This window comes from Sphingobium sp., from assembly GCA_023266575.1.
Lineage (GTDB): Bacteria > Pseudomonadota > Alphaproteobacteria > Sphingomonadales > Sphingomonadaceae > Sphingobium.
This window is the reverse complement of the sequence record JAHFPV010000007.1, coordinates 113,650-171,320: the sequence shown is the minus strand read 5'-3', so window position 1 is coordinate 171,320 and position 57,671 is coordinate 113,650. Positions and strand designations below refer to the sequence as shown.

At 63.2% G+C, this 57,671-nt stretch carries 51 protein-coding genes, 1 pseudogene and 1 riboswitch (2 of these 53 only partly in view); of the genes and pseudogenes, 27 read left to right on the top strand and 25 right to left on the bottom strand.

Going from position 1 to position 57,671, the window contains the following annotated elements:
- From Q0D44_RS09370 to Q0D44_RS09355, 4 genes are all read right to left on the bottom strand, one after another.
- Nucleotides 1-440, bottom strand: partial view of a carboxylesterase/lipase family protein gene (locus Q0D44_RS09370; RefSeq protein WP_294135742.1) — the 5' portion only. Its footprint begins 1,102 nt before the window's first position; the window shows 440 of its 1,542 coding nt (coding positions 1-440); its start codon is at nt 438-440; its stop codon lies off the left edge, out of view.
- Between the two features lies 1 nt (nt 441).
- Entirely contained in the window at nt 442-1,197 is a 756-nt protein-coding gene (gene kduD, locus Q0D44_RS09365; protein ID WP_294135739.1) for a 2-dehydro-3-deoxy-D-gluconate 5-dehydrogenase KduD, read from the bottom strand.
- A 37-nt stretch (nt 1,198-1,234) separates the two neighbouring features.
- Entirely contained in the window at nt 1,235-2,074 is an 840-nt protein-coding gene (kduI, locus tag Q0D44_RS09360; protein ID WP_294135763.1) for a 5-dehydro-4-deoxy-D-glucuronate isomerase, read from the bottom strand.
- A gap of 68 nt (nt 2,075-2,142) precedes the next feature.
- Nucleotides 2,143-3,195 carry a LacI family DNA-binding transcriptional regulator gene (locus tag Q0D44_RS09355; protein WP_119744466.1) on the bottom strand — a complete coding sequence of 351 codons (1,053 nt, stop codon included), beginning with the start codon at nt 3,193-3,195 and terminating at the stop codon, nt 2,143-2,145.
- 115 nt (nt 3,196-3,310) lie between these two features.
- On the opposite strand from Q0D44_RS09355, the gene Q0D44_RS09350 reads away from it, so the two are divergent.
- On the top strand, nt 3,311-4,111 hold the full coding sequence (locus Q0D44_RS09350) for a 2-keto-4-pentenoate hydratase (RefSeq protein ID WP_294135733.1): 801 nt from the start codon (nt 3,311-3,313) through the stop codon (nt 4,109-4,111).
- 37 nt (nt 4,112-4,148) lie between these two features.
- A complete protein-coding gene (locus tag Q0D44_RS09345; protein WP_119744653.1) occupies nt 4,149-5,420 on the top strand; it encodes an MFS transporter in 1,272 nt (423 codons plus the stop codon).
- 7 nt (nt 5,421-5,427) lie between these two features.
- On the opposite strand, the gene Q0D44_RS09340 is transcribed toward Q0D44_RS09345, so the two are convergent.
- Nucleotides 5,428-6,336, bottom strand: a complete 909-nt coding sequence (locus Q0D44_RS09340) for an SDR family NAD(P)-dependent oxidoreductase (RefSeq protein WP_294135732.1) — start codon at nt 6,334-6,336, stop codon at nt 5,428-5,430.
- A 144-nt stretch (nt 6,337-6,480) separates the two neighbouring features.
- Here Q0D44_RS09340 and Q0D44_RS09335 point away from each other — a divergent pair, with 144 nt between their 5' ends.
- Nucleotides 6,481-7,260, top strand: coding sequence for an SDR family oxidoreductase (locus Q0D44_RS09335; protein WP_294135730.1), 780 nt, complete (start codon nt 6,481-6,483; stop codon nt 7,258-7,260).
- A gap of 118 nt (nt 7,261-7,378) precedes the next feature.
- Here Q0D44_RS09335 and Q0D44_RS09330 read toward each other — a convergent pair whose 3' ends face one another.
- On the bottom strand, nt 7,379-7,834 hold the full coding sequence (locus Q0D44_RS09330; protein ID WP_294135728.1) for a MarR family winged helix-turn-helix transcriptional regulator: 456 nt from the start codon (nt 7,832-7,834) through the stop codon (nt 7,379-7,381).
- Nucleotides 7,835-7,913: 79 nt separating this feature from the next.
- On the opposite strand from Q0D44_RS09330, the gene Q0D44_RS09325 reads away from it, so the two are divergent.
- Both Q0D44_RS09325 and Q0D44_RS09320 read left to right on the top strand, forming a co-directional pair.
- Nucleotides 7,914-9,014 carry an alpha/beta hydrolase fold domain-containing protein gene (locus Q0D44_RS09325; RefSeq protein ID WP_294135726.1) on the top strand — a complete coding sequence of 367 codons (1,101 nt, stop codon included), beginning with the start codon at nt 7,914-7,916 and terminating at the stop codon, nt 9,012-9,014.
- A gap of 125 nt (nt 9,015-9,139) precedes the next feature.
- On the top strand, nt 9,140-9,715 hold the full coding sequence (locus tag Q0D44_RS09320; protein WP_294135723.1) for a hypothetical protein: 576 nt from the start codon (nt 9,140-9,142) through the stop codon (nt 9,713-9,715).
- A gap of 177 nt (nt 9,716-9,892) precedes the next feature.
- Here the strand turns inward: Q0D44_RS09320 and Q0D44_RS09315 are convergent, their stop codons facing one another.
- A complete protein-coding gene (locus Q0D44_RS09315) occupies nt 9,893-10,795 on the bottom strand; it encodes an SDR family NAD(P)-dependent oxidoreductase (RefSeq protein ID WP_294135722.1) in 903 nt (300 codons plus the stop codon).
- A 134-nt stretch (nt 10,796-10,929) separates the two neighbouring features.
- Between Q0D44_RS09315 and Q0D44_RS09310 the strand changes: the two genes are divergently transcribed.
- The 5 genes from Q0D44_RS09310 to Q0D44_RS09290 are packed head-to-tail and all read left to right on the top strand — an operon-like array spanning nt 10,930 to nt 17,241.
- On the top strand, nt 10,930-12,345 hold the full coding sequence (locus Q0D44_RS09310) for an MFS transporter (protein WP_294135718.1): 1,416 nt from the start codon (nt 10,930-10,932) through the stop codon (nt 12,343-12,345).
- Between the two features lie 44 nt (nt 12,346-12,389).
- Entirely contained in the window at nt 12,390-13,148 is a 759-nt protein-coding gene (locus tag Q0D44_RS09305) for a nuclear transport factor 2 family protein (protein ID WP_294135715.1), read from the top strand.
- Between the two features lie 5 nt (nt 13,149-13,153).
- Entirely contained in the window at nt 13,154-14,581 is a 1,428-nt protein-coding gene (locus Q0D44_RS09300; protein WP_294135708.1) for an NAD-dependent succinate-semialdehyde dehydrogenase, read from the top strand.
- A gap of 3 nt (nt 14,582-14,584) precedes the next feature.
- Nucleotides 14,585-15,640, top strand: coding sequence for an amidohydrolase family protein (locus Q0D44_RS09295; protein ID WP_294135705.1), 1,056 nt, complete (start codon nt 14,585-14,587; stop codon nt 15,638-15,640).
- A gap of 8 nt (nt 15,641-15,648) precedes the next feature.
- Nucleotides 15,649-17,241, top strand: coding sequence for an MFS transporter (locus tag Q0D44_RS09290; protein ID WP_294135702.1), 1,593 nt, complete (start codon nt 15,649-15,651; stop codon nt 17,239-17,241).
- A gap of 4 nt (nt 17,242-17,245) precedes the next feature.
- On the opposite strand, the gene Q0D44_RS09285 is transcribed toward Q0D44_RS09290, so the two are convergent.
- Entirely contained in the window at nt 17,246-18,715 is a 1,470-nt protein-coding gene (locus Q0D44_RS09285) for a carotenoid oxygenase family protein (RefSeq protein ID WP_294135699.1), read from the bottom strand.
- Between the two features lie 112 nt (nt 18,716-18,827).
- On the opposite strand from Q0D44_RS09285, the gene Q0D44_RS09280 reads away from it, so the two are divergent.
- From Q0D44_RS09280 to Q0D44_RS09245, 8 genes are all read left to right on the top strand, one after another.
- Nucleotides 18,828-19,286, top strand: coding sequence for a MarR family transcriptional regulator (locus Q0D44_RS09280; protein WP_294135696.1), 459 nt, complete (start codon nt 18,828-18,830; stop codon nt 19,284-19,286).
- A gap of 271 nt (nt 19,287-19,557) precedes the next feature.
- The gene (locus tag Q0D44_RS09275; protein ID WP_294135693.1) at nt 19,558-22,062 is read left to right on the top strand and encodes a TonB-dependent receptor; all 2,505 of its coding nucleotides are present in this window, start codon (nt 19,558-19,560) and stop codon (nt 22,060-22,062) included.
- Nucleotides 22,063-22,123: 61 nt separating this feature from the next.
- Nucleotides 22,124-22,891: a glutathione S-transferase family protein gene (locus tag Q0D44_RS09270; RefSeq protein WP_294135690.1), complete on the top strand. Its 768-nt coding sequence runs from the start codon at nt 22,124-22,126 to the stop codon at nt 22,889-22,891.
- Nucleotides 22,888-23,637 carry a glutathione S-transferase family protein gene (locus Q0D44_RS09265; RefSeq protein ID WP_294135689.1) on the top strand — a complete coding sequence of 250 codons (750 nt, stop codon included), beginning with the start codon at nt 22,888-22,890 and terminating at the stop codon, nt 23,635-23,637. Before Q0D44_RS09270 ends, Q0D44_RS09265 begins: the two co-directional genes overlap by 4 nt.
- 4 nt (nt 23,638-23,641) lie before the next feature.
- Nucleotides 23,642-25,204: an AMP-binding protein gene (locus Q0D44_RS09260; RefSeq protein ID WP_294135687.1), complete on the top strand. Its 1,563-nt coding sequence runs from the start codon at nt 23,642-23,644 to the stop codon at nt 25,202-25,204.
- A gap of 35 nt (nt 25,205-25,239) precedes the next feature.
- The gene (locus tag Q0D44_RS09255) at nt 25,240-27,357 is read left to right on the top strand and encodes a PQQ-dependent dehydrogenase, methanol/ethanol family (protein WP_294135686.1); all 2,118 of its coding nucleotides are present in this window, start codon (nt 25,240-25,242) and stop codon (nt 27,355-27,357) included.
- Entirely contained in the window at nt 27,347-28,219 is an 873-nt protein-coding gene (locus tag Q0D44_RS09250; RefSeq protein WP_294135684.1) for an amidohydrolase family protein, read from the top strand. Before Q0D44_RS09255 ends, Q0D44_RS09250 begins: the two co-directional genes overlap by 11 nt.
- 109 nt (nt 28,220-28,328) lie before the next feature.
- On the top strand, nt 28,329-29,744 hold the full coding sequence (locus tag Q0D44_RS09245; RefSeq protein ID WP_294135680.1) for a porin: 1,416 nt from the start codon (nt 28,329-28,331) through the stop codon (nt 29,742-29,744).
- A gap of 224 nt (nt 29,745-29,968) precedes the next feature.
- Here the strand turns inward: Q0D44_RS09245 and Q0D44_RS09240 are convergent, their stop codons facing one another.
- Nucleotides 29,969-30,907: an SDR family NAD(P)-dependent oxidoreductase gene (locus tag Q0D44_RS09240; protein ID WP_294135679.1), complete on the bottom strand. Its 939-nt coding sequence runs from the start codon at nt 30,905-30,907 to the stop codon at nt 29,969-29,971.
- 11 nt (nt 30,908-30,918) lie between these two features.
- Entirely contained in the window at nt 30,919-31,800 is an 882-nt protein-coding gene (locus tag Q0D44_RS09235; protein WP_294135677.1) for a 3-keto-5-aminohexanoate cleavage protein, read from the bottom strand.
- A gap of 112 nt (nt 31,801-31,912) precedes the next feature.
- Here Q0D44_RS09235 and Q0D44_RS09230 point away from each other — a divergent pair, with 112 nt between their 5' ends.
- Nucleotides 31,913-32,746 carry a helix-turn-helix transcriptional regulator gene (locus tag Q0D44_RS09230; RefSeq protein ID WP_294135675.1) on the top strand — a complete coding sequence of 278 codons (834 nt, stop codon included), beginning with the start codon at nt 31,913-31,915 and terminating at the stop codon, nt 32,744-32,746.
- 272 nt (nt 32,747-33,018) lie between these two features.
- Here Q0D44_RS09230 and Q0D44_RS09225 read toward each other — a convergent pair whose 3' ends face one another.
- Nucleotides 33,019-33,711, bottom strand: a complete 693-nt coding sequence (locus Q0D44_RS09225; RefSeq protein ID WP_294135673.1) for a CDP-alcohol phosphatidyltransferase family protein — start codon at nt 33,709-33,711, stop codon at nt 33,019-33,021.
- Nucleotides 33,712-34,171: 460 nt separating this feature from the next.
- On the opposite strand from Q0D44_RS09225, the gene Q0D44_RS09220 reads away from it, so the two are divergent.
- On the top strand, nt 34,172-35,779 hold the full coding sequence (locus tag Q0D44_RS09220) for an alpha-amylase family glycosyl hydrolase (protein WP_294135671.1): 1,608 nt from the start codon (nt 34,172-34,174) through the stop codon (nt 35,777-35,779).
- A 3-nt stretch (nt 35,780-35,782) separates the two neighbouring features.
- Here the strand turns inward: Q0D44_RS09220 and Q0D44_RS09215 are convergent, their stop codons facing one another.
- Genes Q0D44_RS09215 through Q0D44_RS09190 form a run of 6 tightly spaced genes read right to left on the bottom strand, consistent with a single transcriptional unit; the run spans nt 35,783 to nt 41,830 of the window.
- Nucleotides 35,783-36,778 (bottom strand): nitronate monooxygenase family protein, encoded by a 996-nt coding sequence (locus tag Q0D44_RS09215; RefSeq protein ID WP_294135669.1) that lies wholly within the window; start codon nt 36,776-36,778, stop codon nt 35,783-35,785.
- Entirely contained in the window at nt 36,778-37,941 is a 1,164-nt protein-coding gene (locus Q0D44_RS09210; RefSeq protein ID WP_294135667.1) for an acetyl-CoA C-acetyltransferase, read from the bottom strand. Before Q0D44_RS09210 ends, Q0D44_RS09215 begins: the two co-directional genes overlap by 1 nt.
- A 4-nt stretch (nt 37,942-37,945) precedes the next feature.
- Nucleotides 37,946-38,728: an enoyl-CoA hydratase/isomerase family protein gene (locus Q0D44_RS09205; protein WP_294135663.1), complete on the bottom strand. Its 783-nt coding sequence runs from the start codon at nt 38,726-38,728 to the stop codon at nt 37,946-37,948.
- Nucleotides 38,728-39,489, bottom strand: coding sequence for an SDR family NAD(P)-dependent oxidoreductase (locus Q0D44_RS09200; RefSeq protein WP_294135661.1), 762 nt, complete (start codon nt 39,487-39,489; stop codon nt 38,728-38,730). Before Q0D44_RS09200 ends, Q0D44_RS09205 begins: the two co-directional genes overlap by 1 nt.
- Before the next feature lie 20 nt (nt 39,490-39,509).
- Nucleotides 39,510-40,694 (bottom strand): acetyl-CoA C-acyltransferase, encoded by a 1,185-nt coding sequence (locus Q0D44_RS09195; RefSeq protein ID WP_294135657.1) that lies wholly within the window; start codon nt 40,692-40,694, stop codon nt 39,510-39,512.
- An 11-nt stretch (nt 40,695-40,705) separates the two neighbouring features.
- Nucleotides 40,706-41,830: an acyl-CoA dehydrogenase family protein gene (locus tag Q0D44_RS09190; RefSeq protein ID WP_294135654.1), complete on the bottom strand. Its 1,125-nt coding sequence runs from the start codon at nt 41,828-41,830 to the stop codon at nt 40,706-40,708.
- An 84-nt stretch (nt 41,831-41,914) separates the two neighbouring features.
- Here Q0D44_RS09190 and Q0D44_RS09185 point away from each other — a divergent pair, with 84 nt between their 5' ends.
- Nucleotides 41,915-42,544: a TetR/AcrR family transcriptional regulator gene (locus tag Q0D44_RS09185; RefSeq protein ID WP_294135651.1), complete on the top strand. Its 630-nt coding sequence runs from the start codon at nt 41,915-41,917 to the stop codon at nt 42,542-42,544.
- Here the strand turns inward: Q0D44_RS09185 and Q0D44_RS09180 are convergent, their stop codons facing one another.
- Both Q0D44_RS09180 and Q0D44_RS09175 read right to left on the bottom strand, forming a co-directional pair.
- Complete coding sequence (locus Q0D44_RS09180) at nt 42,545-42,970, bottom strand: acyl-CoA thioesterase (protein ID WP_294135647.1); 426 nt, start codon at nt 42,968-42,970, stop codon at nt 42,545-42,547.
- Complete coding sequence (locus Q0D44_RS09175; protein WP_294135644.1) at nt 42,967-43,635, bottom strand: glutathione S-transferase family protein; 669 nt, start codon at nt 43,633-43,635, stop codon at nt 42,967-42,969. The genes Q0D44_RS09180 and Q0D44_RS09175 overlap by 4 nt, the downstream gene beginning before the upstream one ends.
- A gap of 250 nt (nt 43,636-43,885) precedes the next feature.
- Between Q0D44_RS09175 and Q0D44_RS09170 the strand changes: the two genes are divergently transcribed.
- Genes Q0D44_RS09170 through Q0D44_RS09155 form a run of 4 tightly spaced genes read left to right on the top strand, consistent with a single transcriptional unit; the run spans nt 43,886 to nt 47,824 of the window.
- Nucleotides 43,886-44,638, top strand: a complete 753-nt coding sequence (locus Q0D44_RS09170) for a glutathione S-transferase family protein (protein WP_294135593.1) — start codon at nt 43,886-43,888, stop codon at nt 44,636-44,638.
- Nucleotides 44,635-45,465: a glutathione S-transferase family protein gene (locus Q0D44_RS09165; RefSeq protein ID WP_294135591.1), complete on the top strand. Its 831-nt coding sequence runs from the start codon at nt 44,635-44,637 to the stop codon at nt 45,463-45,465. Before Q0D44_RS09170 ends, Q0D44_RS09165 begins: the two co-directional genes overlap by 4 nt.
- Before the next feature lie 11 nt (nt 45,466-45,476).
- Nucleotides 45,477-46,913, top strand: a complete 1,437-nt coding sequence (locus Q0D44_RS09160; protein WP_294135590.1) for an aldehyde dehydrogenase family protein — start codon at nt 45,477-45,479, stop codon at nt 46,911-46,913.
- Nucleotides 46,913-47,824 (top strand): CmcJ/NvfI family oxidoreductase, encoded by a 912-nt coding sequence (locus tag Q0D44_RS09155; RefSeq protein ID WP_294135588.1) that lies wholly within the window; start codon nt 46,913-46,915, stop codon nt 47,822-47,824. The genes Q0D44_RS09160 and Q0D44_RS09155 overlap by 1 nt, the downstream gene beginning before the upstream one ends.
- 3 nt (nt 47,825-47,827) lie before the next feature.
- On the opposite strand, the gene Q0D44_RS09150 is transcribed toward Q0D44_RS09155, so the two are convergent.
- The 5 genes from Q0D44_RS09150 to Q0D44_RS09130 all read right to left on the bottom strand — a co-directional run bounded on the left by Q0D44_RS09150 (nt 47,828) and on the right by Q0D44_RS09130 (nt 54,560).
- Nucleotides 47,828-48,913: an NAD(P)-dependent alcohol dehydrogenase gene (locus tag Q0D44_RS09150; RefSeq protein WP_294135581.1), complete on the bottom strand. Its 1,086-nt coding sequence runs from the start codon at nt 48,911-48,913 to the stop codon at nt 47,828-47,830.
- 2 nt (nt 48,914-48,915) lie between these two features.
- Nucleotides 48,916-51,501: a TonB-dependent receptor gene (locus tag Q0D44_RS09145; RefSeq protein WP_294135579.1), complete on the bottom strand. Its 2,586-nt coding sequence runs from the start codon at nt 51,499-51,501 to the stop codon at nt 48,916-48,918.
- Nucleotides 51,502-51,590: 89 nt separating this feature from the next.
- Entirely contained in the window at nt 51,591-52,529 is a 939-nt protein-coding gene (locus Q0D44_RS09140; protein WP_294135576.1) for an AraC family transcriptional regulator, read from the bottom strand.
- A 148-nt stretch (nt 52,530-52,677) separates the two neighbouring features.
- Complete coding sequence (locus Q0D44_RS09135; RefSeq protein WP_294135574.1) at nt 52,678-53,088, bottom strand: hypothetical protein; 411 nt, start codon at nt 53,086-53,088, stop codon at nt 52,678-52,680.
- Between the two features lie 2 nt (nt 53,089-53,090).
- Nucleotides 53,091-54,560 (bottom strand): aldehyde dehydrogenase, encoded by a 1,470-nt coding sequence (locus Q0D44_RS09130; RefSeq protein ID WP_294135571.1) that lies wholly within the window; start codon nt 54,558-54,560, stop codon nt 53,091-53,093.
- A 157-nt stretch (nt 54,561-54,717) separates the two neighbouring features.
- On the opposite strand from Q0D44_RS09130, the pseudogene Q0D44_RS17480 reads away from it, so the two are divergent.
- A pseudogene (locus Q0D44_RS17480) lies at nt 54,718-55,963 on the top strand (MFS transporter).
- Here the strand turns inward: Q0D44_RS17480 and Q0D44_RS09115 are convergent.
- Nucleotides 55,960-57,138 carry a carbohydrate porin gene (locus Q0D44_RS09115; protein ID WP_294135566.1) on the bottom strand — a complete coding sequence of 393 codons (1,179 nt, stop codon included), beginning with the start codon at nt 57,136-57,138 and terminating at the stop codon, nt 55,960-55,962. The pseudogene Q0D44_RS17480 and the gene Q0D44_RS09115 overlap by 4 nt on opposite strands.
- 190 nt (nt 57,139-57,328) lie before the next feature.
- Nucleotides 57,329-57,456: riboswitch (TPP riboswitch) on the top strand.
- Here Q0D44_RS09115 and Q0D44_RS09110 point away from each other — a divergent pair.
- Nucleotides 57,447-57,671: the 5' portion of a TonB-dependent receptor gene (locus Q0D44_RS09110; RefSeq protein WP_294135564.1), read on the top strand. The gene runs 1,920 nt beyond the window's last position; 225 of the gene's 2,145 nt are visible here — the first part of the coding sequence; the start codon lies at nt 57,447-57,449; its stop codon lies beyond the right edge, outside the window. Its footprint overlaps the riboswitch before it by 10 nt.

Sequence of the window (57,671 nt, the reverse complement as noted above, 5' to 3'; positions counted from 1 at the left end):
ACCACGACATCGCCCGCCGCCGCCAGGTGTCGCCCGTCATTCAGCGGATCGACCACGCTGCCATTGGCATAGGCGCCGCCATGGATATAGAGCATCACCGGATGCTTCGCCGCTGCCTCCGTCCCCGGCGTCCAGATATTGAGGAACAGGCAATCCTCGCTGGTCCCTGCCTGCATCGCCCGCTGCGGGCAGGATGGCGCAAAGGCGGTCGCCTCCAAGATCCCGCCCCAGGGTTCGGGCGGCAGCGGCGGCTGGAAGCGGCGCTGCGCCGTGTCCTGCCCATAGCGCACGCCGCGAAACACATGCAGTCCCGCCTCCCGCCGACCCCTGATCCGCCCGTTTGTCGTCGCGATAACCGGATCAGGCCGCGCAGCGGAAACGGGCGCAGCGCTCAGGCCAATCGCGCCTGCAACAAAATGGCGGCGATCGACGCCGACCATGTTACCGCGCCAGCCATCCGCCATCGACGGCGAGGGTGTGGCCGTGGATGTAGCCCGCGGCGCTCGACGCGAGGAACACGGCGGCTCCGCCAATGTCGGATGCGTCGCCCCAGCGGCCTGCGGGGATGCGCTCCTGAATCTGGCGGTTGCGGGTCTCGTCGGCTTGCAGGGCGGCGGTGTTGTTGGTGGCGATATAGCCGGGCGCGATGGCGTTGACGTTGACGCCCTTGGCGGCCCATTCGTTCGCCAGCAGCTTGGTCAGGCCCGCGACGCCGCTCTTGGACGCGGTGTAGCTCGGCACGCGGATGCCGCCCTGGAAGGAGAGCAGGGACGCGATGTTGATGATCTTGCCATGGCCTTGACCGATCATGTGGCGACCGGCGGCCTGGCTGAGGAAGAACAGCACCTTCAAATTGGTGTCGATCACTGCGTCCCAGTCGTCTTCCGTAAAGTCCACGCTGTCGGCTCTACGGATGATCCCGGCATTGTTGACGAGGATATGGAGGCCACCCAGCGTGGCGATGGTTTCGTCGATGACGCGCTGGACCGGCTCGATCGACGACAGGTCCGCCGAGACGATCTCGGCCCGGCGACCCAGCGCGCGGACCTTCTGCACCGTCTCCAGCGCAGGGGTGCGGCCAACGGCGGCGATGTCCGCGCCTGCTTGTGCCAGCGACAGGGCGATCGCTTGGCCAATGCCGGTATTCGCGCCGGTGACGATGGCGACTTTGCCACTGAGGTCGAATGGGTTGGTCATGGGGTTTCCTGTCCCCCTCCCTGAAGGGAGGGAAGAATTACGCCAGCTGGCAGATGTCCAGCACGTTCATGTCGGTATAGTCCTGATTCTCGCCCGCCATCGCCCAGATGAAGGCATAAGCCTTGGTGCCGGACCCCATATGGATCGACCAGGGCGGGGAGATGACCGCTTCCTCGTTTGCCATGACGATGTGCCGCATCGCGTCGCCCTCGCCCATATAATGAAATACGCGGTCGGCAGGGCCATCCAGCTCGAAATAGAAATAAATCTCGCTGCGCCGCTCATGGATATGCGGGGGCATGGTGTTCCAGACGCTGCCGGGCTTCAGCACCGTGAGGCCCATGACCAGCTGGGCGCTCTCGCAAATGCCGGGGATGACCAGCTGATAGATGGTGCGCTCGTTGGATTCCTCCAGGCTGCCGCGTTCGAGCGTGGTGGCGTCGGCCAGCGAGATCAGGCGGGTGGTGAACGCCTTGTGCGCGGGGCAGGAGGCGAGATAGTAGCGCGCGCCTGCGCCGGAAAAGACCACGTCCTTCGCGCCCATGGTGACGTAGAGGCAATCCTTGTTGCCCAGCGTGAAGCTCTTGCCATCGACGGTCACGGTGCCGGTGACGCCCGACACATTGACGATCGCCAGTTCACGCCGCTCCAAGAAGGGGTGGCCAGCGGCGGACGCGGGTTCGGTCTGGGCGGGGAGCGCGACCGGCGCATCGGCGACCGCGACGCCACCGATGACGAAGCGCTCGGCATGGGTGTAGTTCAGCACGCATTCGCCATCGCGGAACAGCCCGCCGATCAGATAGCGATCGCGCAGCTCGTCATTGCTGACGCACTCCATCATGTCCGGGTGCGTCGCGTAATAGGTCTTGTCGAACATGGTCGGCCCCTCGTCCTTCATCCAGTATAGATGTCCTATTGGACACCGGTGTCATGAAACATCGCCTATCAGGATATGGCGGGCGGTGCAACCGATGCGCGACGGATCAATGTCGAACTGAACATCGACGGCTCGTTGACCTCCGACCCCTCGCCAATCGCCGTGCCGATCAGCTTGAGCGCCGCCGCCCGCCCCATGGCGACGATAGGCCAGCGCACTGTACTGAGCGGCGGCCAGACGCGGGTGGTGAGCGGCGTGTCATCGAAACCGATGATCGACAATTCCTCCGGCACCGCAATCCCCCGCATCCGCGCCGCATACAGCACGCCCGCCGCCATTTCGTCATTGCTGGCGAAGATCGCGGTCGGGCGCGGCGTCAGGTCGAACAGGCTCTCCGACGCGGACAGACCCGATTCGAACGTATATTGGCCGTCAGCGATCAGGCTGCGCGGCAGGCTGATTCCCGCTTCAGTGAGCGCCTGCTCAAAGCCTTCGCGCCGCTCCTGCGCGGACCGGAAACCGTGCGGCCCGGCGATCAGGCCGATCCGCCGATGCCCCTGCGCGATCAGGTAGCGGACTGCGTCAGCGACCGCCTCCTTGTCGTTGGACGCCACCATATGTTCGGGATCGTCCAGCACCGCCGACCCCATCCGCACATAGCGGCAGCCCTGCTCGTCCAGCATTCGCGCCAGTGCGTCATTTTCCGACATGGGCGGCAGCAGCACGACGCCAAACAGCCGCTGGCGCGTCACGAATCCGCGAATATCATCCATCACCAAGTTCGATCCGCGATCGACCGGGCGAATCACTAGTTCGAATTCGGTGCCGTGCAACGCTTCCAATATACCGCGCTGCATCGAAAGGATCATCTGGGCATTGGGATTGTCATAGACCAGTCCGATCAGGAAGTTACGCCCCAATGCCAGCGCCCGCGCTTGCGGATTGGGGACGTAACCGGTTTCCCGGATGATCGCCTCCACCTTGTCGCGGGTCTCGCGGTTCAGCAGCGGCGATCGGTTGATGACCCGGCTAACCGTCTTTTTCGACACATCCGCCATGCGGGCAATGTCGTTGATCGTCAGCTTGGGCGCCTGTCCCTCATCCTGGTTCTGCTTTGCCATAGCGCCTTATAACGCAGTTTACGCGCCCCGCCAGCGCAACCCTCCGCGATCCGGCTTGTCAATGACACCGGTTTCCATTACCGACAGGATCAACGAGGATGGAAAGGATTTCGCAGTGAGCGCCAGCAGCCCGGCCGAAGCGACCGCAGAGCGTTTTCTGGCGGCACGACAGTCCGCACAGGGACTTGCCGATTATCCAGGCCCAATCCCTGCGACGCTGGATGAGGCCTATATCGTCCAGGACGCGGCACTGGCGCGCATGACAGAGGCGGTCGCGGGCTGGAAAGTCGGCCGGATATTGGGCGATCTGGCTGATCGCTATGGCTGCGACCGGCTGGCTGGGCCGATCTTCGCCTCGACCGTATCGAGCGCTGACGAGCAAGCGCAGGGATTGGTCTTTGCCGAAGGTTTCGGCGCGGTCGAAGCGGAATTTCTCTTCCGCATCGGCACGATACCGGCCGCCGGAAAAACGCATTTCACCCTGGAGGAGGCGGCCGATCATATCGACGCTGTTCATATCGGCATTGAAATCGCCAGCTCGCCCTTTGCCGGGATCAACGGCCACGGCCCGGCTGTTACCGTCTCCGACTTTGGCAATAATAACGGCCTGCTGATCGGCCCAGCCGTGCCCGACTGGCGCAGCGGCGCTTATGCCGATCAACTGGTGACGACCCGCATCGACGGCGAAGCGGTCGGCAGCGGCACCGCCGCGGCCTTCGCGCTGGGCGCGATCGGATCGGTGCAGTTCCTGCTCGAAAATCTGATTGCCCGCGGGATCGCGATAAAGGCAGGCTGGTGGATATCGACCGGCGCGGTATCGGGTGTCCATCCGGTGACGCCGGGACAGAAGGTGGACGCCGATTTCGGCCCGCTGGGTGTTCTTCACTGCGCGATTGCCGCACAAGAGCCGCGCTGAAACAAGCGGCCGACCAAGCCAGATAGGAGCCAGGATGATGAACGAAGCAGGGGTGCAGGGTCCGCCGGTCGGACGTTACCGCTGGGTGGTGGTCGCGCTGTTGTTCGCCGCGACGGCGATCAACTATGTCGACCGGCAGATGATCGGCGTGTTGAAGCCCACCTTGTCGGCGGAAATGCAATGGTCGGAAACCGACTATGCGAACATCGTGTTCTGGTTTCAGGCGGCCTATGCGGTCGGCTATCTGGGCTTTGGCCGGGTGGTCGATGTCATCGGTGCGCGCTTTGGCTATGCCATCGCCGTCACCATCTGGACCATCGCCCATATGGCCCATGGCGGCGTGCATGGCGTGACCCAGTTCGCCATGGCGCGCTTTGGCCTGGGGGTCGGCGAGTCGGGCAATTTCCCCGCCGGTATCAAGGCGGTGACCGAATGGTTCCCGCAAAAGGAGCGCGCGTTCGCTATCGGCCTGTTCAACGCCGGGGCCAATATCGGCGCGATCATCACCCCGCTGCTGGTGCCGTGGCTGACCGTCGCCTATGGCTGGCGCGTTGCATTCTACGCGACCGGTATTTTCGGCATCCTCTGGCTGATCGCCTGGCTGGTCTTTTACCGCAGCCCCGACCAGCATCCCAAGGTTACCGCCGAAGAATTGGCCTATATCCGTCAGGACCCCGCCGACCCGGTCGAACCGATCGGTTGGGCCAAGCTGATCACCGTCAAGGAGACTTGGGCCTATGCGATCGGCAAATTCTGCATTGATCCCATCTGGTGGTTCTTCCTCTTCTGGCTGCCTGGCTATCTCGGCACCCGCTATGGCCTCGACCTGATCAGCTTCGGCCCGCCGCTGGTGGCGATCTACCTGCTGTCTGATGGTGGCAGTATCTTTGGCGGCTGGATGTCGGGCCGGTTGATGAAGGCTGGCAAGAGCGTCAACGCCGCGCGCAAGCTGACCATGTTGCTGTGCGCCTGCGCCGTGCTGCCGATCTTCTTTGCCCAGTCGATCGATAACCTTTGGCTTGCCGTCTTGGTGATCGGCATCGCCACCGCCGCGCATCAGGCCTTTTCGGCCAACCTTTACACTTTGCCGTCGGACCTGTTCCCGCGCGGCGCGGTGGGATCGGTCGTCGGGATCGGCGGCACGGTCGGGGCGATCGGCGGCATGGTCATGGCCAAATATGCCGGCTACATCCTCGACGGCATCGGCAGCTATACGCCGCTCTTCGCGGTGGCGGGCAGCGCCTATTTCGTCGCCCTTGGCGCCGTCCATCTTCTTTCGCCACGGCTGGAACGGGTCAACTCCATATAGCGGACCCTTATTTCCCCGCGACGGCGCGTTCGAAGCTGTAGCGGATATGATCGACATGGCCGTGCAGGCCGAACGTCACCGGATCGGCGCTGTCCATGATCGCGTCGATCCGGTTGCCGACATCCTCGATCGACCAGTCGGGCTGATAGACGCCCTGGCTTTCCGCGATAAAAACCCGCGCGACCCGCCCGGCCATCGACGCCAGCATCTGTCCGGTGATCGAGCAGCTTTCATGCGCCAGCCAGCCAACGACGGGCGCGACCAGTTCCGGTCCCATTGGCGGATAGGCCGATACGTCAATCCCTTCGGCCATGCGGGTGACCGCACCGGGCACGATGATGTTGGATCGGACGCCCTCGGCCTCTCCCTCCAGCGCCAATATGTTGTTGAGGCCGATCATGCCCGATTTGGACATGCCGTAATTGACGCAATTTTCGTTGCCGTAAATTCCGCCGATTGAGGAGGTCAGCACGATCCGGCCATAGCCTGCCTTGCACATGATCGGAAAGGCAGGGCGGGTGACGTGGAAGGCACCGCGCAGATGGACGTCAAGGACGGCGTCGAAATCCTCCTGGCTCAATTCCTTCATCGACCCGTAACGGACATTGCCCGCATTATGGATCAGCGTGTCGATGCGGCCATAATGGTCGAGCCCGCTCTCGATGATGGCACGCCCGCCTTCGGGCGTGGCGACCGATTCGGTGCAGGCGATCGCTTCGCCGCCCAGTGCCTTGATCTCCGCGACCACGTCCGCCGCCGGGCCATCGTCCCCGCCCTCGCCCCGGATTGCGCCGCCCGGATCGTTGACGATCACCTTCGCGCCGCGCGCCGCCAGCAGCAGCGCATAGGCGCGGCCCAGCCCCCGGCCCGCCCCGGTGATGACCGCAACGCGATCGTCAAAACGATAGTATGCCATCGCGATGCTCCTTGATATCGACCCCGTGGGTGAACCGTCGCTGGCGCCGGTTCAAGCCGCCCCGGCAAGGCATCGCTCCAGCGGTTCGCGGCGGGCGCGGAAGGCGGATATGAAAGGGCCAAGACAGGATAAAGGGAAAGAACGATGCAGGTTGCGATCATCACCGGGGCGGGCAGCGGCATTGGCCTGGCGACGGCAAAGATGCTGGCCGAGGCAGGGATGGCGATCGTCGGCGTGGGCCGGGACGCAGACAAGCTGGCGACCCTGGAGCAGGTGATTGGTGACCCGGCGCGGATCGCGACGCTGTCGGTCGATATCACGGCTGACGATGCCCCGGCGCAGATCGTCGCGCTGGCGCTGGCGCGCTTTGGCCGTATCGACTTTCTGGTCAACAATGCGGGCGCGGGCAGTCCCAAACCATTGCACGAGACGGACGATGAGACGCTCGACTATTTTCTGGGGCTGATGCTGCGCGCGCCGTTCCGGCTGTGCCGCGAAGTCATCGGCCATATGGGCGAGGGCTGCGGCATTGTGAATGTGAGTTCCACCTATGCGATGATCGGCGGGCGGCGTGGCGGCGCCTATTCGGCGGCCAAGGGCGGGCTGGGCGCGCTGACCCAGCATATCGCCTGCGACTATGGCCCGCGCGGTATTCGCGCCAATTGCGTCGCGCCCGGCGTCACCATGACCGACATGGTGCGGCACCGGTTCGAGGATGAGATGTTCAAGCGGGTGAATGTCGAGACGACTCCCTTTCCTCGCCTCGGCGAAGTAGAGGATATCGCCAGCACCATCGCCTTCCTCTGTTCGCCCGGCGCGGGGTTCATCAATGGGCAGACGATCGTGGTCGATGGCGGCTGGACCACCACCAAATATCTCTCGCCCCGTGCGTTGACCACGACATGGGTCGAGCCAGACGCCTGAACCGGAAATTCTGCCTTGCTCCGTTCGTTTCGATCGAAGTCGAAACCTGTGCGCTGCGTTTCTCGACTTCGCTCGAAACGAACGGAAGTGGACATTTCAATAAAAAGCCGTCGGACTTTTAAGGGTGGCAGGCGTCGCGGCAGAGTTGGCGCAGCAGCGCCAGCAGTTCGTCGCGCCGATTGGGTGGGATCGACCGGCCGATCTTGCTTTCATGGCGCTCGAACGCCTCGCTCACCCTGGCGTGGAGCCGCTCGCCATCGGGCGTCAGCGACAGGGTGATCGCCCGCCCCTTGCCCGGCTGCTTGTCGAGCGCGCCAAGCAGCGCCAGCTTGTTGATCAGCGGCACCAGGTTGGCGGGCTGGGCGCGAAGGGCGCGGCCGATGTCGCTCTGGGTGCAGCCCTGATTGGCCCCCAGAAACAATAGCAGCGTCGCCTCCCCCACATTGATGCCCAATGGCTGGAGCAGGTCGGCCAGCGCCGCTGTCACCGCGACGGTGGTGCGGCGCAGGTGATAGCCGATCAGCGGGTCGAGCGGATCGACCAGTTCGGACAAAGGCGACAGTGAGTTGGACATATGCCGCGATAACGCGCTTGCGTCCGGCTCTCAACCCTGCATATTATGTTTAATAACATAAATTGTAGAGGAGATTTATATGTACGGCTCACTGTCCAGCGTGCGTCAATTGGCCCTGAGCGCAGCGGTTTGCGCGCTGCCCGCCCTCGCTATGGCGCAAACACCGCCGCCGCTGGCTGGTCCCGGTACGATCGAACCGGATGGCACCGTGGTCGTCCCCTCTTTCCGCCTGCCCCCGTCCGTCTATCTGAGCGATGCCGCCAAGAAGGCCTTGCCGCGCACCCCAACCGATCCTGAAGAACCGATGATGCGGGCTGTCGCGGCGGGTCAGGCCGGGACGCTGCGGGCGCGGATGCCGCAGATCATGGCCCCCCGCCTCGACAAGCTTAAACAGATGTACAAGGTGGTAACCCGCGACGAGGTGATCGCGGGCATCCCCGCCGTCCGCGCGACCCCTGTCGGCGGCGTGGCGAAGGCCAATCGGGGCAAGATATTGCTCAACCTGCCGGGCGGCGGCTTCATCATGGGGGCGGCGACAGGGACCGGGATGCTCGAATCGATTCCGCTGGCGGGCCTTGCCGGGGTAGAGATTGTCAGCATCACCTACAGGCAGGCGCCGGAATTCACCTATCCCGCCGCGACGCAGGATGTGCTGACCGTCTATCGCGACCTGCTCAAGACCCATAAGCCGCAGGATATTGCGATCTTCGGCTGCTCGGCGGGCGGACTGCTGACCGCCGAAACCATGGCGGCGCTGATCCGCGACAAGCTGCCCCTGCCCGCTGCGATCGGCATTTTCTGCGCGTCGGCGGATGCGCGCTGGGGTGGGGACAGCCGGGCGTTCGGGCGGCCGTTCCAGGCATTGGCGCAGCGGGAGGATAGTCGCGGCTATTTCAAGGATATCGACCTGGCCGACCCGCTCGTCTCCCCCATCACATCGCCCGCGACATTGGCGCAGTTCCCGCCGACGCTGGTGATTACCGGCACTCGCGCCTTCGAGATGAGCGCAGCGGTCAATACGCATAAGGAATTGGTCAAGGCCGGGGTCGATGCCGACCTGCATATCTGGGACGGGTTGGGCCACGCCTTTTTCTATGATCCCGCCTTGCCGGAATCGCGTGAGGCCTTTGACGTCATGGCGCGATTCTTTACCCGCTATCTGAAGCTTCAGCGCCCATAGTGCGCCACGCCGGTAAAGGCTCCCCCGTGACACTTTACCGGCTGGCAAAGTGTCACGGACGACAAAGTGCGACTCGGCGGAAATAGGGGATTCACAAGGCGGGCCGACTATGCTTGATTCACCTTATGTTTCATGCGCCCGTTTCCTCTCGCATTCCCGGCGGCAGCGATTTGTCGTTGCTGCTCGACCAGTTGTCGCATTGCTGCTCCCGCCCCCGCTACGCCTTCATGCTGCTGACCCTGATCGCGGACGTCGCCAGGCCTGACGGCAGCGCGGGGCCGATGGTGCGGGTGGGCAAGGCGCTGGTCCCCTTGCGCGACTGGCTGTGCGACGCGCTGACGCCGATGGGGCATCGCGATCCCCGGCGCATGGCGCTGGTCGAGCGGGTGCGCGAGGAATTGCGCAAGGAGGAACGGCTGACCGGGGACGCGGCGGTGGATGAGGCGCTGGTGCAGGATGAAGTACGGACGCGGGTGCGCGCGTCGGGCAAGACCAACCTCAGCCGGGCAGCGTCCGAGCTGGTGAAGGCCGGGCTGCTCAAGCGCCATTATCAGGGCTATCGCGTCGATCACCTCAATCGCGGGGCGCAGCGGCAGGCGGTCTATACGCTGACCGGACGGGCGCGCGTGCTGGTCGGCGCGCCGCGCCAGACTGCGACGCCGCCAGCCCGGCCGCGACAGGGCGATCTGTTCGCTGCTTGAAGCAGGCGCTTGACCCACGCACACTGCTCCTCGGTGAAGGCAGAGGATAGCTCTGTTCCCAAGGCCTTTACCTTGGTCCGTTCGTTTCGAGCGAAGTCGAGAAACCCTGCGCCACCGTTTCTCGACTTCGCTCGAAACGAACGGAGGTTGGGGATTTCAACCTAAAGTCATCAAGTCCTAAGTCCTCTCGCGCGCGGCCTGTCTCGCCTTGGCGTAACTCTCCCGCCGCATCTTCTCGAACCCGACGCGCTGGTCGTGGCCTGCGTCGGCCGGATAAGGGCGGAAGTCGGCGAGGATCTCGTCGAACACGGTGCGCAACTCATCCTCAAATTCGGGGTGCGGGAAGATGTGGAAGCGGTTTTCCTGCATCGCGTCCAATGTCCGCGCGGCGATCACGTCTGGTTCCATGCCAAATTCGTGGATCTGGGCCAGTCGCGCCACGGCATTGCTGTCCACCGGCTTTGCGTTATCGCTCAGCGTCGCCGGGCGCACTTCGTCGCTGGCGTAGATGTGGCTTTTGACCAGACCGGGGCATAGCACGGACACGCCGATATTGTGCGGGGCCAGGCTGTAGCGCAGGGATTCGCTCATGCCCCGGACCGCGAATTTGGTGGTGTTGTAGATGCCCGGCGCGCCGCCGCACAGGAAGCTGGCCATTGATGCCGTGTTGACGATATAGCCGCCCAACCCCGCCGCCTTCATGCGAGGAGCAAAGGTCATGACGCCGTTGATGACGCCATGCAGATTGACCCCCATCACCCAGTCCCAATCGTCATAGCTGGATTCGTCGATCGTCTGGAACAGGTTGATCCCGGCATTGTTGAACAACAGGCTGACCGGACCAAGCGCGCGCTCCGCCTCCTCCGCCGCGTCGGCGAAGCCGCCACGCGACGCGACGTCGAGCGGGATGCCGATGACATGCTGATTATCGAGCGTCCTGAGCGCCGCATCAATCGCATCCTCGCGGATATCGGCGATCGCCACCTTCGCGCCCCGCGCCAGCAAGGCACGGGCCAGCCCCAGGCCGATGCCATTGGCACCCCCGGTCACAAAAGCGGTTCGCCCTTCAAAGTTCAGCATCGCTCTCTCCCTCATTCATATTTCTAACGGTCGTGAATTTTTACTCTCGCCATATTCGTATAGTTCACTTACAAATTCGCCAAGCCGAAATATCGCCCCGGCAACAGGGGCAGGCGAGGAAGAGGAGAAGGCTTGTGGCCCTGGCACCTGCGCCGATCGCGACCGAGAGTCGGTGGGTGGACCAGGCGCGCCCGGTCACGGACGCTGCTGCGCCGTCTTACTCCATGGCGGCGGCCTATTGGGCCTTGTTCGTCATCATCCTAGCGACCTTCGTGACCTTTTTCGAACAGGTCGTGTTCGCGATGCTGGCGGAACGGATCAAGGCGGATTTCGGCCTGTCCGATTCGCAGCTTGGCTTTCTGGCGGGACCAGCGAGCATCATCTGCTATCTGTTCGTGGGCATCCCGCTGGCGCGGCTGGCCGATGTTTTCCCGCGCAAATTCGTGCTGGCGGGCGGGGTCGCGGCGATCGGGGTCATCACTGCGCTGGGCGGCATCGCGCAGAGCTTCACCCAGTTTGTCGGCACGCGAGTTTTCCTGGCGGCGGGCGGATCGGCCCATGCGCCTGCATCCTATTCGCTGCTGGCCGACGCATTTCCGCCGCGCATCCTGACCCGCGCCTTTGCTTTGCTACAATTCGGCTTCATCGGCGGCACGACGCTCGGGCCTATCATCGGCGGTATGCTGATCGGCGTGGCGGCCGGATGGGCGCCGACGGTCCATGGCGGCCTTACCATATTGGGCTGGCAATGGCTGATGATCTGGCTAGGCCTGCCCGCGCTACTGGTCGCTTTGCTGTTCCTGACCGTCAGGGAACCGCCGCGTCAGGCGGCGTCGCCCGATAGCATCACCCCGCCAGACCGCGCGTCGCTGGGCCGCCGCATCCTGACATTTACCGGGCTGGACGCGGCCAAGGCGATCCACGCCAAGCGGCGGGTCTATTATCCTTTGTTTGCGGGACTGGCGCTGAGCGCGATCGAGGTATTCGGCCTGCAATTCTGGCGCGTGCCGTTCATGATCCGCACCTATGGCTGGAACGAGGCGCAGATCGGCGCGGTCATGGGGTCGATGACATTGGTCGCCTCGCTGCTCGGCCTGCTGCTGGGCGGGGTGTTCGTCGAATGGCTGGCCAAGCGCCATGCCGACGCCAATGTGCGGGCTGCCGCGATCTTCTTTGGCTGCGTCACCGTCTGCGCCATCCTCGCGCCGCTGATGCCCAATGGCTATGCGTCGCTGGCGGTGTCGAGCGTCGGCGCGATGTTCGGCATGGCAGGCGCCGTGCCGCAAAATGCCGCGATCCAGCGGGTCGCCCCCAACGCCATGCGGGGGCAGGTGACGGCGATCTACCTGTTCATGTTCACCTTCTTCGGCGCGATGGGCAGCTTCCTGGTCGGGCTGGTGCAGGACTATCTGGTCGGCGACCCGACCCAATTGTGGAAGGCGCTGGTGATGACGGCCAGCGTGCTGCTGCCCATCGCCACGCTCTGCATGGTCCGGGCCATCCCTCCCTATCGCGAAGAGGTGGAGCGGATCGCTGCCCAGACTGCCTGACAGGTAGAATTTATGTAAGTATCCTATACAATAGGGAGAGTGGAATGTCTGACATAGATCGTATCGCCAAACTCGAACAGAGCGTCGCCAGCCTGTCCAGCCGCCTGCAACGGCGCGAGGATGAGCTGGACGTGCGCAAGCTGCAATATCTCTACGGCTATCTGATCGACAAATGCCTCTACAACGAGACGGTGGATCTGTTCACCGACGATGGTGAGGTGCGCTTCTTCGGCGGCATCTGGCGTGGCAAGGAGGGGATACGCCGCCTCTATGTCGATCGGTTCCAGAAGCGCTTTACCCATGGCACCAACGGGCCGATCGATGGCTTCCTGCTCGATCATCCGCAGTTGCAGGACATTGTCGATATTGCCGAAGATGGAGTCACCGCCCATGCCCGCGCCCGATCGATGATGCAGGCGGGGCGGCACAAGGATCATTGCGACCCGTCCAACCCGATGCTGGGGCCGCGTCAATGGTGGGAAGGCGGCATCTATGAAAACACCTACAGGAAGGTGGACGGTATCTGGCGCATCGCGATCCTGAACTATCTGCCGCAATGGCACGCCGATTTTGACACTGGCTGGGCCAATACAAGGCCGGAATATGTCCCCTTCCCCAAGGACATCTATCCCGCCGACCCGACCGGTCCCGACGCGCTGATCGAGGATGCCTGGCTGTGGCCGACGCACAAGGTCGTCCCCTTCCACATGAAGCATCCGGTGACCGGCGAAGAGATCGTTGCGGAACGCTGGCAGGGCGACATCGATCGTGAACGCGCTGCCCGTGAAGCTGTGAGCGTCTGACCCCCATGACCTATCCAGAGCTATATCTGATGATAGATGGCCAGCGCGTTGCTGGCGGGGGACGGCGCACGCACAGCGTCGTCAACCCCGCCACGGGCGAGACGCTGGCCGCATTGCCGCTGGCCGACGCGGCGGATCTGGACTCGGCGCTGGCGGCGGCGCAGCGCGGCTTCCTGCGTTGGCGTGACTCGACGCCGCAGGAGCGCGCAGCAGTGTTGCAGGGCGCGGCGCGGCTGATGGTCGAGCGGCAGGAGCAGCTTGCCCGCATCGCCACGCTGGAACAGGGCAAGACGCTGGCCGAAGCGCGCATCGAAGTGATGATGAATGTCGGCCTGTTCAATTTCTACGCGGGTGAAACCTTCCGCCTCTATGGCCGCGCGCTGGTGCGCCCGGCCGGCCAGCGATCGACCGTGACGAAGGAGCCGGTCGGCCCGGTCGCCGCCTTTGCGCCCTGGAATTTCCCGCTCGGCAATCCGGGGCGGAAACTGGGCGCGCCGATCGCGGCGGGATGCTCGGTGATCCTGAAGGCGGCGGAGGAAACCCCGGCGTCGGCGCTGGGTATCTTGCAATGCCTGCTTGACGCAGGTCTGCCGGGCGATGTCGCGCAGGCGGTGTTCGGCGTGCCGGACGAAGTGTCCCGACATCTCCTCTCCTCCCCCATCATCCGCAAGATGAGCTTCACCGGTTCCACCAGCGTGGGCAAGCATCTGGCCAAGCTGGCGGCGGAGGATTGCAAGCGCACGACGATGGAACTGGGCGGTCATGGCCCGGTGCTGATCTTCAACGATGCCGATCTCAACCGCGCGCTCGATACGGTGGTGGCGGGCAAATATCGCAATGCGGGACAGGTTTGCGTGTCGCCAACCCGCTTCATTGTGGAATCAGGGGTTTATGAGCGGTTCCTGACAGGCTTTGTCGAGCGGGCGGAGAAGATCGTCGTTGGTGATGGTCTGGTCGATGGCAGCATCATGGGGCCGATGGCGAACGCCCGGCGGCTCGACGCGATGGACCGGCTGATCGGTGACGCGGTGGAGAAGGGTGCGCGCCTCGAAACTGGTGGTGCGCGGATCGGCAATGCGGGCTATTTCTATGCGCCTACTGTCCTGTCCGCCACGCCGCTGACCGCCGCGATCATGAACGAAGAACCCTTCGGACCGGTAGCGCTTATCAACAGTTTCGCCGACGAAGCTGCGATGATTGCTGAGGCCAATCGCCTGCCTTATGGGCTGGCCGCCTATGCCTGGACCAGCGATACCGCGCGCCAGCGCCGGGTCGCGCGCGCGATCGAGGCGGGGATGGTGGGAATCAACACCGCGATGATCGGCGGGTCGGACTCGCCCTTTGGCGGGGTCAAATGGTCGGGCCATGGCGCGGAGGACGGGCCGGAAGGCATTGACGCCTGCCTCGTCACCAAAGCCATCCACGAAGGATAAGCCATGACGCACGCATTGAATATTGGCGGAGACCGCGCCTACCTGCGAATCGCGACCGAGGAAGCCTTTGCCACGCGAGAGCAGATCGACGCCTATCTGCGCATGGTGCGCGATGGCAGCGCTGACCGGGGCATGGTGTCGCTCTGGGGCTTTTACGGCCAGTCGCCATCGCCCCGCGCGACGCAGATTGTCGACCGGCTGCTGGACCTGGGCGAGCGGCGGCTGGCGGACATGGACGCGACCGGGATCGACGTCGCCATCCTCTCGCTGACCTCGCCCGGCGTGCAGCCACTGCTGGATATGGCAGAGGCCAAGGCGATGGTGACGCGCGCCAATGATCATCTCGCCGACCGCTGCGCCGCCCACCCCACGCGCTTCGTCGGCATGACCTCCATCGCCCCGCAAGACCCGGACTGGTCCGCCGCCGAAATCCGGCGCGGGGCGCGCGATCTTGGCTTCAAGGGCGTGATGGTCAACAGCCATACCCAGGGCGAATATCTCGACGATACCAAATTCGATCCGATCTTCCGCGCGCTCACTGACGTGGGCCAGCCGCTATACATCCATCCATCGACCCCGCCCGACGCGATGATCGGGCCGATGCTGGACGCGGGGCTGGACGGCGCGATCTTCGGCTTTGGCGTGGAGACGGGGATGCACCTGCTGCGCCTCATCACCATCGGCATTTTCGACCGCTATCCCGATCTCCAGATCGTTGTTGGCCATATGGGGGAGGCGTTGCCCTATTGGCTCTATCGGCTGGATTATATGCATCAGGCGGGCGTGCGGTCGCAGCGCTATGAACGGATGAAGCCGCTCAAAAAAACGATCCACGACTATATGCGCAGCAATGTCAGCGTCACCACCAGCGGCATGGCATGGGAACCCGCGATCCAGTTTGCGCAAAAAGTGCTGGGGGAGGATCGGGTGCTGTACGCGATGGACTATCCCTATCAATATGTGCCGGACGAGGTGCGCGCCCATGACCTGCTCGACATATCCGACACGGCCAAGCGCAAGCTGATGCAGACCAACGCCCAGCGCCTGTTCGCCCTATGAGCATCATAGTGCCACCGCGCAGGACGGCCTATTATGCGCTGGCGCTGGTGGCGGCGACCAATATGGTCAGCCTGCTCGACCGCAATATCCTCGCCATATTGGCCCCCGCGATCAAGGCGGACCTGCATATCGGCGACGCGGAAATGGGTCTGCTCTACGGCACGGTGTTCGCGCTCTTCTATGCGCTTTTCTCCCTGCCTTTGGGGCGGCTGGCCGATGGCTGGATACGCACGCGGTTGCTGGCGACCAGCATCAGTTTCTGGTCGATCGCCACCGCCGGGGCCGCCTTTGCCGGGGGCTCCTTCACCCTGATGCTTTCGCGCCTGTCCGTGGGTATCGGTGAGGCAGCGGCCCAACCGGCCGGTACGAGCCTGGCCTATGATTATTTTCCCCACCAGCGGCGCGGGCTGGTCATGGCGGTCATTGCGGCGGCCATCGCCATGGGTCTTGGCGGATCGCTGATCATCGGCGGGGTTGCGGCCCAATGGTGGAGCGCGCGCTATGCCGGTGGCGGCGCACCGCTGGGGCTGGCAGGCTGGCAATTCGCTTTCGCCGTCGCTGCCGCGCCCGGTTTCATCATCGCCATGTTGATGGCGCGGCTGAAGGAGCCACAGCGCGGCGCGATCGACGGTATCGCCACCCCGCCCGATCCCCACCCCTTCCGCGCCAGCTTCGCGGTACTGGTGGCGGTGACGCCGGGCGTCCATTGGCTGAGCCTGCGACAGGCGCGCGCCAGCGGCAGGGAATGGACGCTCAATGTCGGCTTGCTGGCGCTGATCATCCTCGCTTCGCTTGGCGCGATGCACGGCGCGCAGATAGTGTCGCCGCGCCCGCCCTTGCTGCTCGGCGGATTTTCGGTCAGCCCGCATGTCGTCCAGTGGAGCGTCATCGGCTTTGGCGCTTTCGTCATCGCCAACCTGCTGCAAAATCTCAAACGGCGCGATCCGGTGGCCTTCGCCGTCATCACCGGCAAGCCTTCGCTGCTTCTCTGCATCGCGGCGGGCGCGCTGCAATGTGTCATCAACTATGGCGTCATGGGCTTTACCCCATCCTTCCTGATGAAGGCCTATGGCCTGTCGCCAGCGGTGACGGGGATGCAGTTCGGCCTGCTTTCGGCGGGGCTTGGCATCATCGGCCCGATGATCGCCGGTCCCCTGTCCGACCGTATCGGCGCGCATCGCCTGTCGCGCCGGGTATGGGTGGCGCTGTTCGCCATGGGTGTATCGCCGTTCGTCGCTCTGTGGGTCTATCGCGCCCCGGATGCAGGCGATTTCTACCTGCGCTTCACCCTCTACAGCCTGATCCTGACGATGTGGATGCCACCCATCTATGCGTTGATGTTCGAACAGGTGTTGCCGCGGATGCGGGGGCTGACCGTCAGCCTCTATGTCGTCGTCTCGACCATTTTCGGCCTGGGGACTGGTCCCTATGTCGTGGGCATGATCAGCGACGCGCGCGGCGGCGATCTGGGCGGGGCGATCCTCGCGATCAACTGGGTCGCGCCGGTCATCGTCATCCTGCTGCTGATCATCCTGTTCCGGGTCGAGCGCGATCATGCCAGCCTGCTCCCCCGCGCCCGTGCGGCGGGGGAGCCGGTCTGAAGCTTTACGCCGCCAGTCCGATCTGGTCGGCGTTTGCCCAATTGCCATGCAGGCCAAAGCGCAGGCGGATCGGCACACGGACCTGCGCGATCGGTCCCTTGGCGATGTCGGTCGCATCGAACAGCAACAGGTCGGACCGATGTTCGGCCAACCGGTTGCACACCATGACGATCCACCCGTCCCCCTCCGCCGCATCGGCCGAACGCGGAATGAAGCAGGGTTCCTGGAGGGACGAGACCGGCCCGCACCACCATTTTTGCTCCTGCCCCGTCGCATGATCGACCATGCCCAGCGTGTTCATGATCATGCCGCCCGCGCTGCCGCCCTTCAGTTCGACCGGCTGGGCGGGATCGATCACGAGCATCCAGCCATAGCGATAGGGCAACCCGGTAAAGCGATCGTCGATGCGCGGAAATTCGCCCATCATGTTGGTCAGCCGCCGCGTGCCTGCAAAATCATCGCCATTGGACGCCATGTTCACCGTCCATCGGGTCAGGAAACTCGCCGCCTCCTGCGGATTGAACGGCGCGCCATGGACGTCGGGGAAGAAGGGGAACATATTATTCTTCGCTTCAGGCGTGTCGAAATGGATTTTCGTCCCCTCCTGAAAGGCGTTCATGACATGGCTGGCAAAGCAATTGTCGCGCTTGAACCAGCGTATGTCGGCGGCAGTCGCATCGGCGCGACGCGGCAGGACGCCCAGGTAAACGGGCAGCGTCGTGTCGAAACCAAAATGCGGCAAGCCCTGTTCCAGCCGTTCCCAACTGGACGTGCTGGGGACGACATGGAACAGCGCATAATCGGGCGTGATCGCGAAATCATGCATCATCGCATAATAGGGCAGCTCGAACCAAAGCTCCTGTTTCAGCGTCCCGTCGGGTGACACGACATAATAGGTCATGTCGCGGGTCAGCACCCCCTTGGCCGCATAGCCGAAGGCGATCATGTCGCCGGTCGCCGGGTCAATCTTGGGGTGAGCAGTGAAGGTCTGGCCCGTCATCGCGCCGCCAAAGCGGGTATAGCCGTCCGTCTCCAGCGTCGCCGGGTTCATCGCCAGCGCAGGGCTGTCCTCTTTCAGCGCATAGAGTTTGCCGCCATGGATGAAGGCGGTGGTGTTGGCGGTGCCGCGTATCTGGCCCTTGACGGACTCGTCGTCGGTCAGCGGATTGCGATAGGCGCCGAACAGCCCGCGTCCAGCCTCGTGCTCCAGCTTCCATTTGTCGGTTTTCGCCCAGCGCTGGCGGAAATCGACCCGGCCGTCATGGAAGCGGAACATGGTGATCATCCCGTCGCCGTTGAAGGCGATGTCATCGCCCAGCCGTGGCGGAAATTGCGGGTCGGGCTGCACCCGGTAGAAAGCGCCATCCAGTTCGGGCGGCACCGCACCGACAATGTCCAGATCGGCAATATCCGCCTCGGTCCGCGACGGCGTGTTGAATCCGGTGAAGGACGGCGTTTCGGGGAAATGCGCCACGGCTGATCCTCTGCTTATGATTGTGGATCACATTGTATGTAACCCACACATATTTTCAAGCCGCAGGATTGACGCTCAGCCCTTTAGTCTCCACACTGTTACTATGAATACCATGGACAAGGATCTCGATCCGCTCACCCTGTTCCCCGACCCACGCCTCAGCGGCATTGACGGCCTGGTCGGTTTCCACATCCGGCTGGCGAGTGCGGCGGTCTATCAGCATTTTACCGAGACATTCAGTGACCTTGGCCTGACCCAGAAGCAGGTCGCGGTGCTGTGGCTGATCGAGGATCAGCCCGCCATCGCGCAGGCCGACATTGGCCGACGACTGAAGATGGACCGGGCCAGCGTGATGGCGATCGTCAACCGGATGCAGGATCGCGGCTTCCTGAAACGCGGCGAATCCACGCAGGATCGTCGTCGCCAGACGCTCAGCCTGACCGACGCGGGGCGCGAGTCGCTGGCGGCGGCGCGCACTTGCATTGCCGAGCATGAAAACTGGCTCAAGGCCCGGTTCAGTCCGGCCGAAACGGCGATGTTGGTGGAGTTGCTGCGCCGCGTCTATGTCTGACCGCTAGAACGGCAGAAGCAGGGCTTTTCAACCAGTTGTCGATTGACCTGTTTTCAACCTGTTACTGCCAATACCACCAACATAGATAACAGCATTATTTGCTCTCTCGTAATATTGCCAAATATTGCGTCAATATTCGTTGCGGGGTCACGGAGGCTCTTGCAACGCAGAAAATTGTATGTCTTACTAACAATCGACGCACAGCAGCGTCATTGGCGGGTCACGTCCGGGCAGGACGGATCTCAAGCCGGTTTAGGAGAGGGGATTTCCCATGCAGTACGCGCTTCGTACCACGATGACGCACGCCCTGTTGGCGTCGGCGTCCATCCTCGCAATCACCACGCCTGCATCGGCGCAGTCGTCGGCACCGCCACAAACGGCACCACAGGCCGCCGAGCAGGAGACGCTGTCGCCGGGCATGGTCGCGGACATCGTCGTCACCGCCCAGTTCCGCGAACAGCGGCTTCAGGACACGCCCATTTCCATCACAGCGGTCAGTGCCGCGGAGCTGGAAGCGAAGAGCCAGGTCAATCTGGCCCAGGTCGCCGACGCCGCGCCCAACGTGTCGCTCAAGCCCCAGGGCGCGTCCTTTGGCCCATCCATTTCCGCCAGCATCCGTGGCGTGGGCCAGAATGATTTCAACCCCGCCTATGAACCGGGTGTCGGCATCTATATTGACGACGTCTATTATCCCCAACTGACGGGCGCAGTGTTCGAGCTGCTCGATCTTGACCGCGTCGAGATTTTGCGCGGCCCGCAGGGAACGCTGGCGGGGCGCAATGCGGAAGGCGGCGCGATCAAGCTCTATTCCAAGCGGCCGTCGGGTGATGGCGGCGGCTTTGTCGAGGTCAATTACGGCATCCGTAACCGTATCGGCATCCGTGCAGCGGCGGACTTTGGCATTACCAGCACGCTGTCGGCGCGCATTTCCGGTGTCGCACGGCAACAGGAGGGCTTTGTCGATCGCATTGACTATGGCTGCGCCAATCCCGGCAGCGGTATCGCATCGACCCAGCCAGCGGGCGACTGCGTCATCAGCAAGCTGGGCGGCGTTGGCTATCAGGCGATCCGTGGCATCCTGTTCTGGGAGCCGAGCGACAAGCTCGATGTAACCGTCATCGGGGACTATACCCGCGACGAACATACGATCGCTGGTGAAGTCTTGCTGGAAACCAGCACGGTCAATTCACCCAATACCATTCCGGCACCGGGCATCCCCTATGACAATCGATTCATATGCGGCCGCTACTGCAACTATATCGGCACTGGCCAGCCTGCGGGCGTCTGGGTGCCGCCCATTCCGGTCGATCCGTTCGGTGCGGCCGGGACGCCCCTCGCCGCCACGCGGGGTACGGACCGCAGCCTCTATCAGGGCTGGGGCGTGTCGGGCCAGATCAACTATAAGCTCAGCGACGCCTTCGCGCTGACCTCCATCACTGGCTATCGCGCCTTCGACACGCAGTTTGATTCCGACGACGATATCTCACCCGCCAATATTGGTTTTGGCCGCAACTATCTGGAAAATTGGAGTTTCAGTCAGGAAGTCCGGCTGAACGCGGAACTGGGCGAGACGCTGAACGGCACGGTCGGCGGCTATTATTTCAAGCAGAAATCGACATACGACTCCCTTCAGGACATTCGCTATGTTCCGGTCTATCCACTCCAGTTCCGGCAACCCGATCCGACCAAGGCGGACGCCAAGGCCGTGTTCGCGCATCTGTCCTGGAAGCCGATGGAGCGGATGACGATCAGCGGCGGGGTGCGCTACACCAGCGAGTCCAAGGACCAGACCTATTTCCGCCTGAACTATGACGGCACCGTCAACGCCTTCCTTGACCCGGTCGGCGCTACCTATGGCATTGGGTATGCGGGCGCCGATACGCTGGATTACAACCGTAATGGCAATGTGACCGAAAGTGTGACGGCCTTGTCGGGGTTGACCGCCCATTATAGTGCCAAGCGCTGGGACTATCGGATCGCGGCCGATTACCGCCTGTCGGACAATTTCATGGTCTATGGGTCGGTCTCCACCGGCTTCAAGGGCGGCGGCAGCAATCCGCGTCCCTTCAATACGCAGCAGGTCATCGCCTTCCAGCCGGAAAAGCTCATTGCCTATGAGATCGGCTTCAAGAGCGACATGCTCAACCGCCGCCTGCGCTTCAATGCCGCGGCCTTCATCAACGATTATACCGACATCCAGATCCCGGTGCTGACCTGCCCCGGCGCGCCCTGTGCCGCTCGCCTCAATGCGGGCGATGCGCAGGTCAAGGGGTTCGAGGCGGAACTGACCGCCTATCCGGTCGATGGCCTCGCGATCGACGCCTCGATCAGCTATCTCGACTTCAAATATAAGGCGGGCAGCCTCAGCCCGGCTGCGGCCTATCCGACCAATCCGGGCGGCGTGTCGGCCGACGATCCGCCAGTCTCGCCGCCCTGGAAATTCAGCCTGGGCGCGCAGTACAAGATCGACCTCGACAGCGCCGGCAGCCTGACCCCCCGCTTCGACGTCACCTATGAGGACAAGAAATATGCCGGATCATCCGTGATCGGCACGACCCGCAATCTCAATTTCGTGCCAGCCTATACGCTCGCCAATGCGCGGCTGACCTGGGCGAATGCGGACAATGACCTCGACATATCGCTGGAAGTCACCAACCTGTTCGACAAATATTATTTCCTGTCGGTGTTCGACCTGCGTGGCGCAGGCGCGGGCGTGCGCAAGGGACGCCCCGGCAACCCGCGCGAATGGGCGATTTCGGTCAAAAAGAAATTCTAATCCCCGCCTGACCGGGCGGCCCATGCCGCCCGGTCCCCTGGATCATGGAGACACTATCGGCATGACCGACGTTACCCTCTACCATTGGGAACCCAACGCCAATTCGGGCAAGCCCATGCTGGCGCTGTTTGAAAAGGGCGTGGCGTTCGACAGCCATTATCTCGACCTGTTGAATTTCGACCAGCACAAGCCCGATTATCTGGCGGTCAACCCGCTCGGCACCATCCCCGCCATGACCCATGGGCAATATGTGCTGACCGAATCCACCGCGATCATGGAATATGTCGACGAGGCGTTCGACGGCCCGCGCCTGATGCCCGCCGATCCGGTCGACCAGTGGCGCACCCGCTGGTGGATGAAGTTCCTCGACCAGTGGCTTGCCCCCAGCTTCTCGATGATCGGCTGGAGCGTGTTCGTCGGTCCTTCGGTACGGCAGAAAGACCCCGCTGAACTGGAGGCGGCGATCGACCGCATCCCGATGCCAGAACGGCGCGTTGCCTGGCGCAAGGCGATCAATGGCGCTTTTTCGGCGGAGGAGATGGCCGAATCCCAGCGTCGCGTGGCGCTTGGCATCGGTTATCTCGAACGGGCGCTGGGCCAGCGACAATGGCTGGCGTCGGACAGTTATGGACTTGCCGATATAAACGGCTTCAACCTTGCCTACGCCATGCCCCTGTCGCAGCCGCAGCTGTGCAATGACAGCCTGACCCCCAACATCATGCGCTGGCTGCGCGCCATCTATGCGCGCCCTGCGACCCGCGCCTGCTGGGCGCTGGGCCGCACCGACCTCGCCCGCCGCATCTCCCTGCTCGAAAGCGAACCGGCATGACGACCATCCTGTACCATGGCCAGCCCAATGGCCCCTCTTTCACCGTGCTGGCCGCAGCGTTCGAGAAGGATGTCGCGCTTGAATTGCGCGCGATTGACCTGGTCGCGGGCGAGCGTCATTCGACCGCCCTGCCCCACCCGCTTGAGGTCGATCAGTCGATCGAGGGTGAAGGCCCGGTGTTGGTGGTCGATGGCGTCGCGATGACCGACAGCGTGTTTCTGGCCTGCTATCTCGATGAAGTGGGCAATGGTCCGGCACTGCGCCCGGCCGATCCCTATGCCCGCTGGCAGATGATGGCCTGGTGCCGCTATGTCATCGAGCGTGTGGCTCCCGCCGCCGCGTGCCTTGGCGTTGCCACTGCGCGCCCCACTGCTGTTCCTGCCGGGATCGCCAGCGCCGACCTTGCCGCACGCTGGCGTGACGCAGTGGCGGGCAGCGCCGACGAGGCGCAACTGACCGACAGCCGCGCGAAGATCGGGCAGGCGGTCGAGAAGATCGAAACGCAACTGGCGGACGGGCGCGACTGGCTGATGGGGGATTTCTCGATCGCCGATCTGGAAAGCTACGCCTGGCTGGCGGGGATGCGGGGCATCGTGCCGGATGCCTTTGCCGCCTCGCCGCTGACGGACGCCTGGGAAACCCGTTTGCGCGCCCGCCCGGCGGTAATGCAGGCGCTCGGCCGTGCCACCGTGCCTCATCCCGAAGCGATCTGGGCGCCCGGCCCGGAGATTAACCGCTGGGGCTGAGACAATGCGTGCGATCGACTATTTCGACCGGGGCCATGACATCGCTCCCGACCATGTCTGCCTGATCGACGCGGCCAGCGGCGAAAGGTTGAGCTTTGCGGAGGTCAGCGTGCTGACCCGGCGGATCGCCGTCGCACTCTATGCTGCGGGTTTTCGTAACCAGGAACCAGTCGCGCTCTACGGTCCCAACAGCGCTGCGATGATGGTCGCCTTGCTCGCCATATGGCGCGCCAATGGCCAGTGGGTGCCGGTCAACACCCGCAACGCGATCGACGCGAACGCCGCCTATCTCGACTATGTCGGCTGTAGCTGGCTCTTCTATCATAGCAGCCAGTCGGGCGACGTGATGCAGCTCAGGGCGCGCGTTCCCGCCCTGACGCGGTTCATCTGCCTCGACCGGGCGCAGGATGGCGACCCCTCGCTCGACCAGTTCATCGCCGGGGCCGATGGCGACGCCCTGCCCGACCTGTCCGATCCGTTCGGTCGGCCCGATGATGTCGTTGGCCTTTTCCCCACCGGCGGCACCACCGGCCCGTCCAAAGGGGTAGTCGTCACCAACTCAGGTTGGGGCACCATGATAGAGACGGTCGCGCAGGCGGTCGATGGCCGCACGCCCGCCCCGGTGTCGCTGGTGGTCGCGCCGATCACCCATGCCGCCGGGCCGGTCGCGCTGGCGACGCTCTCGCTGGGCGCGACCCAGATCATCCTGCCCGGCTTCGACGCAGCCGCCGTGCTGGATGCGATCGCCACGCATCGCGTCACCCATGTCTATATGCCGCCGACTGCGCTCTATGGCCTGCTCGACGCGCCGCAACTGGCGGAAGCGGACACGTCGTCGCTCGAAATCTTCCTGCTCGTCGGTTCGCCCGTTTCCCCGGAAAAACTCCGCCGTGCGGTGGAACTGTTCGGCCCGTGCCTCTGCCAGGCCTATGGGCAGGTGGAAGCACCGATGATCGTCACCTGGCTTTCGCCCGAAGTCGTGGCAGCAGCAGCGGCAGGCGACCGGCCTGAACGGCTCGCCAGCTGCGGCCTGCCGACCCGATCAGTCATGGTCGGCATCATGGATGATGATGGCCATTTGCTGCCCGATGGTGAGGCAGGCGAACTGGTGGTGCGCGGCGCGCTGGTATCGCGCGAATATCATGCGCTGCCGCAGGAAACGGCGGACATCCGCACCTTCGGCTGGCACCACACCGGCGACATTGCCCGCCGCGACGCGGATGGCTTTCTCTACATTGTCGATCGCAAGAAGGACATGGTCGTGTCCGGCGGTTTCAATGTGTTCACTGCCGAGGTGGAGGCTGCGATCACCGAACTGGCCGCCGTGCGCGAATGTGCCGTCATCGGCATCCCCGACGCCAAATGGGGCGAAGCGGTCCATGCCATTGTCGTGGCCGACGAAATCGATGAAGCTGCCATCATCGCCCATGCCAAGTCCCGGCTGGGCGGGGTGAAAGCGCCCAAAAGCGTCGCCTTCGTCCCCGCCATCCCACGGACGGCAGCGGGCAAGATGGACAAGAAAACCCTGCGCGCGGCCCATTGGTCGGGCGAGCGGATGGTCAACTAAGCAGGATGAAAACATCCGCGAGAACAAAGGACGGGATGAGGATGCGGGTTGCACTCTGGGCAATGACGATAGGCAGTCTGGCGCTGGCCGCATGTAGCCAGGGCAATGGCGCAACGGGCGCCAGCGGCGTCGATGCAGCGCGGATCATTGCTGCCGCGCCGGCGCAATGGCTCTCGACCGGGCGCACCTATGACGAGCAGCGTTTCAGCCCGCTGACTACGATCAATCAGGATACGATCGGCAGACTGGGCCTCGACTGGTTCGCCGATCTCGACACCAATCGCGGGCAGGAGGCGACCCCGCTGTTCATCGACGGCATCCTCTATGTCTCGACGGCGTGGAGCATGGTGAAGGCCTACGACGCCCGCACCGGCAAGCTGCTCTGGTCGTTCGACCCGGCGGTGCCGCGCGAAACCTTGGTCAAGGCCTGCTGCGACGCGGTCAATCGCGGCGTGGCGGCATGGGGCGACAAGATCTTCGTCGGTACGCTCGACGGTCGGCTGATCGCCATCAACCGCAAGACGGGCAAAGCGGCATGGAGCGTCGTCACGCTCGACCAGAGCAAAAATTATACGATCACCGGCGCGCCGCGCGTCGTGAACGGCATGGTCATCATCGGTAATGGCGGCGCGGAATTCGGCGCGCGCGGCTATGTCGCGGCCTATGATGCGGACACGGGCAAGGAGCGCTGGCGTTTCTACACCGTCCCGGCGCAACCCGGCACGGAACAGGAACCGGATTATCTCAAGAAAGCGGCGGCCACCTGGCATGGCGAATGGTGGAAGCAGGGCGGCGGTGGCACCGTATGGGATGCGATGGCCTATGACCCGGAACTGGACCTGCTCTATATCGGCGTCGGCAACGGGTCGCCCTGGAATCAGGCCTATCGGTCGGAGGGGAAAGGCGACAATCTCTATCTGTCCTCGATCGTCGCGGTTCATGCGAAAACCGGGGAATATGCGTGGCACTATCAGACCACGCCGGGCGACAGCTGGGACTTTACCGCCACCCAACATATCATGCTGGCCGATCTCGACATGGGCGGTGCCAGGCGCAAGGTGCTGATGCAGGCGCCCAAGAACGGCTTTTTCTACATGCTCGACCGCACCAACGGAAAGCTGTTGTCGGCCAAAAATTTCGTGCCGGTCAATTGGGCCAGCGGCATCGACATGACCACCGGGCGGCCGATCGAAAACCCCGCGGCGCGTTATTACAAGACCGGCAAGCCCTTCATCGGCTCCCCCGGCGCGACTGGCGCGCATAGCTGGCACCCGATGGCGTTCGATCCCAAATCATCGCTGGTGTTCATCCCCGCCAATCTCGCCGCCTTCCCCTATATTCCTGAAAAGGGATGGAAAGCGAACAGACTGGGCTTCAACGTCGGTGTCGATATCGCCGCCGCCGCGATGCCAGCCGACAAGGCGATGCGCGACGCGGCGATGAAGGCGACCACCGGCGCCCTCATCGCCTGGGACCCGATCGCGCAAAAGGAACGCTGGCGCGTGTCCTATAAGGGACCATGGAATGGCGGGCTGCTGGCGACCGGCGGCGACCTGGTGTTTCAGGGGACAGCGACCGGGGACTTCAACGCCTATGCGACGAAGGATGGGCGCAAGCTCTGGTCCTTCCCCGCGCAGACCGGCATCGTCGCGGCTCCGATCAGCTATGAACTGGACGGGCAGCAATATGTCGCTGTGATGGCGGGCTGGGGTGGCGTCTGGGCGTTGGCGCCCGGCATCCTATCAGACAAGAGCGGGCCAAGCCGCAATATCTCCCGCCTGCTGGTGTTCAGGCTGGATGGCAAGGCGGCCCTGCCCCCTGCCCCGCCGCTGCCGACAATGCCGCTCGATCCCCCACCCTCTACCGCCAGCCGCGCAACGATCGCGGCAGGCGCAGCGCGCTTTGGCCGCTATTGCAGCACCTGCCATGGCGACGCGGCGGTCGGCGGCAGCCTGGTCACCGACCTGCGCCATAGCGGCACGCTCAACGACGCTGACATATGGAAGCAGGTCGTCCATGACGGTGCGCTCAAGGACAATGGCATGGTCAGCTTCGCATCGATCTTCTCAGCAGCAGAAATTGATGACATTCGCGCCTATGTCATCCACCGCGCCAATGAAGATAAAGCACTGGAAACCGCACATGCCGATTGATCCGTCCAAAATCCTGGCCATCGACGTGCATGTTCACGCCGAAGTGTCCTGCCATGATCCTGAAGACCCGGTGATGGCCAAATATTTCGACGCAGCGTCGGCCTATTTCAAGGCGGATCGCAAGCGCCCGACCATCCCGGAAACCATCGCTTATTATCGCGCGCAGAATATCGCCTTCTGCCTGTTCACGGTCGATTGTGAGAGCGGCATCGGGGCCAAGCGGATCAGCAATTATGAAGTGGCGGACATCGCGGCGGAACATGACGACATCGTCATCCCCTTCGCCTCGATCGACCCGCACAAAGGCAAGTTCGGTGCGCGCGAAGCCCGCGATCTGGTGGAAAATCATGGGGTCAGGGGCTTCAAATTCCATGGCATCATGCAGGATTGCCACCCCGCCGACCGGGTCGCCTACCCCATCTATGAAGTCATCGCGGAATATAAATTACCCGCCATCTTCCACACCGGTCATTCAGGCATGGGCACGGGGATGAAAGGCGGTGGCGGCGTGCGCCTGAAATATGGCCAGCCCATATTGGTGGATGATGTCGCGGTCGATTTCCCCGACATGAAAATCATCCTGGCCCATCCCAGCTGGCCCTGGACCGACGAAAGCCTGTCGATGGCGCTGCACAAGGATAATGTGTTCATGGACCTGTCGGGCTGGTCGCCCAAATATTTTCCCAAACAGGTGATCCAATACGCAAATACGCAACTTAAAACTAAGATGCTGTTCGGGTCGGACTGGCCGCTCATTCGCCCGGAAAAATGGATCGATGCCGCGCGTGAGGCGGGTTTTCGGGAAGAGGTGCTGCCGCTGATCATGAAGGATAATGCGGTCAAGCTGCTTGGGCTCGGCTGAACTGCCAATCCCCATGGCTGGATTGTTACAGATTCAAGTCTGTTGCAGTCATATATATGTCATCTAATCGACATAAACGCCCGCTCGACACGACGAAGGGCAAGTGAATATGCGATCGAGACATATGCAGACGGGTCTGGCGGTCAGCCTGTTGGCGCTGATGCCGCAGGCCGCGCAGGCGCAGACGGTAGAGCAGCTGCAAACGCAGATTGATGAGCTGAAAGCCCAGGTCCAGTCGCTCGTCTCGGCGCTCGCTGCCAGCAAGAGCCAGACCGCGCCCGCCGTCGCGCAGGTGCCGCCTCAGTCGGCAACGCCCGCCACGACATCTGCCGCAGCGCCCACCGTGCTGGCATCGGCCCCCGCAACAATACCTGCCGCAGCACCGGCCAAGTCGAAGGCCTGGTATGATCGCCTGACCCTGCGCGGCTATACCCAGATGCGCTATAATGCTTTCCTGTCGGGCGACGACACGGCGCCTGCGGGCGTTTCGCGCCTGCGGTCCGTGCATGACAGCAGCATTTCGGACCGCGGCAGCTTCTCGCTCCGCCGCGTCCGCCTGATCGTGCAGGGCGATATTTCCGATCGCGTCTCGCTCTATCTCCAGCCCGATTTTGCAACAGCGGTCAATAATCAGGCCGGCTCCGAACGGCGCGAAGGTTTCGTCCAGTTGCGCGACGCCTATGCCGACGTGTTCCTGGACAAGGCCAAGAGCTTTCGCGTGCGCTTTGGCCAGTCCAAAGTCCCCTATGGCTGGGAAAATATGCAATCCTCGTCCAACCGGCTGACGCTCGACCGCAGCGACGCGATCAACAGCGCGGTGCCGAGCGAGCGCGATCTGGGCATCGTTGCCTATTACACCCCGCCTTCGGTCCAGAAAATCTGGGACGATCTGACCCACGACGGACAAAAATTGTTCGGCAATTATGGTGCCTTCGGCGTCGGCGTGTTCAACGGCCAGGGCATCAACAAGACCGAGCAGAATCGCGGCCTGATGAAGGTTGCGCTGGCGACATGGCCGTTCGAAATTGGCGATCAGGTCGTCGAATTTGGCGGATCGGCGATGCTGAACGATGTTCAGCCCGAACTGCGCAGCGGCATCATCAGCCCGGTCGCTTATAAGGATAATCGCGTCGGCCTGCACGCCATGCTTTATCCCAAGCCGTTCGGCATCCAGGCGGAATGGAACTGGGGCAAGGGCCCGGAATTTGATGTCGCCACCCAGTCGATCCAGACCAAGAATTTGCAGGGCGGCTATGTCCAGGCGATGATGCGCCTGCCGACCGAAAATCTGGGATCGATGATGCCCTATGGCCGCTGGCAGCATTATCGCGGCGGATGGAAGGCGGGGACCAACGCCCCGCGTCTGGAAACCGACGAATTTGAACTGGGCGTCGAATGGCAGCCATGGAAGGCGCTGGAATTCACCTTTGCCTATGCCCGGATGAAGCGCGCCGAAGCCGACGAACGCCGCACCGGCCGCGCCGAAGGCGATCTGATCCGCACCCAGGTGCAGTGGAACTATTAATGGGTCATCGCCTGCTTGGCGGGCGCTGTCCTACATCAGTCGACCATGCTAAAAAGCCTGTCGGGATCGCAGCCAGAAAAGACATATAATGTCGCAAAATGGATATAAAATGTCGCATTTGCCGGGAAATATGCGAAGTTAAGCGCACGGCTGTAGGATTTTGACGTTCAGAAAAAAGCTGGCCGGGCTAACCCCTTTTCGCCCGGCCAGAGGGACGTAAAAATTCAGCTGTCGACTGTTTCCCTGGCGCTACGCTGCGCCAGCTGGGCGTCGAACACCGGGTTGGACAGCAGGAAACCAATCTCCTTAGCCCGGTCCTGATTGACCGTTTCGTGCGGCATCGACGCCAGGATCGCGTCGAAACGAGTCCGCATCCCGTCGGCAAATTCGGGGTGGGTCAATATATAAAGGTCGTTGGCGCATATTCCCGCCAGCACCCGCTCACCCACTTCGTCGGCGCTCATCCACAGCGGCGAGACAGGGCGCTTCTCCAGTTCCTCCTCGCGCGCGCGATAGCCGCTATCTTCGCGATATTCGGCGGGCCGCAACTCGCCGCTATGGGCGATATTGCTCTGCACCGGTCCCGGCATGAAGGCTGAGACGCCGATATTTTCCGCCGCCAGTTCCCCCCTTATCGCTTCGGAAATCCCCAGCACCGCCGCCTTGGCCGCGGTATAGATGGCCGAATAGCTGATCGGGATCAGCGCCGACTGGGACGATGTGGTGACGATCTGCCCGCCCTCGCCATGCGCCTTGATCCGGGGAAGGATGGTGACGAGGCCGTTGATGACTCCGCCCAGATTGACCCCCATGCCCCAGTCCCAGTCATCGAACCGCGCGTCCAGCACCGGACCCATGACGCCAACCCCCGCATTGCCGATCAGCATATGGATTTTCCCGAACCGCGCCTCCGCTGCATCGGCCGCACGGGCGAAAGCGGCGCGGTCGGTGACGTCCAGCTGCACCGTCTCGACCTGGGCATCGGCGGCCAGATCGGCCTTGGCGGCTGCCAGCGCGTCCTGCCGGATGTCGGCGATCACGACATTGGTCCCGGCCCGCACCAGCGCCCGCGCGATGCCGAGGCCAATACCATTCGCGCCGCCGGTGATGAAGGCCGTCCGCCCCCGCACATCGGCCATAGGTGCCTTGCTTGCCTGCGTCATCTCTCTCTCCCTTACTGTTTCAGGCCAAGCATCGCGCGCGCTTCCCCGGCGCTGGCGATGTCGCCGCCCATCCGCTCGATCATCTCGACGCCCCAGCGGACCAGATCGGCATTGTCCGCCGCCATGCGCCCGCGCCGCAGATAGATGGTGTCCTCAAAACCGACCCGGACATTGCCACCCAGCAGCACTGATTGCGCCGCCATCGGAAAACTGTGGCGGCTGACGCCAAAGCCGGTGAAGGGCGTGCCGCGCGGTATCTGGCTCTTGGCGTAGAGCATCGCTTCGGTCGTCGCGGGCAGGCCATATTTGGTCCCCAGCACGAAGGTGAAGGGCGCATTTTTGGGAATAGCGCCCTTGGCCATCAGATCATCGGCAAAGACGAAATCGCCTGCCTCGAAACATTCAATCTCCGGCAGGACGCCCGCATCCTGAATCATATGCCCCATGGTGGTGATCATGGGATCAAGATTGATCGCCACCCCGCCCCACAGCTGCATCGTGCAAATATCGAGCGTACACATGTCGGGCTTCAGGTCGAGAATATGCTCCAGCCGCCGCTGCGCCGTGAACATCAGCGTCCCCGGCCCGCAGACCGCCGGATCGTCTGCGCTCTGCATCCAGGTGCAGCCCGGCCCGGTCGTGACGTTAAGGATCACCTCGTTATTTTTCGCACGGATGAGGCCTACCACCTCGCGATAATCCTCCAGCGCCTGTGATGGATCGCCGGTTTCGCGGTCGCGGACATGCAGGTGGATGATCGAGGCACCCGCTTCGGCCGCCGCCAGCGCTTCGGCTGCGACATGATCGGGCCGGAACGGGAAATTGGGATGATCGGGCATCGGCGAACTTCCCGTCACCGCGCAGGTCAGAAATAGCTTGCCAGCCAACCGCACTCTCCTGTCTTGTGTCGGCTATGTTGCCGACCCTTGAACAGGGGTCTTGCAGAGGAAGCGGCCCGCAAGAAGGCCGGTGGATGTCCCATTATAGAGAGTAACTGGATAAGGCATGGCACAGCGGGAAGAATTGTCGCGTTTCCTGAAAGCCGCCCGCGCCAAGCTGGCACCGTCCGATGTCGGCCTGCCTGCAGGTGAACGTCGGCGAACACGCGGCCTGCGGCGCGAGGAGGTGGCAACGCTCGCGGGGATGAGCGTGACCTGGTACACATGGTTCGAACAGGGGCGAGAGGTGCAACTGTCCGCGCCGATGCTGGAGCGCCTTAGCCGCACCCTGCGTCTTTCCCCCAATGAACGCGAATTTCTCTTCGCCCTGGCCCAGCACCGCCCGCCGCCGCTGGCCATGCGGCCGGACGAAACGATCCATGCCGGCACCCAGCATCTGATGGATGCGCTGTCCATTCCGGCGCTGGTCATCATAGAGGATTGGACGGTCATCGGCTGGAACCGGCTGGTCGCCCGCGCCTTTCGCGATTACAGCCAGATGCCGCGGGAGCAGCGCAACCTGTTCCGCATCCTGATGCTCAACCCGCGCTACCGTGCCGACCCGGACAAGTTTCAGGATATGTGCCGCCGCCTGATCGCGCGCTTCAAATGGGACTATAGCCGCACCAGCCAGCCCGACGTGTTTGAAGGCATCATTGCCGACATGATGGAGCAATCTGAATTTTTCCGCCAATACTGGCAAGAGTCCGAGATCATGGCGCATTTCGAGGATACCAACATCGCCGATATGCCCGGCGTGGGCGAAATCATGTTCCGCCACACCAGCTATGCGATCGAGGAAGCGCCGGGGCAAAGGCTGCTGCTATTCGCGCCATTGGACGATGTCAGTGCAGCGCGTTTGGCTCGGCTGGTGGCGGAAGCCGATCCGGTTACTGCCTGAGCGAAATCGCCGCGAACAAGCCTCTTCTCCCGCCGCGCAATTATGCTATGATCGGCGTCATAAAATAATGGAGAGGGAACCATGCTGCTACTGGCACGGTGTCTGGACTGGCTTTGCCTCGCTTTTGCATCGGGCGTTCAGGACGAAATGCGTCTGAACGAGTTGATCCTGGGTGCGACCCAGCGATCAGCCGCGGCGCATGACGCAACCGCACAATCGCTTCCGCATCGCTGAACCTTGTCGAGATATTGAGGGCCTGTCGGTAAAGCCGGTTAGCGGCCCGCGTCCTTTGCGTCGCTGATCGCCAGACGCTTCGCGGTCGTGAGCGTCTGGATGACGAACAGCAGGATCAGTATGACCGAGACGACGCCGACAAACAGGTCAAACCCGGAAATCGCGCCGAACAGGCCGGGCGCATAGCCGAGCGCCATCATCGCCAGCGTCAGGCCGATCAGCATCAGCCGCAATTCCGTCGGCCCGGCGGAAAGATAGGACAGCTTGAACTCCCCCATCACCCGCGCCGCCAGATAAGCATGGATCGATAGCAGTAGATAACCGGCCAGCGCCACCAGCGCGACATCCATGCGAATATAGGGGCTGGCCCCCATCCCCGCCAATATCAGCAAAGTGGCAAGACCATCGCAACTATGGTCGATAAAATAGCCATAGGATGGCCGCTCGATCCGGCGGAACCGCGCCAGGCTGCCGTCCATCGAATCGCCGAACCATTGCAGCACATAGCCACCAATGGCGAGCCACAACCAATGGACATGCAGACTGCTGGCAGCGTAACCGGCAAAAATGGCAAATGCCCCGATCATGCCAAGTACGGTCAAAAGGTCGGGCGTGACCCATCGCGGCATACGGGCGCACAGCCAGTTGAGGAGGCGGCGTTCGGATGCTGCCAGCACATTTTGCTGGATGCGATCGATCGGAGGAGAGGATGGGCCAGAGGGCAATGTCATGGCGCCTTATGACGAACACATGACGGTGTGACAATCACCCCGACCTTTCGTGTCGTCGAAAATGACTATTATATGACATGCTGCGGCCAAACGACTGGCGATGGCATCGCTGAAATGCACAAAAAAAGGGCCGATCCGAAGACCAGCCCATGAAAGTTTAGGAGAGGATGCCTGAAAGGCACCTCCTATGTCCGGCAAATTAGGCTTTGCTGCAAGTGCGAAATCCTTGTTCGCGGTTGCAAAATATGCACCTGCCGCAATTACGTTGTATTCCGTAACGGAAAGCAAAGCGCGTCCATGCGCGGTAGAGTAGCAATATCCAGAAAATCATGGATTGGCAGACGCACGATATTGCACCGACTCGCGCCGACCGGGGCTTCACCTGCCGTTGTCGATGTGTAGATTGCCCCGGTTGCGACTGCGCAACCTTGCCGCCTTTCCTGATCGGAGCGAACCAGCGATGCCCCATGCCACCGACAAAGCTGACCAGCCCTGGTGGAAGGGCGCGGTCATCTATCAAATCTATCCACGCAGCTTTCAGGACAGCAATGATGACGGCATTGGCGATCTGAACGGCATCACGCAAAGGCTCGATCATATCGCCCGGCTGGGGGCGGATGCGATCTGGATTTCGCCCTTCTTCACCTCGCCCATGCGCGACTTCGGTTACGACATAGCCGATTATTGCGATGTCGATCCGATCTTTGGCACGCTTGCCGATTTCGATGCGCTGGTCGCCCGCGCCCACGCTTTGGGCCTCAAGGTCACGATCGACCAGGTCTATGCCCATAGTTCCGACCTGCATGACTGGTTCGCACAAAGCCGCGCGAGTCGCGGCGGCGACAAGGCAGACTGGTATGTCTGGGCCGACCCTAAAGCGGACGGCACCCCGCCCAACAATTGGCAATCGGTGTTCGGTGGCCCGGCCTGGACCTGGGACGCGCGGCGCGGCCAATATTATATGCACCAGTTCCTGGCCAGCCAGCCGCAACTCAACGTCCACAACCCGCAAGTGCAGGACGCGCTGCTGGACGTCATGCGATTCTGGCTCGATCGCGGCGTGGACGGTTTCCGCCTCGACGCCTTGAACCATGCGATGCACGACCCCGATTTCCGCGACAATCCCCCTGCCCCCGACGATGGCAGTCCGCGCACCCGCCCGTTCGATTATCAGATCAAGCGCTACAGCCAGTCGCACCCCGGCGTCGTCCCCTTTGTCGAGCGTATCCGGGTGCTGTGCGACGAATATGGCGCGATCTTCACTGTCGCCGAAGTCGGCGGGGCGATCGCCGAGCAGGAAATGAAAGCCTATACCGCCGGGGACAAGCGCCTCAACAGCGCTTACGGCTTCACCTTCCTCTACGCGCCTGCGCTCACACCGGCGCTGGTCGCGGAAACGGTCGATCGCTGGCCCGACGAACCGGGCATGGGCTGGCCAAGCTGGGCGTTCGAAAATCATGACGCCCCCCGCGCCCTGTCGCGATGGTGCGCGCCCGAAGATCGCCCCGCCTTTGCCCGGATGAAGATGGCGCTGCTGATGGCGCTGCGCGGCAACGCTATCCTCTATCAGGGGGAGGAACTGGGGATCACCCAGGTCGATATCCCGTTCGAGCGGTTGCAGGACCCCGAAGCTATCGCCAACTGGCCGCTGACCCTGTCGCGTGATGGCGCACGCACGCCGCTACCCTGGTCTGCCGACGCCAAGCAGGCGGGATTTTCCAGCGTCGAACCCTGGCTGCCCCATGGCGAGGATCATCTCGCGCTGGCTGTGGATGCGCAGGAGGGTGATCCCGAATCGCTGCTCAACTTCACCCGCACCATGCTGGCGCTGCGCAAGGCGAACCCGGCGCTGCGCCATGGCGCGCTCGACATAGTGATTGCCGACACCGACTGCCTCGCGTTCCGACGGACCAGCGGCGACCAGTCTTTGCTCTGCATTTTCAACCTGTCGCGCGGGTCGATTGACTGGCCCGCAGGCGTTGACGGGTCAGGCCGCATCCTGAGCGCCGTCAACGGGGCAGCGCCGGGCGACCTGCCCCCTTATGCTGCCTTGTTGATCGAGCAATGAGGTTCAGGCGGCGACTAGGTCCCCGCTCAGCATATCGCTCAACCGACCGCGGATGATCGCTTCGGCATCGCCGACGATCCGCCTGATCAGCGCGTCGCAGGTCGGGATGTCGTGGATCAACCCCTGCACCTGCCCGGCCCATACGAGGCCCGCGTCCAGATCGCCGGTCTCCAGCGCGACCCGACCCTTGGCGCCCGACACCAGCGGCTGGATATCCTGAAACACCGCGCCCTCGCGCAGCGAAATTTCGACCACCTGATCCGATACGCTATTCTTGGCGACGCGTCCGGTGTTATGGAATTTGCGGAAGATGAGGTTCGTCCCCCGCTCGTCATTATCGACCAGAAACTGCTTCACATTGTCATGGATCGGCGCTTCCACCGTCGCGCAGAAGCGGGTGCCCATATTGATGCCATCCGCCCCCAGCGCCAGCGCGGCAGCAAGACCGCGCCCGTCGCCAAAGCCACCGCTGGCGATCATCGGGATGGTCAGCTTGTCGGCGGCGGTAGGGATCAGGATGAGACCAGGAATATCATCCTCGCCCGGATGCCCAGCGCACTCGAACCCGTCGATCGAGATCGCGTCCACGCCCATCCGCTGCGCTGACAAAGCGTGGCGCACCGCCGTGCATTTATGGACGACGATGACGCCATGCGCCTTGAAATCGTCGACATGCTCCTGCGGTTTATGCCCGGCAGTCTCGACGATCTTCACACCGCTGTCGATGATCGCCTTGCGATATTCGGCGTAAGGTGGCGGATTGACCGACGGCAGGATGGTGAGGTTCACCCCGAACGGCTTGTCGGTCATCGTGCGGCAGCGCTCGATTTCCCGGCGCAGATCGTCGGGCGTCGGCTGAGTGAGGGCCGTCAATATGCCAAGACCACCCGCGTTGGACACGGCGGCAGCCAGTTCCGCCCGGCCGACCCACATCATCCCGCCCTGGACGATCGGATGCTCGATCCCGCACAGATCGGTAAAGCGCGTCCTGATCCCCATTACAGCGCCTCCACGATCGTCACATTGGCAACGCCGCCGCCTTCGCACATGGTCTGGAGGCCATAGCGCTTGCCGCGAGCCTTGAGCGCATGAATCAGCGTCGACATCAGCTTGGTCCCGCTGGCCCCCAGCGGATGACCCAGTGCAATCGCCCCGCCATTGACGTTGAGCTTGGCCGGGTCGGCACCGATCGCTTTCAGCCACGCCATCGGGATCGCAGCAAAGGCCTCGTTGACCTCAAACAGGTCGATGTCGTTAAGGCTGAGGCCCGACAGCTCGAACGCACGCCGGGTCGCCGGGATCGGCTCTTCCAGCATGATGACCGGGTCGCCCGCCGTCACCGTTAGGTTGACGATGCGGGCAATGGGTTTCAGGTTGAAGCGCTTGATCGCGGCTTCGCTGGCCACCAGCACGCCCGACGCGCCATCCGTCATCTGGCTGGCATTGGCCGCGGTGATGGTGCCGCCTTCCTCCAGCGTCTTGACGCTGGCCATCGCCTCCATAGTCCCGCCGCGCCGGACGCCATCGTCAGTGTCGAACAGGCCTTCGGGGGTTTCGACGCCGACGATTTCCGCCTTGAACGCGCCGCTGTCGATCGCCGCTGCCGCCTTGGCATGGCTGGCAAGCGCAAAGGCGTCCATATCTTCGCGGGTGAAGCCATATTTATTGGCGATCGCCTGCGCGCCGTGGAACTGGCTGAATTCAGCGACGCCATAGCGATTCTGGATGCTCTTGGGCCATGGCCCGACGCCCAGCCCGGCGGCGGCATGGAGCTGATAATTGGACCCCATCGGCACTCGCGTCATGCTTTCGGCACCCGCCGCGATCACCAGATCCTGCGTGCCGGACATGATCGCCTGCGCCGCGAAATGCAGCGCCTGTTGCGAGGAACCGCACTGGCGATCGATCGTCACGGCAGGCACGCTGTCGGGCAGTTTGGACGCCAGCACCAGATTGCGACCAAAGGCAAAGCTCTGTTCGCCCGCCTGACTGACACAGCCCACGATCACATCCTCGATAGCGGCGGGATCGACACCGGTGCGATCGACGAGCGCATTGAGGATGGTCGCGCCCAGATCAGCGGGATGCACGTCGATCAAGCCGCCCTTGCGCGCGCGGCCCCCGGCGGTGCGGACGGCTTCTACGATATAGGCTTCTGCCATGGTCTCAAACTCCCCTAAAATTGGCGGGGCGTTTCGCGAGCAATGCGCTCAGCCCCTCTTCGCTTTCCCGTCCGGCACCTGCCGTCGCCATGCTGCGCAATTCGCGGTCCAGTTGCGTCTCCAGCCCGGTTTCGAAACTGTCGGCCAGCAGCGCGCGGCTGGCGGCCAGCGCTGCCACCGGCGCGTCGGCCAGCGCGGTAGCGACCTTCAACCCTTCGGCAGCCAGCGCCTCATCGTCCACGATGCGCGTCACCAGCCCGATCGCCTCGGCCTCGTCCGCCTTGATGCGGCGGTTGGTCAGGATGATCTCCTGCGCCTTCCGCAGCCCCACCAGACGCGGCAGCAGCCAGCTGAGGCCGCCATCCGGGGTCAGCCCGATCGCGCCATAAGCGGCGGTGAAATGCGCCGACCGCGCGCCGATCACGACATCGCCTAGCATGGCGAGGCTGAACCCAGCGCCCGCCGCCGGGCCATTGACCAATGTGACCAGCGGCTTGGGCGCGCGCGCCAGCCGCGCGACGGCGGCATGGAAGGTCGCGATCAGCTCGCTCAGAACCTCTGACCGCTTGTCCCCGGCACCCGCCAGCAATTGCACGTCACCCCCGGCGCAGAATAGCCGGCCATTGCCGGTCAGCAGGATACAGCGGATCGCCTCGTCGGTCTGGCACCGGATCGTCGCTGCCAGCAGCGCGCGCGCCAGTGGCAGGGTGATGGCGTTGCCTGCCTCGGGCCGGTCGAGCGTGATCCGCCCGATCCCGTCCTCGACCGTAAAGGCGATCCCGTCCATCAGCGCGGCGCCATGCGGATCGCGCCGTCAAGGCGAATGACGTCGCCATTCAGCATCGGGTTGCGGACGATCGATTCGACCAGCTGCGCATATTCGGCTGGTTTGCCGAGGCGGCTGGGATGCGGCACCTGCGCGCCCAAGGCGTCCTGCACATTTTGCGGGAAGGCTTCCAGCATGGGGGTAAGGAAAATGCCCGGCGCGATCGTCATGACGCGGATCTTGTGCTGCGCCAGATCGCGCGCGATCGGCAGGGTCATGCCGACGACGCCGCCCTTGGACGCGCTATAGGCCGCCTGCCCGATCTGCCCGTCATAGGCCGCGACCGATGCGGTGTTGACGATGACGCCGCGCTCGCCGTCAATTTCCTCCGCCGCGGCAAGCCGGGCGGAAAATTTGGAAATGACGTTGAACGTGCCGATCAGGTTGACGGTCACGGTCTTGGCAAAAGTGTCGAGCGGATGGGGCGCATTCTCCTTGCCCACCGTCTTGACCGCAGGCGCGATGCCCGCGCAGTTGACCAGGATGCGGGCAACGCCATGTGCCGCCTCTGCCGCGTCCAGTCCCGCCGCCACGCTGGCATCGTCGGCGACATTGACCCCGACATAGACGCCGCCCAGTTCGGCGGCGACCGCCTTGCCTGCTTCCTCATTGAGGTCGAAGATCGCAACCTTGGCACCCTGCGCCGCCAGCATCGTCGCCGTCGCCTTACCCAGACCCGAAGCGCCGCCCGTAACAATGGCGGCCAAACCCTTGATATCCATAAATACTCGCCCCTATTCGATCAGACCAGTTCGATCGCCATCGCCGTCGCTTCGCCCCCGCCGATGCACAGGCTGGCAACACCGCGCTTCAGCCCGCGCTTTTCCAACGCTCCGATCAGCGTCGCGACGATACGCGCGCCCGATGCGCCGATCGGATGGCCGAGCGCGGTCGCGCCGCCATTGACGTTCAGCTTCTCCGCCGGGATGCCCAGTTCCTTCGCCGCAATCATCGCGACGACGGCAAAGGCTTCGTTGACCTCGAATAGATCGACATCGTCGACCGACCAGCCTGCCTTTTCCAGCAGCTTGCGCATCGCCGGGACCGGGGCCGTGGTGAATTTTGATGGCTCATGGGCATGCCCCGCAGTCGCGACCACGCGGGCGACGACCTTCATCCCCTGCTTGTCCGCCACGCTCTGCCGCGTCATCACCAGCGCGGCTGCGCCATCGGAAATGGACGAGGCATTGGCGGCGGTAATCGTGCCATCCTTGACGAAGGCGGGCTTGAGGCCGGGGATCTTGTCCGGCCGCGCCTTGCCCGGCTGTTCGTCGGTATCGACGATCGTGTTGCCGCTCCGGCCCTTGACCGTCACCGGCGTGATTTCGCGGACGAACGCCCCGCTGCCGATCGCGGCATTGGCGCGTTCGAGCGAACGGATGGCATAATCATCCTGGTCGGCGCGGGTGAACTGATAGTCGCGCACCGCTTCTTCGGCGAACACGCCCATCGCCTTGCCGGGTTCATAGGCGTCTTCCAGCCCGTCCATCATCATCGTGTCGATGATCCGATCATGGCCGATCCGCGCGCCGCTGCGATGCTTGGGCAAGGCATAGGGCGCATTGGTCATGCTCTCCATCCCGCCGGCAATCACGACATCGACCGCGCCCGATGCCAGCGCCTCATGCGCCATGATCGCGGCCTGCATACCGGAACCACACATCTTGTTGACGGTGGTGGCTTCGGTGCGGAGGCCAAGGCCAGCGCCCAGCGCCGCCTGCCGCGCAGGCGCTTGACCCAGGCCCGCAGGCAGGACGCAGCCCATATAGATGCGATCGACCGCATCGACCGAAACGCCCGCGCGCTCGACCGCCGCCTTGACCGCCGCCGCGCCCAGCTCCGTGGCCTTGAGGCCCGACAAGGCACCCTGAAACCCGCCCATCGGCGTGCGGGCATAGCTGGCGATGACTACCGGATCGTCCTGCATATCAATTCCTTTCAAAGACTGCGCGCAATGACCATGCGCTGGATGTCCGACGTGCCTTCGTAAATCTGGCATACCCGCACATCGCGATAGATTTTGGCGACGCCATATTCTTCCAGATAGCCATAGCCACCCAGCGTCTGGAGCGCGCCGGATACGATCTGTTCGGCGGCTTCCGATGCAAACAGCTTTGCCATCGACGCTTCGGTAAGGCAGGGCTGGCCCGCATCCTTGACCCGCGCGGCGTTCAGCACCAGCTGCCGCGCCGCCTCCAGCCGGGTGGCGAGGTCGGCGAGGCGGAAGCCCACCGCCTGATGCTCCATGATAGGCTTGCCAAAGCTCTTGCGATCCTTGGCATAGGCGACCGCAATGTCCAGTGCGGCCTGCGCCATGCCGACGCATTGCGCGGCGATGCCGATGCGGCCGGTTTCCAGATTGGCGAGCGCTATGCGGTAACCTTGCCCCGGCTGGCCGATCAGCAGGTCATCCTGGACAAACATGTCGTCAAACCGCAGCGCGCAGGTGTCCGATGCGCCCTGCCCCAATTTATGCTCAACCTTGTCGACGCTGTAGCCGGGCCGATCAGTCGGCACGATGAACACCGACAGGCCTTTCTTGCCCGCGTCCGGGTCCGTCACCGCGACGACCATGACGACGCCAGCAATCTTGCCCGACGTGATGAATTGCTTGGCACCGGTGATACGCCAGCCGCCATCGACCTTGACCGCGCGGGTCCGCACTGCCGACGCATCCGACCCGGCATCCGCCTCGGTCAGGGCAAAGGCGCCGATGGTCCGGCCGCCGATCAGGTCGGGCAGGAAGCGGGCCTTCTGCGCCTCACTCCCATCCTTGAGCAGGCCGGCCACAAGGATGCTGTTCTGGATCGAGACGATGGTGGACAATGCCCCGTCCGCCGCCGCCAGTTCGATCAGCGCCAGCGCATAGGACACGGCGTCAGTTTCCGCCCCACCATAGCTTTCCGGCGCGGTCATGCCCCACAGGCCCAGCCCCGCCATCTCCTCGAACAACGCAGGCGGATAGCCGCCTTCCGACTCGAAGCGCGCGCTGTGCGGGCGGATCGTGTCCTGCGCGAAGCTGCGCACCGTATCGCGGATGGCCGTCTGGATTTCGGTCAGCATAAAACCCAATCGTCTCCTCTATACTCACGGGTATATTGATTATCAGCGGGTTTCTTGTCAAGGCAAACGGGTAAGGAGACCAGCTTGCCCCAACCGAACGCCGCCCCATCCCCCTTCCGATCGCGTGAGGAGCGAGAACGTGACCGTGAGGAGAAGCGAGAGGCCGTGCTGCGGGCGGCGGTGCGGATGTTCAACGCGCGCGGTTTTCATGCCACCTCGCTGGACGACGTTGCTGCGAGCCTGGGGATCAGCAAGCCGACCATCTATCATTATCTGGGCAATAAGGAGCAGGTGCTGATCGAATGCGTGACGCGCGGGCTGGAATTGCTCAGCGCCGCCGCCGACACGGCGCGCGCGCAGCCCGGCAACGGCCTGGCTCGACTGCGCAGCGTTCTGCGTCGTTACTCCCTGGTGATGATGGACGATTTCGGGCGCTGTGTCGTGCGCACCGGCGACGAATTTCTCTCCGCCGAAGGGGCCGCCCTGTTCCGCGCGCGTAAGCGGGCAATCGACCTGTCGATCCGTGCGCTGATAGAGGATGGCATCGCCGACGGTTCGATCGCGCCGCTCGACGTGCGCATGACCGCTTTTGCCCTGGCGGGCGCGCTTAACTGGCCGGGACGCTGGCATGAGCCGGACGGGCCGCTGAGCGCAGAGCAGATTGCCGACTCGATGGTCGATATATTGATCAGCGGCCTCGCGCCGCGCACCTGATCAGCCAGTCGCAAACAGGGCGCGCACCGCGTCCGGCACCCGCTCCGCCCGCAAACCGCCGGGCCGGGTCGCGTCGGGCGTGGTCCAGACGCGCTTTTCAGTGCATTCGACGCATAGCCGTCCATCGAGCGACAGACGGTGCGCAACCGTGAAGCTGCTATTGCCGAATATCGGCGCGTCTGCCTCCACCACCACATCGTCGCCATAGGCGGTCGGGACGAAAAAGCGCGCCGACACATCCACCATCGGAAACCCCGCAAAAGGCATGGTCGCCAGCATCTCGCGTTTCTTGGGCAGGCCCGCCTGTTCGAACAGCAGCATTGTGCTTTGGCCGAAAATGTCGAAATAGCGGGGCGCGTGAACGATACCGGCAGGGTCGCAATGGCCCCATTCGATGCGGACGATCCGATGGAGAAATACTGTCACGCGATGATGGTCTTTCCTTGCAAAATGGTCTTTTCCGCCATGTCTTTGGCCGTGGGCGGTGGCGGCACGAGCAGGCCGCGCTGCACCGCGGGACGTTCGGCGACCCGGTCATACCAGCGCAAGATGTTCGAAAAGGCACTGATGTCCACCCCAGCCCAGTCATGGCCGCGTATCCAAGGGAAGCAGGCAATGTCGGCGATGGAATAATCGCCGACCAGATAGTCGCGGCCAGCCAGTTGCGCGTCCAGCACGCCGAACAGCCGCTGGCTTTCGCGGACATAGCGGTCGATCACCGATGGCAGTTTTTCGTCGAAATAGCGGGTAAACACCGTCGCCTGCCCCATCATCGGGCCAAGCCCGGACATCTGCCACATCACCCACTGGATCACCCGGCTGCGATCCTTGGCATCAGCGGGGATGAAACGGCCATATTTTTCCGCCAGATAAAGCAGGATCGCGCCCGATTCAAAGACGGCGAAATCCCCCGCCTCATGATCGATCAGCGTCGGGATGCGGCCATTGGGGTTGAGCGCGACATACCAGTCCTGTTTCTGCACCCGGTCGGTCAGCGCGATCGGTGTCACCTTATAGGGGACACCCAGTTCCTCCAGCAGGATCGAGACCTTCCAGCCATTGGGCGTCTCCGACGTCAGCAATTCGAGCATCCGCTTCTCTCCATGGCGGGGTCAATGCCCGCTCTTGTATCACCCAAAGCAAAGTGCGCCCGTCCCGGCAAGGCGAGTGGCGGCGCTATCATTGCCAGTAACAGGCATTGACTATGACAGGTTGCGCGGCCGCCCGCCGGGTAGCGCCACTGATAGTATAGACAGACGACTTGTGGGCCGCGGCCCGGCCCTGCACCACCGTCGGCGAAGGCGCACAGACGCTACACATCATAAGGTGAGGAAGACTGCCATGTTGACGCTCTACAGCTTCGGTCCGGCCGCCAATTCGATGAAGCCGTTGCTGGCGCTTTATGAAAAGGGGCTGGAATTCACGCCGCGCTTCGTCGATCCGACCCGGTTCGAGCATCATGAGGATTGGTTCAAGGCGATCAACCCACGCGGTCAGGTGCCTGCGCTCGACCATGATGGGCATATCATCACCGAATCGACGGTGATCTGCGAATATCTGGAGGATGCTTTCCCCGATGCGCCGCGCCTGCGCCCGACCGATCCGGTGACGATCGCGGAGATGCGCGTCTGGACCAAATGGGTGGACGAATATTTCTGCTGGTGCGTGTCCACGATCGGATGGGAGCGGATGATCGGCCCGATGGCGCGCAAGCTAAGCGATGAGGAATTTGAGGAGAAGCTCAAACATATCCCCATCCCCGAACAGCAGGCGAAATGGCGCAGCGCGCGCGCTGGTTTCCCCAAAGAGGTGCTGGACGAGGAAATGCGCAAGATCCGCGTGTCGATCGACCGGCTGGAGAAACGCCTGTCGCAAAGCCCCTGGCTGGCGGGCGACGATTATACGCTGGCCGATATCTGCAATTTCGCGATCGCGAACGGGATGCAGTTCGGTTACGCCGACATCGTCAACGGGCAGGCGACGCCGCACCTGCTGGCCTGGATCGACCGGATCAACACCCGCCCCGCCACCCAGGCGATGTTCGCCCGATCGCAGAGTGAAATGCCGCCGCGCCCGGCCATGTCGGCGGCATGACGCCCATGGCCTGGCATGACGAACCGGCTGGTGGCCAGCTACGCATGTATCATATCCCCGGCTGCCCCTTTTCCGAGCGGATCGAGTTGCTGCTCGACCTGAAAGGGCTGCACGGCATCATGGCCGATCATGAAATCGACATATCGCAGCCGCGCCCGGACTGGTTGCTCGCCAAGACGCGCGGCACGACGTCGCTCCCGGCGCTGGAACTGGAAAATTGCGAAACGCTGAAAGAGAGCATGGTCATCATGCGCTATGTGGAGGATCGCTTTCCCGATCCCCCGGTGGCGCGGCATGACCCCTATGAACATGCTGTCGAGGCAATGCTGTGCGCCACGGACGGGCAGTTTACTGGCGCTGGCTATCGCATGATCCTGAACCGCGATCCGGCCAAGCGCGACGAGCATAAGGCAGAAGTCGATGCGCAATATGCGCGGCTGGACGATTTTCTGCGCCATTATGCGCCGGACGGCGATTACCTGTTCGACCGTTTCGGTTGGGCGGAGGTTGCCTTCACGCCCATGTTCAAACGGTTATGGTTTCTCGACTATTATGAGAATTACGCGATCCCCCAGCATCTGACCCGGCTGCTGCGCTGGCGCGAGTCGTGTCTGTCGCACCCGGTCGCCCAGCGCCATCATGGCCATGCCGAGCTGATGACGCTCTATTATGATTATGCTCAGGGCGGCGGCAATGGTCGCCTGCCAGAGGGGCGAACCGTCTCCAGCTTCACCCTCGACCCACCCTGGACCAGCCGCCCCATGCCGCCACGCGACAAATGGGGCACGCCCGCCACCGACGCCGAACTCGGCCTGATTCCCGCATAAGGACTGACCCCATGCCCAATATACTCCAGCATTATATCGATGGCCAATGGGTCGACAGCCAAGGTGGCCGCACCATCGCGGTGATCAACCCGGCGACCGACGCCAGCGCGGCCGACCTGATTCTTGGCACGGCGGCCGATGTCGACGCGGCGGCGATCGCCGCCCGGCGCGCGTTCGAGAGTTTCTCGCTCACCAGTCGGGAGGAGCGAATCGCGCTGCTCGAACGCATCATCGCTGAATATCAAAAGCGCATCCCCGACATCGCCCGCGCCATCGCCACCGAAATGGGCTGCCCGATCTCTATCGCGCAGACCGCGCAGGCGGGTTCTGGCCTTGGCCATCTGGGGCAAGCGCTCGCAGCGCTCAAGGATTATGCCTTCAGCGAGAAGATCGGCAATAACCGGGTGGTGCGCGAAGCGATCGGCGTGGTGGCGCTCATTACGCCGTGGAACTGGCCGATGAACCAGATCCTCGCCAAGGTCGGCCCGGCGCTCGCCGCTGGCTGCACGATGATCCTCAAACCCTCCGAAGAAGCGCCAAGCTGCGCCGCGATCTTTGCCGAGATTATGGATGCCGCGGGTGTGCCGCCGGGCGTGTTCAACCTGGTGCAAGGCGATGGCGAAGGCGTCGGCACCGCGCTCGCCAAACATCCCGACATTGATATGGTGAGCTTCACCGGATCGACCCGCGCGGGCATCATGGTGGCCAAAAATGCCGCCGATACGGTCAAGCGCGTCGCGCAGGAACTGGGCGGCAAGTCGCCTAACATCATCCTGGAAGGCACGCCGCTGGACGTCGCCTTGCCGGGAGGAGTGGGCGGCGTGCTGCTCAACAGCGGCCAGAGCTGCGTCGCGCCAACGCGGATGCTGGTGCATCGCTCGCAGCATGACGAGGCCGCGCAAAAGGTCGGCGCGCTGTTCGCGGCCAAGAAGGTCGGCGATCCGCAGGTCGAGGGCGACCATATCGGACCGGTCGTCAGCCAGCGCCAGTGGAACCGCATCCAGTCGCTGATCCAGACTGGCATTGACGAAGGCGCGACGCTCGTGACCGGCGGGCTGGGTCGTCCCGAAGGGATGGCGCATGGCAGCTATGTCCGCCCGACCGTGTTCGCCAATGTGACGCCCGACATGACGATCGCGCGGGAGGAGATTTTCGGGCCGGTGCTGGTGCTGATGCCCTATGATGATGATGAGGCGGCGATCCGCATCGCCAACGACACGCCCTATGGGCTGGGCGCCTATGTCGCGGGCGACCCGGCCCATGCGCGCAAATTCGTCAGCCGTCTGCGCGCGGGCGCGGTGTTCGTCAATGCCGTTGGCCTTGCCTTCGACATGCCCTTTGGCGGCTACAAGCAGTCGGGCAATGGCCGCGAATTCGGCCGTTTCGGGCTGGAGGAGTTTCTGGAGGTCAAGTCCGTCATCGGCGCGCTGCCGGAAGAGGTGGACTGATGGCGACGCTGCTGGACGTAGACGCGATCGAGGACAGCGCGCGGCAGGCGCCCGCGCTGATCCGCTATCTCGAAGAAGGCGATTTCGTCACTCGTCGCTATGTGTCGCAGGGCTTGGAGATCAACACCGGCCGCTATCGCGACTATCCGATGGTCGTGCGCGACGGGATGCCGATCCGCGATCATTTCGCCTTCGACACCCATGGCTTCATGCTGGGCAGGCATCGCACCGCGATCAGCGATTTTTGGGACAAGGCGGAGGTTGACCGCCTCTATCTGCGCGAATGTGAAGCGGCGATCCAAAGCCTGACCGGCGCAAGCTGCGTGGCGGCGGGGGGCTGGATGATCCGCACGTCGGCTGACCTGACGGCACGGGCGCAGGAGAAGGTCGCCAATTATCGCCATGAAGGCGGTATCCAGCCACCGGCTGGCGAGGCGCATGTCGATTATAATGAGATTACGGGACGCCGCGCCGCCGAACGCGCCTATGCCACAGCCTTTCCTGATAGGCCGGGCTATAAACGCTATGTCTGCGTCAGTTTCTGGCGCAGCTTTTCTTCCGGCCCGCAGGACTGGCCGCTGGCGGTATGCGACGGGCGCACCGTTTCGGACGAGGAAGCGACGTCCAACACATTGTTCGTGGTCGATGACTTGCCCGTCGGCGACGCGCTGACCGCGCCGGTCGATGGCGAGGATCAGATGATTGCCGCGTCGATCTTCCGCCATCGCGACCGCCACCGCTGGTGGTATTTCTCCAACATGGCGGCGGACGATGTGCTGCTGTTCAAATTTCAGGACAGCGACCATGACGTCACCTGGCGCTGCCCACATACCGCCTTCCACGATAGCAGCCTGCCCGGCACAAGGACACGGGCCAGTATCGAGGTGCGGGCAATCGCCTTCTTTGAGTGACGGTCAGGATTGCGGCATCACCACCACCGGCTTGACTACCGCCCCGCTTTCCGACGCCGCAAAAGCGGCTTCCAGATCGGCGAAGTCGTATCGCTGGATTAGCTTTTCCAGCGGCAGGCGGCCTTCACGATAATAAGTGATCAGACGTGGGATGAAGGTCTGCGGATCGATGCCGCCTTCCACCACGCCAACAATCCGCCGCCCCATGCTCATGATGGATGACGGGTCAATGCTGAAACCGCCGGGCGGATAGGCGCCGACCAGCGCCAAAGTGCCGCGCTGCGCCAGCCGCTCGACCGCCATCCCGAGCAGCGCAGCTACGCCGGTCGTATCAACGATATGGTCGAACAGTCCGTCCAGCGTCACCAGATCATCCCCCGTCTCTGTCGCGCCCAGTTCCCGCGCCAGCGCCAGCCGACTGGCATGGCGATCGATCACGATTATCCGCCCCGCGCCTGCGATCACTGCCGCCATCAGCGCCGACAGGCCGACCGCGCCCGCGCCCAATATCGCGATCGACTGGCCCGGTGCGACCTTCAATGTTTCCAGCACCGTGCCCGCGCCGGTCTGCACTCCGCAACCCAGCGGCGCTAGAATGTCGAGTGGCAGGTCCTGGTCAATCCGCACCACATTGTCGCTATGCGCAAAGGCGTGGGTCGCAAAAGCCGACTGGCCAAAAATATTGCCGCCGATCCGCTGGTCTCCGCGCCAGATGCCGCCCTGCCCCGCTTGCGTCACCCCCAGAAAGTTGCGCGGCACGAATTCCACGCAATAGCCGGGCTGATGATCGTGACAGGCACCACACGCGCCGCAACTGTGGAAGCTGAGCAATACATGGTCGCCGGGTGCGACCCTAGTAACGCCCGATCCCACCGCATCGACCACGCCCGCCCCTTCATGGCCCAATATGACCGGGAAGGGGATGGGCAGCGCGCCATCGCGCATGACCATGTCCGTGTGGCAAATCCCGCAAGCGTGGAGCCGCACCCTGATCTGGTCAGGACCGGGCGCGTCCATCGCCAGCGTCTCGAAGCGGAAGGGGCTGCCAGCCCTCTCCACCACCGCCGCGTCGATCGCGATGCTGCCCATGATCAGAAGTCGAAGCCGAAGCGGACATACCATTCGCGCGGCCGGTTATAGGTGCCGAAGATCGCACCCGCCGCAATGTTCGACCCACCCGACGTCAGGAAGCGTTTGTCGGTCAGGTTGGTGCCGCCCGCCGTCAGCGACCAGTGGCCGTCCGGCTCGCGATAGCTGATCGAGGCGTTGACGATGTCGGTCGATACCCGCTTGAGCAGGAATGTGCGCTGGGTGTCGTTCCAAGCGCTCGACGTGTAAGTCCAGTCGGCCAGCAGGACGACCGATCCGCCATTGCCAAGCTTTGCTTCGTAGCGCGGGCTGAGATTGACCTTCCATTTTGGGGTCTTGGGCAGGGTTTCGCCCACCAGCGTTCCCGCCTGGAACGGATTGGCCCCGCCGACCGCCGCTGCGCCCGCCGACACCGACGTATATTGCGCGTCGATATAACCGACCGCCCCATTGATGGTCAGGCCATCGACCGGCGCGGCCACCATTTCCAGCTCGAAACCGCGGATGCGTGCGTCACCCGCATTGGCGATGGTGGGCGATGTGCCGACCTGGATATTGAGCTGGATGTCACGATATTTGGTCGAGAAAACCGCCGCGTTGAGTTGCAGATGGCGGTCGAGCAGGGTCGATTTGATCCCCGCTTCCCAGGTCGTCGCCTTTTCCTCGTTAAAGTCCGGCGCGACGTTGCCCTGCGGGTTGGTGAGGCGCGTGGTCCAGCCGCCAGTCTTGTAGCCCTTCGACCAGCTGCCATAGAGCATGACATCTTCGGACGGATGGATTTGCACGCCTACTTTGGGCGAGAAGTCGTTGAACTTCTTGCGATTGACGCCTGGCGTATAGACCCGCACGGGATTGGTCGGGTCGGGATAGCTTAGCGCTGGCTGGCAAGGCACTGGTGCCAGCGGGAACGCACCACCGGGGAAGATATTGCCATTGGCGTCGGCGCAGCCGAACAGCTTATAGTTAAACCCGTTCAGCTCTTGCTGCCCGCCCTCGAACCGCTTGCGTTCATTGGTGTAGCGGCCGCCGATGGTGATACCGATCAAATCGATCGGGCGATAATCGATCTGGCCGAAAAAGGCGTAATTTTTGGTCCCCAGCTGGTTGGGACCATCGACTTGCACCAGACCTTCGCCAAAGGTCACATAGTCATGCAGGTCGCCCGCTTCCTTGAAATAATAGGCACCCAGCACATAGCGCAGCTTTTCGTCAAACGCGTTTCCGAGCAGCTGGAATTCCTGGCTGAACTGCCACTGGTTCATGGTGAAGCTGAGTTGCAGGAAGTTGAGCGGCGATCCGTCTGCGTCCAGCCCCGCATTCCAGTGCAGCTCACGATAGGCCGTGATGGATTTCAGCGCGACATTGTCGGCCAGGTCGAAATCGACGATGCCACTCAGACACCAGCTTTCCAGATTGGAATAGCTGTTGCCGCTGGCATAGCTGCGGTCCTTGTTGGCGATCAGATAGCGGCCGTCCCAGGGCAGCCGATCATTGGCCGGATTGCCATCGACATTCACGCTGGCGACGCTCGCCAGCTGGAATTGCGGGTTGAACTGGGTGCCAGCAACGCCGCAGAGCGCCTGTGCATTGCGCGCAGCAATTTGCGCACCGGTGCTGCCGATGCAGAAATTATACAGTCCCGCGAACAGGAAACCGGTGGTGCCGGTCGGATCGAACGCTGTGCCGGGCAGGTTGGTCGTGCCAGCGAAATTGCCGGGAACGAATTCCGCCGTGCCGATCAACTTGTTCGCCGACGTACCCTTGTCCTTGCTATAGTCGCCGGAGAAGGTCGCCCGCACTGCGCCACCATTGTCCCAGCGCAGCTTGCCGCGCAGGTTCCAATTGTCATTTTCGCCTTCCTTGCCTGCGCTGTCATAGCCAGCGGCCGAGAAAGCGGTGAAAGGCGGCGCATTATTGGCGCGCTGGTCGGGATAGGGCAGGCGCTTCAAAAACCCGTCGCGCGACTTGATGCCGAAGGTGAAGGCGGAGCTGAGGCCATCGGTGATCGGCACGGTCACCGATCCACGCGCCTGGAACAGCTTGTAGCTGCCCAGCGTCACATCGCCCTTGGCGGTAAACTCCTTGCCCGGATCGGCAGTGACAATGGAGATCGCGCCGCCGATCGTGTTGCGGCCGAACAATGTCCCCTGCGGCCCTTTCAGAATTTCGACCCGCGCGACATCGAGCAGATCCTGGTTCGCACCGACCGTGCGGGCCAGATAGACGCCGTCCAGATAGATGCCGACGCCCGGATCGATGTTGAAGGCAAAGTCATCCGATCCGATGCCGCGAATATAGGCAGCCAAGACGGCGGTGGAGCCGGAAAAGGGGGTGCCAGCGTCCAAATTGACGTTGGGGGCGATGGCGGAGAGTTGCGACACGCTGCCGACCGCGCGTTCCTGCAAGGATTCAGAGGTGAAGGCCGAAATCGCAATCGGCACGTCCTGCACATTTTCCGCGCGTTTCTGCGCGGTCACGACGATCTCGGCGATGCCGCCGCTCTGTTCGGCCTCCTGCGCCAGCGCCGGTGCCGCGACCAGCGCGCTCGACGCCATCAGCATCGCAATCATGGACTTGCCCATCTTCATCCTCCCAAAAATGCCTCGCCTGTGTCGGCGACTTGGGATGATGATAGGCGCAGCGGCGGGGCAGGTCTTGGATTAGGGCGAACCGGCTATCAGGACGCAAGCGAACGCGCATTGCCACTCCGCCACTGGCTGGGCGCCACGCCGAAGTGCCGACGAAAGCAGCGGGTAAAGAAAGCGGAATCGTTGAACCCCACCTCGAACGCGACGTCGGTGATCGTGCGCCCGTCCTCGCGCGCCAGCAAAGCCGCCGCCCGCTCCAGCCGCCGCGCGGTGATGAAGGCAGTGGGGGTCAGCCCGACATGGCGAACGAAGCTTTTTTGCACCGCACGGGGAGAGAGGTCGAGCGCCTGGCCGATCAATGCCGTACCAAGATCGGGATTGCCCAGATGCTCCAGCACATAGTCGACCGGGGAACGCGGCAGCTGGATAGCGGGCCGCTCTAGGGTGCTGCGACGGCAGAGCATCCGCGCTGCATCGGCCAGCAGCACCCCGGCATCGTCGTCCAGATCGGCAAACTGGTCCCGCTGCGACCACAGGCCATGGAGCACATGGGCCAGGAACAAGACGTTAGGATTGGTCGATGGCATCAGACAGCCATGCCAGTCGCGCCCGGCAATATCATCGCCCATCATCGCAACCGGCACCTGGAGGATCAGGCAGTCGTTATATTGCGAAATGTCGATGGCATAGGGGTGGCGGTCATCGGCGATCACGATGTCGCCGATCCGCGCGGTGCTGCTGCGGTCGCCATGCAGCATGGTCATCGACCCGCGATGGAGCAAATGGAGCAGGAGATGCCGTTCATCGCCATCGGTCGCGACCCGGCTGACCTGCGCCCGTTCGCTGCGCGCGCGTGCCAGCCCGACGCCGCCCAGCGACCAGCGCGCCAGATCGGCCTTGATGCCTTCGGGCGCATGGGCGGTCATGCCGGGGAAGGCTTCGGCGACAACCTCGCGCCAGAAACGCTGGCGACGCGGCGGCGGCACCAGCCGGGTGGAAAAGCGCTCGACCGCGCTCAGCGGACCCACTCCGCACGATCTAGAACATCATGAGCCATGCCCTGCATCCCTCTCTTCGCCCACCGCGACGCTATTGCTGGTCGTCAGCGAGTCATCCCACAGGAAGAGAAAGTATCCCAGGCATACGAAGCTGGCAATATGGCCGATATATCACAACCTACCAGCGCAGCAGCCCCATCAATTCCCTGCGCCATGGCCAGAGCAGGATGGCGTTGAGCAATAGCGTGACGATGCCGAACGCATATTCGACCACGCCCGGATCCAGCACGAAATTCCAGTAACCGATCACGGCGTTCAGCGGCAGGCTAGCCAGCGCGGCGGGCAGCACTCCCCGGTTTACCAGCACCAGCAGCGCCACGACCACCTCCATCACCTTGATCCAGGCGAACAAGCCGCTGTGGATCAGCGCCAGGGTAAATTCGCGCGCCAGCGGCGTGTTGCCCAGCGGCTGAAGGTCGAAGGGGGTGAAATATTCCACCCCCGAAAACAGGAACCAGCCCCCATAAATGATACGCGCGGCGGTATAGGCGGCCCCCTGCCCCCGCCCCTGTGCGTCCAGCGCGATCATGGTCAGAAGCCGGCGGGCGTCGCGTCGAGCAGGATGGTCTTGCTTTCCAGATAGGGGTGCAGTCCTTCCACCCCGCCCTCGCGCCCAATGCCAGACTGTTTGAAACCACCAAAGGGCAGGCCGAATTCCAGCTTCATCCCATTCTGCCCGAAGCCGCCCGCGCGGATGCGGCGACCTATACGATAGGCGGCGTCTGCGTCATTGGTCAGCACCGATCCGTTAAGGCCAAAGGCGCTGTCATTGGCGATGCGGATGGCATCTTCCTCATCATCGGCGGGGATCAGGCACAGCACAGGGCCGAAAATTTCCTCCTGCGCGATGCGGCTCTTATTATCGACATTGGCAAACAGGGTCGGCTCGATGAAATAGCCCTTGTTCATATGGGCCGGGCGGTTGCCGCCAGTGACCAGATCGGCACTTGTCCGGCCGATCGCGACATACTCCTCAACCCGTTCAAGCTGGCGCTTCATCGCCACCGGGCCAAGCTGAGTATCGGGTGCCTCGCTATGACCGATGCGGATACCCTGCATCACCTTGGCGATCGCGTCGGCCAGTTCGTCATGGCGGTGACGCGGCACGATGGCGCGGCTCAGCATTGCGCATACCTGCCCGCTCATGATGGTGATGGTGTTGCCCAGGATCGCGGCAGCCGCCTCGATGGGGAAATCGTCATGCACGATGGCCGCCGACTTGCCGCCCAGTTCCAGCGTGCAGCGCGCGATCCGCCCTGCGCATACCTCGCCGATGCGCTTGCCCGCCAGAGTCGATCCAGTGAAAGTCACCTTGTCGATGCCGGGGTTGCGGACCAGATGGTCGGACGCATCGCGCCCCGCAGCGACCAGATTGACGACGCCCGCTGGGACGCCTGCCGCCTCCGCCGCTTCGGCCATGATATAGGCCTCCAGCGGGGTTTCGGGCGATGGCTTCATGATGACGGTGCAGCCTGCGACCATGGCATAGGCGACCTTGGCCGACATGATGCCATAGGGCGCGTTCCATGGCGCGATCGCCGCGACGACGCCAGCAGGTTCCTGCGCCACGATGGCGGTATGGACCTGGCTCGACGGGCGCTTTTCGACAAAGGGAAAGCTGTCGGCATAGCCTGCGATCGCCATCAGCGTCGCTGTCGCGCCGCCGGTCATGATCGGCGCGAAACTGGCGAGACCACCGACCTGCGCGGTCCAGGCGGCGGCGAGTTCAGGCGCGCGCTTGCCCAGTTCATCCCCCATCCGCCGCACAATTGCGCCGCGATCGGCAGGTGCCATGGTCGACCATGGCCCATCATCAAACGCCTTGCGCGCGGCAGCGACGGCGCGGTCCATATCCGCTTCCGTGCAATCGACGACGCGGGCAATGACTTCCTCGCTATTGGGAGAGACGATCTCGATCACGCCGTGGCCCGTCGATTCGACCCACGCGCCGCCGATGAACAGCTTGTCGGGATGGGCGATATGGATGTTGTCGGGAACCATGGTCTATCCTCTTCCTGATCGGCGCTGCACGCCTGTCATTGGCAAACTATAACGAACGTTATTATTATCGCAAGCTGTCGCATCGGCTTTTTTAGCGCTTGACAGTCCGGGTCCGGCCAACCCTATTATATCATTCGTTACGATAAAAATAAGAGGAATGCCGATCCATGACCCGCCCGCTGGAGCAGGCCGCGTGACCAGCGACGCCACGGGTTTTACCCCGCGCCTGATCGTTTCGCTATTTCTGTGCGGCCTGGTGCTGTTCATCGACGGCTATGATCTGGCGGCGCTGCCGCTGGCGCTCCCCCACATTGCAACGGCGCTCGACATTGCGCCTGCCCGCTTTGGTTTTGCCCTGTCGGCGGTATTGTTGGGGCTGGGCGTCGGCGCGGTCCTGCTGGCACCGCTGGGCGACCGCTTCGGCCGCCGCCGGACGATCATCCTTTCTGTCATCTGTATCGGCCTGTTGACCATGGCAACCGCCACCGGAACGAGCATCGGCGGCTTCATCGTCTGGCGCTTGCTGACCGGTCTGGCGCTGGGGGCATGTCTGCCCAATGTCACCGCACTGGGCGCCACCGGGGCGACGCGCCAGCACGTTGACGATCGTATCGCTCGGCATTTCCTTTGGCGCGATCGCGGCGGGTTTGATCGCGCCGCCGCTGGTTGCGCTGGGCGGGTGGCGCGCCCTGTTCCTGCTGCCGGGTGCCGCGACATTGGTGCTGGCCGCGGCCCTTTTTCTGCTGTTCCCGATCGAACAGAAAATGGCGCCATCGGCTGACAATCCCGACACCCGCCCGCTTGCCCGTATATTGCGCAAACCGTTGCGGTTCCCGACCGTCATTTTTGCATTACTCTATGGTATCAATGCCTTTGGCCTCTATCTTATCACCAGTTGGGCACCAACCCTGTTGCCGCAGGCGGGCTTTACACTGGATCAGGCAGCGCGCTCGATCACCATCATCCAGTTGGGCGGCTTGATCGTTGCTCTCGCGCTCGCCTGGCTGATCGATCGCAATCATGCCGTGCTGGCGCTGGCGGGTGCCTATGTCACGATCATCGTCGCCTTCACCCTGCTGGCGATCCTGCCCGCCGACCCTTTGTCGTGGAACATGCTGCTGCTGGTCGCGGGCGGTGGCATTGTCGGGGTGCATCTGTGCATCATGGCGGTCGTCACCGGTGTCTTTCCGCCCGATTGCCTCGCTACTGCTATCGGCTTCGGCGTCGCCGTGGCCCGGATCGGCGCGATCGGTGGCCCGCTGGCCGGTGGCTGGCTGATCGGCCACGGCGCAGGGCCGAGCCAATTTTTCCTGTTCGCCATCCTGCCCATGGCGCTTTGCCTGCTCATCACATTGGCCCTGCCCGCCGCGCGCCGCGCGGGCCAGCCTGACGCAACCGCTTAATCGATCAGCCGGAACCCGACGGCAAAGCGCAGCCCGACCACCCAGGCGTCGCGGATCGTCGGGTCGGCGGCGGGATTGCGGACATATTGCATATTGGGCTGCACGGTGAGCCAATGGGAAAGCGGCGCGCGATAGGTGAATTCGGCGACGGATTCGGAACGGCCTGCGCCACCGGTGCGGCGATAGTCGGCAGATGTCGTGGCGGTAATGACCGCCAGACCCAGTTCATCCTCCGGTCGCCCGGCCAATGCGCCTTTCCATTTCACGCCCATACTGGCGAACCGGTCGAACATATTGAACCGGCCGCTCGACGTGCCGAGCCGGAAGAAGCCGTCAATCTGTTCCTCACCATCACTCATCAGTGGCATTTCGCCGCGCAGATAGACACCGGCATTGCCCTGTCCCCGGCTTCCGTCCCACGCATCGAAGGTCGCGGTATAGCGCCAGTGACCCAGCAATAGCCGCGCGCCAGCGACAGGCGCTTCCAACTCACCGATCAGCAGCGCGCCGTCGCCCTTGCCGAGCTTGATCGCGGTGCGAGCGGGATGATCGGGATCGCCCGGCACCCCGTCCAGCACGGCGGCGCGCACCGCCCAGCCCTTGGCAGGCCGCCATTCGACCCGCGCCGCCAAAGATGTCGAAGGAAAGATCGACGGACCATTGCGACCGGTCAGCGAAATATCGCTACCAATGCCATGGGCGCTGCCGACGAACACCCCAGCCGCATCGAGCGAATCAAATTCCGAATTGAGGTCATACAGGCCCGCGCGCAGCGACAGGCCGGGCGCAACCATCTGGTCGATCCAAGCTTCATAAAGTTTGAACGCCCGCGTCCCCGTCTCGATATTGCTGACGGCATGGGCGTCGCCCACCGCATCGGAGATCGACGCGCCATTATTATAAATGCCATAGACATGCGCCTCGGCTCCCCGCCAGCCCAGCATCGCTTCCAGATTAGCCTCCAGCACAATGTCGAGATTGTCGAGATAGCGCGCGCGCCGCTTCACCCCGCCCGCCACATTGCCCATCACTTCGCCGGTATAGGTGACCTCCAGCAGCAGCGGCCCCTGCGTCTCGTCAATCTCTCCCGCTGCATGGATATGCGAATGGGGGCGCGACGGCATCGCATCGCCCGCCGCGGCGGCCAGCAGCAAAAAGGGGGCGATCATCACCATGACGGGACCAGGGGGTAAGCATGAATCATAGCCACAGGAACAATAAGGGCTTGGCCACGCCGTCGATAACGGATCATCCTCGATCGACGCCATAGCTGACTGAAAACCACCCCCGCTTCGGCAGGAATATGCGCAAGGCCCCCAGCGATCATTTGACGCGCGGCGCAGGACGCCATAGGCGCACGCTCAGTTTCAACCCACGGGGTGTCCTGGCGCTGTCAGGGCTGAGAGGCGGATCGGGCGCAGGGGGCGTCCAGTCGGCAAACCCGCGAACCTGATCCGGCTCACACCGGCGGAGGAATAGGGATATGCGTTTTTACGCCATTACGTCACCTGCCATCTCGATCGCGCTATTGCTGGGGGCTGGCATCGCCCATGCCGATGACGGCATCGTCGTAACCGCGCGCGGCCGCGAGGAAGCGGAAATCCGGGTGCCGGACACGATCGCCGTCTATGGTCCAGCCGCCATCGCTGCGCGCCGCCTGACCACGATCGACGATTTCATCGCCGCGACGCCGGGCATCTTCATCATC

Coding starts and splice junctions, on each gene's coding strand:
- Q0D44_RS09190 (WP_294135654.1), bottom strand. CDS start 41,830: ATGCTGACCGAAATCCAGACGGCCATCCGCGATACGGTGCGCAGCTTC.
- Q0D44_RS09215 (WP_294135669.1), bottom strand. CDS start 36,778: ATGGGGATCAGGACGCGCTTTACCGATCTGTGCGGGATCGAGCATCCG.
- Q0D44_RS09205 (WP_294135663.1), bottom strand. CDS start 38,728: ATGGACGGGATCGCCTTTACGGTCGAGGACGGGATCGGGCGGATCACG.
- Q0D44_RS09200 (WP_294135661.1), bottom strand. CDS start 39,489: ATGGATATCAAGGGTTTGGCCGCCATTGTTACGGGCGGCGCTTCGGGT.
- Q0D44_RS09340 (WP_294135732.1), bottom strand. CDS start 6,336: ATGGCATACTATCGTTTTGACGATCGCGTTGCGGTCATCACCGGGGCG.
- Q0D44_RS09150 (WP_294135581.1), bottom strand. CDS start 48,913: ATGGGCAGCATCGCGATCGACGCGGCGGTGGTGGAGAGGGCTGGCAGC.
- Q0D44_RS09225 (WP_294135673.1), bottom strand. CDS start 33,711: ATGACATTGCCCTCTGGCCCATCCTCTCCTCCGATCGATCGCATCCAG.
- Q0D44_RS09305 (WP_294135715.1), top strand. CDS start 12,390: ATGTCTGACATAGATCGTATCGCCAAACTCGAACAGAGCGTCGCCAGC.
- Q0D44_RS09335 (WP_294135730.1), top strand. CDS start 6,481: ATGCAGGTTGCGATCATCACCGGGGCGGGCAGCGGCATTGGCCTGGCG.
- Q0D44_RS09265 (WP_294135689.1), top strand. CDS start 22,888: ATGACGACCATCCTGTACCATGGCCAGCCCAATGGCCCCTCTTTCACC.
- Q0D44_RS09330 (WP_294135728.1), bottom strand. CDS start 7,834: ATGTCCAACTCACTGTCGCCTTTGTCCGAACTGGTCGATCCGCTCGAC.
- Q0D44_RS09230 (WP_294135675.1), top strand. CDS start 31,913: ATGGCACAGCGGGAAGAATTGTCGCGTTTCCTGAAAGCCGCCCGCGCC.
- Q0D44_RS09355 (WP_119744466.1), bottom strand. CDS start 3,195: ATGGCAAAGCAGAACCAGGATGAGGGACAGGCGCCCAAGCTGACGATC.
- Q0D44_RS09325 (WP_294135726.1), top strand. CDS start 7,914: ATGTACGGCTCACTGTCCAGCGTGCGTCAATTGGCCCTGAGCGCAGCG.
- Q0D44_RS09255 (WP_294135686.1), top strand. CDS start 25,240: ATGAGGATGCGGGTTGCACTCTGGGCAATGACGATAGGCAGTCTGGCG.
- Q0D44_RS09345 (WP_119744653.1), top strand. CDS start 4,149: ATGAACGAAGCAGGGGTGCAGGGTCCGCCGGTCGGACGTTACCGCTGG.
- Q0D44_RS09160 (WP_294135590.1), top strand. CDS start 45,477: ATGCCCAATATACTCCAGCATTATATCGATGGCCAATGGGTCGACAGC.
- Q0D44_RS09260 (WP_294135687.1), top strand. CDS start 23,642: ATGCGTGCGATCGACTATTTCGACCGGGGCCATGACATCGCTCCCGAC.
- Q0D44_RS09155 (WP_294135588.1), top strand. CDS start 46,913: ATGGCGACGCTGCTGGACGTAGACGCGATCGAGGACAGCGCGCGGCAG.
- Q0D44_RS09245 (WP_294135680.1), top strand. CDS start 28,329: ATGCGATCGAGACATATGCAGACGGGTCTGGCGGTCAGCCTGTTGGCG.
- Q0D44_RS09220 (WP_294135671.1), top strand. CDS start 34,172: ATGCCCCATGCCACCGACAAAGCTGACCAGCCCTGGTGGAAGGGCGCG.
- Q0D44_RS09270 (WP_294135690.1), top strand. CDS start 22,124: ATGACCGACGTTACCCTCTACCATTGGGAACCCAACGCCAATTCGGGC.
- Q0D44_RS09145 (WP_294135579.1), bottom strand. CDS start 51,501: ATGAAGATGGGCAAGTCCATGATTGCGATGCTGATGGCGTCGAGCGCG.
- Q0D44_RS09295 (WP_294135705.1), top strand. CDS start 14,585: ATGACGCACGCATTGAATATTGGCGGAGACCGCGCCTACCTGCGAATC.
- Q0D44_RS09210 (WP_294135667.1), bottom strand. CDS start 37,941: ATGGCAGAAGCCTATATCGTAGAAGCCGTCCGCACCGCCGGGGGCCGC.
- Q0D44_RS09175 (WP_294135644.1), bottom strand. CDS start 43,635: ATGCTCGAATTGCTGACGTCGGAGACGCCCAATGGCTGGAAGGTCTCG.
- Q0D44_RS09300 (WP_294135708.1), top strand. CDS start 13,154: ATGACCTATCCAGAGCTATATCTGATGATAGATGGCCAGCGCGTTGCT.
- kduI (WP_294135763.1), bottom strand. CDS start 2,074: ATGTTCGACAAGACCTATTACGCGACGCACCCGGACATGATGGAGTGC.
- Q0D44_RS09315 (WP_294135722.1), bottom strand. CDS start 10,795: ATGCTGAACTTTGAAGGGCGAACCGCTTTTGTGACCGGGGGTGCCAAT.
- Q0D44_RS09240 (WP_294135679.1), bottom strand. CDS start 30,907: ATGACGCAGGCAAGCAAGGCACCTATGGCCGATGTGCGGGGGCGGACG.
- kduD (WP_294135739.1), bottom strand. CDS start 1,197: ATGACCAACCCATTCGACCTCAGTGGCAAAGTCGCCATCGTCACCGGC.
- Q0D44_RS09115 (WP_294135566.1), bottom strand. CDS start 57,138: ATGGTGATGATCGCCCCCTTTTTGCTGCTGGCCGCCGCGGCGGGCGAT.
- Q0D44_RS09135 (WP_294135574.1), bottom strand. CDS start 53,088: ATGATCGCGCTGGACGCACAGGGGCGGGGGCAGGGGGCCGCCTATACC.
- Q0D44_RS09320 (WP_294135723.1), top strand. CDS start 9,140: ATGTTTCATGCGCCCGTTTCCTCTCGCATTCCCGGCGGCAGCGATTTG.
- Q0D44_RS09195 (WP_294135657.1), bottom strand. CDS start 40,694: ATGCAGGACGATCCGGTAGTCATCGCCAGCTATGCCCGCACGCCGATG.
- Q0D44_RS09280 (WP_294135696.1), top strand. CDS start 18,828: ATGGACAAGGATCTCGATCCGCTCACCCTGTTCCCCGACCCACGCCTC.
- Q0D44_RS09170 (WP_294135593.1), top strand. CDS start 43,886: ATGTTGACGCTCTACAGCTTCGGTCCGGCCGCCAATTCGATGAAGCCG.
- Q0D44_RS09130 (WP_294135571.1), bottom strand. CDS start 54,560: ATGGTTCCCGACAACATCCATATCGCCCATCCCGACAAGCTGTTCATC.
- Q0D44_RS09165 (WP_294135591.1), top strand. CDS start 44,635: ATGACGCCCATGGCCTGGCATGACGAACCGGCTGGTGGCCAGCTACGC.
- Q0D44_RS09250 (WP_294135684.1), top strand. CDS start 27,347: ATGCCGATTGATCCGTCCAAAATCCTGGCCATCGACGTGCATGTTCAC.
- Q0D44_RS09275 (WP_294135693.1), top strand. CDS start 19,558: ATGCAGTACGCGCTTCGTACCACGATGACGCACGCCCTGTTGGCGTCG.